Source organism: Metapseudomonas resinovorans (genome assembly GCF_002003485.1).
Lineage (GTDB): Bacteria > Pseudomonadota > Gammaproteobacteria > Pseudomonadales > Pseudomonadaceae > Metapseudomonas > Metapseudomonas resinovorans_D.
The window spans coordinates 1-56,753 of the sequence record NZ_BDMA01000034.1 but is presented as its reverse complement, the minus strand read 5'-3'; the positions used below and the strand labels follow the sequence as shown (position 1 = coordinate 56,753).

Sequence of the window (56,753 nt, the reverse complement as noted above, 5' to 3'; positions counted from 1 at the left end):
TCGGCTTTCCCGGCAGCGGGAGCGTTTGTGGCTGGACGATGGTGATTTCCTCGACCTGGACTGGCATGGCCCCCACGAAGCCGATGCACCGCTGGTGCTGGCCCTGCACGGCCTGACCGGCTCATCCAGCTCCCTGTACGTGCTTGGCCTGCAGCAGGAGCTGGCCGCTCGCGGTTGGGCCAGCGTCGCCATCAACTGGCGTGGCTGTTCGGGCGAACCCAACCTGCTGCCCCGTGGCTACCACTCGGGTGTCAGCGAGGATCTGGCGACCGCCGTCCAGCACCTGCGCGCCAGCCGCCCGCTCGCGCCGCTCTATGCGGTGGGTTATTCGCTAGGCGGCAACGTGCTGCTCAAGTACCTGGGAGAAACCGGCGACGACTGCGGCTTGCAAGGCGCAGTAGCGGTCTCGGTGCCCTACCGCCTGGACCAGTGTGCCGACCGCATCGCGCTCGGCTTCTCACGGGTCTACCAGGCGCATTTCATGCGCGAAATGGTGGCTTACGTGAAGAACAAACAGCAGCTGTTCGCCCACCAGGGTCACGGCGAACATCTGTCGACCCTGGAACGCCTCGGCTCGCTGGAAAACATGCGTACCTTCTGGGACTTCGATGGCCGCATCACCGCGCCACTGCACGGTTTCAGCGATGCCCACGACTACTATCGCCGCGCGTCCAGCCGCTACTACCTGGGCGGCATCCGCATTCCCACCCTGCTGATCCAGTCTGCCGACGACCCCTTCGTCTTTCGCCACAGCCTGCCGGAGGCCCATGAACTCTCGGCCTCGACCCGCATGGAGCTGCATGCGCGGGGCGGCCACGTGGGGTTCATCGAAGGATCGCCGCAGCAGCCCGCCTATTACCTCGAGCGGCGGATTCCGGACTGGCTTGCGAGTCAGACAACGGAGCGCTGAACACTGGGGCTCAGCGACCGCTGGCCCAGCTGTCGAGCCAGCGCCAGCGATGGGGGAAGCGTGCCTTCAGACCCAAACGGTCTACACGCCAGAACGCCGGCCACTCCCCTTTTACCCGCGCCAGCAGGCGCAGATTGCGGCTCGGGGCGCTGAATGCCTCGCGCAGTTCCACCGGCACAGGAGCGGCGTCCTCCACCATGCGCACCACCTCGGCAGGCAGCCAGGTGCCGTCCGGTAGGCGCAGCCGGAAAGGCTGGCCTGGAGAGGCATAGACGGCATCCCGCGGGTCGAGATAGACCCACAGTTCGGCGTCGCCCAGACGCTGCAGGCGCATCAGCGGCGTCCCGGGGCCGACGTTTTCGCCCTCATCCACCAGCACCTCGCTGATCACCCCAGACTCCCCGGCCTTCAGCTCCAGCCCATGCAAGCGTGCTTGCAGCCAGTCGCTTTCCAGTCGGCGCTGACGCTCCAGAGTGTCGTCCACCGGTTGCGACTCTCGCCGCTCGAATTGCAGCAGGTCACGCTGGCGCCTGTCCCGCTCGTCCTGGGCCTGCTGCACCTCACCCCGGGTCGCGGCACCGGCGGCGAGCAGCCCGCGCAGGCGTCCCAAGCGCCCCTCCGCACTGGCCAGAAGACGTTCCAGAGCCTGACGCTCCTGCTCCGGCAAGGGCCGATTCCCGGCAGGCTGTCGCGTCTGGGCGGCGGAGTCACCGAGCAGGGCAAGTCGACCGCGCCACTCGGGGTTATCCATCTTCACCAGCAACTGGCCGGCCTCGATCCGGTCGCCGGGCCTGGCCAGCACGCGCTCCACCTGTCCAGCCTCCCGCGCCCGCAGCTCGGTGGACGGCAGGTGCAGCTGCACCGGCGCCTCGATCAGCCAAAGGCCGAGGAACTCGCGCCCGACCAGGAACAACAGCGGACTGGTCACCGCGAGCAGGATCAGGTACCAGCGCAGCTTGAAGGCCAGGCGCTTACCGGGTGCGTAGAGCACCTTGAGCCCCTGCTCCTGGGTGGGCTGCTGTTCCTTGGGGCTGGAGAATCGAATCTTCATGGCCTGACTCAACGGGGAAAATGGGTCCAATCCTGCCAGTCGACACCGGTGATACCGGCGGGCTGCAGGCGCGTGCGCCAACGCTCGAGCTGTTCCCGCAACTGCGTGCGCGATGCCCCAGCCCAGGATTCCTCAGCCGGTAGCTGGGGCTCGACACTCTGGGCCAGACGGAAGCGTAGCGCCGGCCAGCGCCGGGCGATGGATTCCGCCAGTTCGGCGCTTCGAGCGGGATTGCGGGTGTAGATCATCAGGTCGACCTGCTGCACGCCGCGCTTCGGCAGGGCACAGGGTACGCAGGTCGCACCGGCGACTGGCTCGGCGAACCAGCGGGGATGGCTGGAGAGCTCCAGCGGCCAGGACACGACCGCGGACACGGCGCCCAAGGTGTCCAGCCAGTCCTGCAAGCGGCGGTCGGGCACCGGCCAGCCGAGTTGCTCCACCTCAAGATCCAGGTGCAGGGCATCGAACGTCAGCCCCTTGAGCCCACCGAGCAGGTCCAGCAAACGCTGGCGCCCAGCGGGCTCCAGCCAGGCCGGATCCCCCAGCAGCAAGGCCACCTGCAAGCCTTGGGTGTGGGCTTCATCAAGGGTGTCCTGCAGTTGCTTGCGCAGGGCCGGGATGTCGGCCACCTGCCCACCATCGAGCCCCAGGTACAGCCGCGTCATGCCGGCGCGGCGCAGTTCGCGCAGTTCCGCGTGACGAGTCGCAGGGTTCAGCAATGCCGCGCTTTTCCACAGGTAAACGCCCTGGCTCCAGCCCGTCGAGCCGACGCCCTTCGGCGCCGCCCCAACCACACCCAGGGCCGTCCAGTCGAGACGCTGCGGCCCCAGCAGGCCAGCCAGGGCCTGGTCATCGTCGACGAACAGGCGCAGGGCCGCTTCACGCAGCCAGGCAGCGTGCCAGGCGGCAATCAGGCGCAATCCGCTGTTGTAGCGCTCCAGTTCCACAGCCAGTTCCTCGGCCGGGCTCTCGGAAACCAAACGCTCGGCGCGCAGCCGCTGCTCCCGCAGGGCCTGGTCTGAAACGGCCAACTGCTCGCGCTCTCGATCCAGGTCCAGCGCTGCCTGGCGTTGGGCCTGCAGGGTCTGCCCAAGGGACTGGAGCAGTTGTTGGCGCTCGGCCTCCAGCTGCGCCAGGGCGGCTTGATGGCGCGCCTCACCTTCTCGATTGCGGGCCCGGCCGTAGTTCATCAGGTCGAAGGGCGCGGACAGACTGAGGGCGGCCACCAGCCCGTCGCCGCTCTTGCTGGCGCCGCTGCGTGCCTCGTAGCTCTGCGCAACGCTGAAGCTTGAGTCGACGCTCTCGTACCAGGGCGATTGCCGATTCCGCTCGGCGTGGCGCAGTTCATCCTGTCTCTCTTGCAGGCGCGGGTGACCCTCCAGGGCCTGGCGCCAATTGGACAGCGGCAGCACTTGCGTTGACAGCGATTCCGCTTCGGCCTGTTGACCAGGGCCGATCTCCATACCTGCCAATCCGGCCAGGCTGGCGCGGGTGTCCTCCACCAGGAGCGCGCTCTGCCGGCAACGCTGCTGGAGACCCTGCCATTGGCCGTCCAGCAATCGCGCCTGCGAAGGCAGCAGCCAGCCTCCCTGTTGACGGCGGGCCAGGCGTTCGCGAGCCGCCTGGGATGCGGGCAGCAGCCCCTTGCACCAGCGCTCTTCCTGCTCGGCGCGCCACCAGTCGGCGTAGGCGCTGCGTAAGGCCAGCCGTTGCTCCGCCAGACGCAACAGGCGCTGCGCCTGCTGCCGCTGCTGCTCAAGCTCCACCGCCGATACGGCCTGCACTTGTCGACGCAGGCTGCCGAGCAGCGGGTGGCGCAGGCCGAGGGCCAGGTCTCGCCCGTAATAATCGTCACGCAGGTCTTCGGTCACCAGTTCGTGGTAGTGCCCGGTACTGCCGGAGCCGAACCACTGCCAGCCCGCCTCGGCTTCGCGCTGTTCCTTGAGTGCATCCAGCGCCCGCAACTCGGCCGCCTTGGCCTGCAGCGCGGCCCCGTCTTCGGCGCGCTCCAGCACCTGGGCCAACGGCAGCACGTCGGCCCGGACCATGCCGGCGGCCAGCAGCAGTGCGCAGAAAAGAAATGGGCGAATCATGAACTCAGAACCTCTTGGCCCTGCGCAGCACCCACCAGGGCGCCATGCTGGTTTCCTCATGGCCGCGACGCAGGGCCTCGTTGAGCATGGCCACCGCGCTCCACATGCGCATGACCAGCATGAACAGCGGGAAGACGAAGACCACAGGGAACAATCGCAGGTCCAGGCGCGGCCGCTCGGACACCAGGGCCAGCATGGCCACATAGAGCAAAAGCGTCATGCCCAGATAGACCAGGTAGATGAGGGCGGCCAGGGCCAGGAAGCGCGGCCAGGGCAGTACCAAGGGCCCGGCCAGGCAGTAGCCGGCGATGATGAAAGGCAATACCAGCTGGAAGAAGAAGCCGGTGATCAGGGTCATCAGAAAGTTCGGCCAGCCCAGCAGTCGCGGATTGAAGCTGTGACGGTGCTTGCGGATGTAGAGGAAGTACAGGTCACCGTCCCAGCGCAGGCGCTGCTTGAGGAACTGCAGGAAGGTCACGGGCGCATCGGTATGGCCGATGGCGCCGGGCTCGAACGGAATGCGCAGGGGCCTGCGGCCGAAGTAGTTCTTGATCCGCAGGGTGATGTCGAGGTCTTCCGCGGTGTGGGTGTCCCAGCCGCCGATCTTGTCGAGGAAACTGCGGCGAAACGCGCCGAACGCGCCGGATACGTTATTCACCAGGTTCCATTCGCTGAGGCCGATCTTGGCCATGTGGATCGACAGCTGATACTCCAGCGCCTGCATGGCGGTGGTGAGCGAAGCCCAGGCATTGCGCACTCGTAGGCTTCCTGCCACGGCCGGGACGTCCGGGTCGGCGAAATGACGGACCATCTGGCTGACCATGTCGTTGTCGAAGGAGGTGTCGCCATCCAGGGCCATCACCACTTCGCCGGTGCAGTGCGCCAGGCCCGCGTTCAGGGAGGAAACCCGGCCACCGCGCTGCCACTTGGCGATGGGTCGCAACAGGCGTCGCGGATAGAGCTGCGGATCGACACGAAAGTCCCGCACGGCCTGCATGGTGGGCTGGTTCACGGCCGCTCCGTCCACCACCGGAATCATCTCGATGTAGCCGGGGTAGGTCTGCTCGCACAGGCTGCGCAGGGTCGTCTGGACGTCCCGACCCTCGCTGTAGCAGGTGATGATGCAGGACACCCGCGGCCGATAGGTGCTCTGCTGGGGCAACTCGAATGGCTTGCGGACGAACCAGCGCAGGACGCCGATCAGCACCAGCAGGTTGAGCGGCAGCTCCAGCAGCAGGAAAGCCGGCAGCAACATGAAGGCACCCTGCAGAATGCCATCGCTCCTGGCGAACTCGCCGAGGAGCAGTAGCCACTGCTCGACAAAGGCTTCCATGCTCAGCCCAACTGTCCGCCCAGACGCGCCAACAGCAGGGCAGCGTCTTCCTGGTCCTGCTGATCATCGGGAGCCGTGAAGACGGCCAACCGCACCTCGATGGGCGTCGCCTGTCCGGCGGTCAGGCGTTCCGCGCCCTTGACCAGGCGCTTGCGCACCACCTCCATGCCGGTGACATCGGTGTGGGGCATCAGCAGCCAGAGCACCTCCTCGCTCAGCCGGCAACAACGATCGGTTTCCCGCACGGCTTCCTGCAGGCGCTCCACCAGCCCGTCCACCAGCGCGTGGCCGCGCATCTCGCCGAGTTGGGAGAGGGTTTCCAACAGGTTGACGAAACGCAGACCGAGTAGAGAGAAGGCCGGCTCCCGGTGCCGTCGCGTCAGTTGCAGCTGCCAGTTCAGCAGATCGAGGAAAGTCTGGCGTGGCAACAAGTTGAGGCTGCCGAAGCGCTCGATGTTCATCACCCCGGCGCCGAAGCCTTCCCGGCACCTCAGGCGCCCGGCCTCGGCCAGGCGGAAGTGGCGTATCTCGCGCACGCGCAGCTTGTCGGGCGCGTGGGACTGGCCGCAGTCCAGACAGCGCGCATCCACGGCGGCATCGACGAAAAAGGCCTGGCAGTTGCGGCAGCGGTAGTTCTCCAGTGGACGGTCGTAGTCGCTGCCAATATGGCGAAGACGGGTCAGGCAGTTCGGGCAGAGCAGCACACCTTCCTTGAGGAAGTGTTCCTGGGGGCCGACGTGCCCGCAGGTGAAGCAATGCAACGAAGGCTGGCGACCGATGTCCAGGGCTTGGCACTCGGGGCAGACATCCACGTAATTGAGGCGGCCCGATCCACAGCTGGTGCAGAAGCGCAGCCTGTCCTGCAGCTCACCCTCTTCCAGCCAGCCCTGCTGGCTCATCAGCTGTAGCCAGGAGAATTGATTGATGGTCTCTTCGTTGCCCAGGGCTTCCAGCAGCGGATAGCGGTAGTGCTGGGGCACGCTGGCATCACGCACTGCAAGGACTCCACCACGTGAGCGCAGCCAGAGCCACGCCATCACCCGTTCCTCGAAGCGTTCCGGGGCGGCTCCGCGATTGAAAAGGCCAAAACGCTCACGCCAGAGGCGCCACAGGGGCGTGATCGCACCAGGGTCGGCCGGCGGCGGGCCGTCACCCAGGGCAATGCACCAGGGATCCTGGTCCTGGCAGCAGTAGATCAGACTGAAGCGATAGCGGGGATCGAGGCGCAGGCTCCGCAAGGCCTGGCCCGCCTGTGCGCCCGGCAGGTCGACCAACAGCACATCGGCTTCGGAATCGGCCTGCAGGCTCGCAAGCTCGTTGTAGCGTTCCAGCTCAATGCCGAGGAATCGGTGCGGACCAGCGCCAAGTAACGCAATTCTGGGTGTGGTTCTGGACATGGATAAAACTCAAGCATTCCTTGGCTCAATTTTCCCACTATAGACGCGCCACTTCGCCTTAACACACGTCAATGCTTTCTCGATCAGCTCGGTACCACCTGCTCCAGCGGCACATACAGCTTCTCGTAGAGCGCCTTGACCGCAGGCTGCGCCTCCGGCGCCAGGTAGCCGCCTTCCAGCGCCAGCACCTGATAGATCCCCCGACGGAGCAGTTCCTGACTGAGATCGCCGGCATCGCCACGGGTGGTGCAGAGGAAGCGCACCCAGGAGGTGACGATGATCCAGCTGTTGAGGGTGAGTGCTTCGACCTGGGCCGGACTCATCAGCAGGATGCCGGCGCCGACGAAGCCGCGGTAGATGCCCTGGGCATGATCCAGGCAGCGCTGGGCGAACAGGCGATAGCGCGAGGCAAGCTCGGCATCCGACTCCAGCAGGTGTTCCAGGTCGCGGTGCAGGAAGCGGAAATCCCACATGGCCGCCAGCAACGACTCCAGGTAGAAGGTCTTGTCCTCCACCGTCACCGGGCGACCTTCCGGCAGGCGCAGGAAGCTGTCTACCCGCGCCTCATAGAGTCCGAACAGCTCGGCGATGATCTCCTGCTTGTTGCGGAAGTGGTAATAGAGGTTGCCCGGTGACATGCCCAGGTGAGCGGCAATGTGGTTGGTGGTGACGTTGCGCTCGCCCTGGGTGTTGAACAGCCCGAGGCTCTCCAGAACGATTCGGTCGCGGGTCTTGGGTCTTGGGGACATCAGGTGGAAATTCCTGCAATCGATGGAACGCGGCGAGCGCTAAAGGTACACCGCAAGACGCTTGGGAAACACCCGGTGTTACCGGGACGGGGCACGCCCAGCTTTTCGATGGGCTGCCGGCGGGCGGCGCACAGGGCAAGCTGATTTGACAGACTAGAGCAATTGCTCTAAAAATCCAGCGACATCACAAGAATAGAGCCTTACTGTGTCCGTACAGCGGATGCGAGTGGCTCGTCCGGAGCCGCCGAGGAGCAGCGCCATGGTCGCCGACATCGCTTACCTGCAACAGACCCAGCAGCAGATCAGCCAGCTGGAATCGCTTTTCCAGCGCCAGCGTGAAGCCTTTCGCGCCAACCCCATGCCCAGCGCCGAACAGCGCATCCAATGGCTGAAGTCGCTGCGCGACCTCCTGTTCACCGAGCAGGACGCCCTGATCGCAGCTATTTCCCAGGATTTCAGCAATCGCGCGGCGGATGAGACGCTGCTCGCGGAGATCATGCCCAGCCTTCAAGGCATCCACTACTCCAGCAAGCGCATCCGCAAATGGATGAAGCCCTCCCGCCGTAGCGTCGGTATGGCTTTCCAACCGGCCTCGGCCAAGGTGGTCTACCAGCCGCTGGGTGTCGTCGGCGTCATCGTGCCGTGGAACTACCCCCTGTTCCTGGCCATCGGGCCGCTGGTGGGCGCGTTGGCGGCGGGCAACCGCGTGATGATCAAGATGAGTGAATCCACCCCGGCCACCGCCCAATTGCTCCAGGAACTGCTGGCGCGCGTCTTCCCCGAAGACTTGGTCGCCGTGGTCCAGGGCGAGGCCGAAGTCGGCGTGGCGTTCTCCCGCCAGCCCTTCGACCACCTGCTGTTCACCGGCGCAACCAGCATCGGCAAGCACGTGATGCGCGCCGCCGCCGAGAACCTGACCCCGGTAACCCTCGAACTGGGCGGCAAGTCCCCGGCCATTGTTTCCGCCGACGTGCCCCTGGCCGACGCCGCCGAACGCATCGCCTTCGGCAAGACCATGAACGCCGGTCAGACCTGCGTGGCCCCGGACTACGTCCTGGTGCCGGAAGATCGCGTCGACGGCTTCGTCGAGGCCTATCGCCAGGCTGTGAAGGGCTTCTACCCGCAGTTGACCGACAACCCCGACTACACGGCCATCATCAATGACCGCCAACTGGGCCGCCTCAGGAGCTACCTGACCGACGCCGAAGCCAAGGGCGCGCGCCTGGTCCCGCTATTCCCCGAAGCCCAGGGCCGTCGCCTGCCGCACACCGTCGTGCTGGGCGCGACCGACGACATGAAGCTGATGCAGGAGGAGATCTTCGGTCCGCTGCTGCCCATCGTCCCCTATCGCGCCATCGACGATGCCTTCGCCTACATCAATGATCGTCCGCGCCCGCTGGCCCTCTACTACTTCGGCTACGGCAAGGCCGAACAGCAGCGCGTGCTGCACGAAACCCACTCCGGCGGCGTGTGCCTGAACGACACGTTGCTCCACGTGGCCCAGGACGACATGCCCTTCGGCGGCATCGGCCCCTCCGGCATGGGCCACTATCACGGCCACGAAGGTTTCCTCACCTTCAGCAAGGCCAAGGCGGTGTTCATCAAGCAGCGCTTCAATGCCGCGAAGCTGATCTACCCGCCCTACGGCAAGGCCATCCAGAAGCTGGTCTTCAAACTTTTCGTCCGCTGAACCGGGCCTTCGCAGGCAGATAACAAGAATGAGCGAAACCACCCTCGACGCGCCGGGGCTCTCCCGGCGCAACCTGCTCAAGGTCGGCCTGTTCGGCTCGGCCTTTCTCGCCACCGCCGGCGTGACCGCCAGCCTCACCGGCTGCTCGGCCAGCGTACCCGCCGGCGGTTTTGCCGTGCTGCGTGACTCCGACCTGCCATTCCTGCGCGCGCTGGTGCCCGTGATGGTGGACGGTGCCGTATCCGTCGAACAACTGCCGGCGGCGGTGACTGGCACCCTGCAAAGCCTGGATTACGCCCTGCACCGCCTATCGCCGGAAATGCTCAAGCTGACCCTGCAGCTGTTCGACGTGCTCGCCCTGCCAGTCACCCGTGGCCCACTGACGGGCGTCTGGGGCAGCTGGGAGAAGGCCAGCGCCCAGGACGTCCGCAATTTCCTCACGCGCTGGGAAAACAGCTCCATCGGCCTATTGAAGATGGGCCACGCGTCCCTGCTGCAACTGGTGATGATGGCTTGGTACGGCCGACCGGAATCCTGGGCCCACTGCGGTTATCCCGGCCCGCCGCTGATCTGAGAACCTGTTTACGATTTCGCGAGCTAGAGCCATGCAAGGCAAAAACAGGCGAGGAAGCGGAGTTTACGAGCTGTAAATGAGCATTCCGAGCCTGTTTTTAACGCCGCAGGGCCGACGCGCAGCAGATCGTAAACAGGTTCTGATCCATCGCCATAACGACAAGAACTGCTCGAGACCCTGACATGCCTGTACCCGATCTGTTCGCCGAAGGCCTCGCCCGCGGCTGGAAAACCCACAACGGCTCGCGACTGGAGCACGACCTGACCCTGGAAGCCGACGTAGCGATCGTCGGCAGCGGCGCCGGCGGTGGCACCACCGCGGAAATCCTCAGTGCTGCAGGTTTCAAGGTGTTGCTGATCGAAGAAGGCCCACTCAAGACCAGTTCCGACTTCAAGATGCAGGAGGCCGAGGCCTACCCAAGCCTCTACCAGGAAGGCATCGGCCGCATGACCAAGGATGGCGCCATCACCATCCTCCAAGGCCGTGCCGTGGGCGGCACCACATTGGTGAACTGGACGTCCAGCTTCCGCACCCCTGACCTGACGCTGCAGCACTGGGCCAGCGAGCACGGCGTGAAGGGGCTCTCCGTGGCCGAGATGGCGCCCTGGTTCGAGAAGATGGAACAGCGCCTGGGCGTCGCGCCGTGGGCGATTCCGCCCAACCCGAACAACGATGTGATCCGCCTTGGCTGCGAAAAGCTCGGGCTGCACTGGAAGGTAATTCCGCGCAACGTACGCGGCTGCTGGAACCTCGGTTACTGCGGCTTGGGCTGCCCGACCAACGCCAAGCAGTCGATGCTGGTCACCACCATTCCCGCCACCCTGGAAAAGGGCGGCGAGCTGCTCTATCTGGCCCGTGCCGAAAAGCTGCTGATCGAGGGCGACAAGGTCACCGGCATCGAATGCCTCGGTCTGGACGAGCGCTGTGTGGCACCCACAGGCCGCAAGATCACCGTCAAGGCGCGCCATTACGTGCTGTCCGGCGGCGGCATCAACACCCCCGGCCTGCTCCTGCGTTCCGATGCACCGGACCCGCACGGCCGCACTGGCAAGCGCACCTTCCTGCATGTGGTGAACTTCTCCGCAGCGCAGTTCGACCGCGTGATCAACCCCTTCTACGGCGCGCCGCAGTCGATCTACTCCGACCATTTCCAGTGGGATGACGGCGCCACCGGACGCATGTCCTACAAGCTCGAAGTGCCGCCATTGCAACCGGCGCTCACCAGCACCCTCCTGGGCCGTTTCGGCGTCGACAATGCGCTGCGTATGGAACAGCTGCCGCACACCAACGTGATGCTGGCCCTGATGCGCGACGGCTTCCACCCGGACAGCGCCGAGGGCTCGGTGGAGCTGCGCGGCGACGGCAGCCCGGTGCTCGACTACCGCATGACCGACTACACCTGGGACGGCATTCGTCGGGCGTACCACGTCATGGCCGAGATCCAGTTCGCCGCGGGCGCCCGCGCCGTCCTCCCCATGCACAACAACGCCGACTACGTAAAAACCCTGGACGAAGCCCGCGCCCTGATCGACAGCTTGCCGCTGGAGCTCTACCGCGCCCGTCTGGGCAGCGCCCACGTGATGGGCGGTTGCGCCATGGGCGAGGACCCGAAGCAGGCAGTGACCGACAGCCTGGGCCGGCACCATCAGTTGGCCAACCTGTCGATCCACGACGGCTCGCTGTTCCCCACCAGCATCGGCGCCAACCCGCAGCTGTCGGTCTATGGCCTGACGGCTAAGCTGGCCAGTGACCTGGCCGAGCGGCTGGGCAAGGTGTAGCGGCTCCCCGCGAGGACAAGCCCCATGGACAAGCTCCTCTCCGCCCTGCTGATCGTCGCCGGCATCATTCACCTGCTGCCGATCAGCGGCCTGCTCGGAGCTGAACGACTCGCAGCGCTCTACGGCGTGCCATTCAGCGAGCCCAACCTGCTGATCCTGATGCGCCACCGTGCGGTGCTGTTCGGCCTGCTGGGCGCGCTGCTGGTCTGGGCTGCCTTTCGTCCGGCGCTGCAGCCGGCCGCCATGCTGGGCGGGATGATTAGCGTACTGTCTTTCCTGCTGCTGGCCTGGCTCACGCCGGGCTACAACGCCGCGCTGCACAAGGTGGTGATCGCCGACTGGGTAGCACTGGTCTGTCTGGTGCTGGCCATCGTGCTCTGGCTGCTGCGCCGGCCGGCGGCGAGCGGATGAGCGCACTTCTTGGCCGCAGGGATTCGCTGCGCTACCATCCGATTCCCTTTCGGTCCCCTGCCAGGACGTCGCGATGAACCGAGTGTTGTATCCGGGCACTTTCGACCCTATCACCAAGGGTCACGGCGATCTGATCGAACGCGCCTCGCGCCTGTTCGATACCGTGATCATCGCCGTAGCCGCGAGCCCGAAGAAGAATCCGCTGTTCAGCCTGGAGCAGCGTGTGGAGCTGGCGCGCGAAGTCACCAAACACCTGCCGAACGTCGAAGTGGTGGGCTTCTCCACCCTGCTGGCGCACTTCGTCAAGGAGCAGAACGCCAATGTGTTCCTGCGTGGTCTGCGTGCCGTGTCCGACTTCGAGTACGAATTCCAACTGGCCAACATGAACCGCCAGCTGGCACCGGATGTGGAGAGCATGTTCCTCACTCCGTCGGAACGGTATTCCTTCATCTCCTCCACTCTCGTGCGTGAAATAGCGGCCCTGGGCGGCGATATCAGCAAGTTCGTCCATCCCGCGGTGGCCGAGGCCCTGGCTCAACGCTTCAAGCGCTGACGCAGCCCCGCCGCGATCGGCACGTGCGCCGATCGCGGCAATCCGGCACAATTCCGCTATTTCTGTTAAAGGCCGCCGCTGCCTGGCGACGGCAGGAGTTGTTCCCATGTCCCTCAAGATCACCGACGACTGCATCAATTGCGACGTCTGCGAACCCGAGTGCCCGAACGGCGCGATCTCCCAGGGCGAAGAGATCTACGTGATCGACCCCAACCTGTGCACCGAATGCGTCGGCCACTACGACGAACCCCAGTGCCAGCAGGTCTGCCCCGTCGACTGCATTCCGCTCGACGAAACCCATGTCGAAAGCAAGGATGAGCTGATGCAGAAGTACCTGAAGCTCACCGGCAAGGCCTGATCCATGGGCCGCCCGGTACGCGGCGCCTATCGTGGCGCGCTGCTGGCGTCGCTGCTCCTGCTCGCGAGCGTTTCCCAGGCCGCCGAGCCGGGCCGCGCGGCAGTCGCCACACCCCATCCGTCTGCCACAGTGGCCGGCCTGGAAACCCTGGCGCAGGGCGGTAACGCCTTCGATGCCGCAGTCGCCATCAGCGCCGCGCTGGCAGTCGCCGAGCCCTACGGCTCCGGCCTTGGCGGCGGCGGTTTCTTCCTGCTCCGCAAGGGCGGCGACAAGCCCACCTACCACTTCCTCGATGCCCGCGAACGCGCACCGCTGGCCGCCAATGCACGCCTGTATGTCCGCGACGGCAAGGTCGACCCGGCCCTGTCCCTTGACGGCCCGCTGGCTGCTGCCATTCCCGGCCTGCCTGCCGCCCTGGCGGACCTCGCTGGCCGCTATGGCCGCCTACCCCTGGCCGACAGCCTGACACCGGCCATCCGCCTGGCCCGCGACGGCATCTCGGTGGACCGGATCTACCGCGAGCGCGCCTCCTGGCGACTGTCGTCCATGCGCGACGACCCGGAAACGGCGCGCCTGTTCCTCGACCACAAGGGTGAAATCCCGGAAGAGTTCAGCCTGCTGCGCCAGCCGGAACTGGGCAACACCCTCGAACGCATCGCCCGTTACGGCAAGGCCGGGTTCTATAGCGGCCTCACCGCCGAAAGGCTGGTGCAGGGCGTGAACGCCGCCGGCGGCATCTGGAGCCTGCGCGACCTGGTCGAATACAAAACCGTCGAACGCCAGCCGATCCGCTTCCGCCTTGCCGATGGTCGTGAGCTGATTGGCGCTCCGCCGCCCTCGGCCGGCGGCATCGCCCTGGCCCAGAGCCTGGCCATGCTGCAGGAACTGCCCTGGCGCAAGGCAGACCGCGTGCAGCGCACCCACTACGTGGTGGAAGTCCTGCGCCGCGCCTATCGCGACCGCGGCCTGCTCGGCGACCCGGATTTCGTCGCCATTCCCCAGGCCCGGCTGCTCGATGCGGCCTACCTGAAAGACCTCGCCAAGGGTATCGATGCCCGCCGCGCCACTCCGAGCAGCAGCCTGCCGCCTTCACCGCCCTGGCGCGAAGGCGACCACACGACGCACTTCGCGGTCATCGACAAGGACGGCAACGCGGTCGCCGCCACGCTGTCCATCAACCTGCCCTTCGGCGCTGCGTTCACCGTGCCCGGCACCGGCATTCTCCTGAATGACGAGATGGACGATTTCGCGGCGAACCCCGAAGGCGCCAACGCTTACGGCCTTGCCGCCAGCCAGGCCAATGCGGTGGGCTCCGGCAAACGCCCGCTGTCGTCCATGAGCCCGACCTTCATCGAGAGCGAAGGAGAGTTCGCCGCCTTCGGTACCCCGGGCGGCAGCCGGATTCCCAGCATGGTGCTGTTGTCGGTGCTGGAGTACCTGGACGGTCAACCGGTGAACCGCTGGCCAGCGGTGGCGCGCTATCACCACCAGTACCTGCCGGACCAGATCGAGCACGAGCCGGGCGCCTTCAGCAGCAGCGAAACCGCCGAACTGCGCGCCCGTGGCTACAGCCTCAAGGCGCTGGAACGCAACTACGGCAACCAGCAAGTGCTGTTCTGGAACAAGGCCAAGCGCAGCCTCGAAGCCGCCAGCGATCCACGCGGCCTCGGCCTCTCCGAAATCCTCGACATCGAAAAGCTGAAGTAGGTTGGTCCGAGCCTGCGAGGCCCAACACGCAACGCCGAGGCCTCGCATCGTTGGGCTTCGCTACGCTCTGACGGAACGCCGTCCGCACCAACCTACGAGTGCTCCGCCTCCAGACATCGCACGGTGCTGCGGTGCGCGCAGCGCACCCTACGGCCGCTCTCCTTCCAGCACGATCAACGCCTCGTCTTCCTGCTCCAGCCGCCGCAGCTCGCGGAACAGCAACTGACCTTCACCCAGCATCATCACGTTGCGAAGGCTCTGGAAAATCCGGCTGGCATAACCCAGATCGTTCATCAGGGAACTGGTCATCAGGCCATCCAGCTCGCCACTGCGCACCGAATTGAACAGCCGGGTACGGAAGCTGCCATCGAAGGCCGCGGCCTTTCCGTCCAGCCAGGCCAGGCGCTCGTTCCAGGCCTGCTCCGGCAGGTCGGAACGGCCCAGCTCGCGCAGCTCATGGAGCATCGCCAGCAGGTGGCGACGCAGGTCCACGTAGGCATCTCGAAGGGGCGACGGCTCCTGGTCCAGATAGCGGCCGAGGTTCTTCTGCAGGTGCTTGGCATCCTTCACTGCATCCACCAGTTGCAGCGCAGCCAGTTGGCAACTGACCCAGAACTGCTGGTGTGCCTCGTCCAGAGGCAGATCGAGTCGACCCATGAAGCTCAGCAGATCGCCGTACACACCCTTGATATGCCGCTGGTAGAGCGCTTCCGCATCCAGATGATGGCGCTCCGGCCGAGCCTGCAGCAGGCGCTCGTCGCCTTGCGCCTTGGCCAGCTGATCCACCGGCAGATAGAGCGCGTGACAGATCACTTCCATGCTCAAGCGCCCGAGATGGCGCAGCTCGCGCACCACGGCGCTGGCGGCGGCATCCACCGAGTCCAGCGCGCGTTCGTTGAGGTAGCGCGCCCGTGTGCGCAACAGCTCCTCCGGCCCGGCAGCCAATTCGGTGATCAGCACCTGGGGCTCTTCGCGCTCCGGCAACCAGCGCACCAGCCAGTGCGCAAGACGTTCCTGAAGTGGCCAGAACAACAGCACCCCCATGGCGTTGATCAGGCTATGGAACATGGCCAGCTGGATCAGCTCGTTGTCGCCCAGTCCGGTGAGACCGGCGATCCGATCAACCAGCCAGCTCAATGGCCCCAGCAGGATGAAAGCCAGGCTGCAGGTGACCACGTTGAACAACACATGGGCCAGCGCCAGCCGCTGCCCACTGCGGTTGCCGCCGAGGGAGCCCACGAAGGCCGTGGTGACGCTGCTGCCGACGTTGGAGCCGATGGCGATGGCAAACCCCTGGGCGAGGTCCAGCTGACCGCCTGCCAGGGCCGCCAACGTCAGCATCAGGGTCGCGTGGCTGGATTGCAGCACCACGGTCACCAGCAGCCCCACCAGGGCGAATAGCAGGCTGCCCATCAGCCCGTCCGCCTGGTAAGCGGTGAAGTCGAGGCCGTCGCCGAAACTGGCGAAACCGTCCTTGATCTGGTCGATGCCGAGGAAGATGAAGGCAATGCCGAGGACGATGCGTCCGGCCGCCTTGCTCTTTTCGCCAAGGAAACCGCCGAGGACGCCGAATACCAGCAGCGGCAGCGCCAGCGGGCTCAGGCTGAGGTTCTGCCCCGCCAGGGCCAGCAGCCAGATGCCGCTGGTAGCCCCCAGGTTGGCGCCAAAGAGGATGGCGATGCCGCCAGCGAGCTGGATCAGCCCGGCACTGATGAAGGCGATGGTGAGCAGCGACACCAGCGTGCTGGATTGCAGCAGCAAGGTGCCGCAGATGCCGAACATCAACCCCTTGAAGTTGGTGGAGGTGCTGCTGGCCAGCAGTTGCTCGAGTTTGCCGCCAGCGAGTTGGCGTAGCCCCTCCTCCAGGCACTGCATCCCGAACAGGAACAGTGCGAGACCAGCGCAGAGTTCCAGCCAGCCGGAGCTGAACCAGAAGCTCAACGCCAAGCCGATGGTGGCCAGGATGAGCAAGACGATGCGGGAGTAGTGCTTCACGGGCGGTATTCCTTCACCAGACAGAGCCCAGCTATTACCCGATGCGGCCGCCAATCGGCAACCCGCACGGAGCCCGAAAACGCCGACGGCCCCGAAGAGGGGCCGTCGCGATGGAGCCGCAGGAACGGATCAGTCTCGCTGGTAACCGCTTATGGTGCAGCCCAGGCAGCGCACGAAGGCCTCTCTGCCCGGCTCGACAACCAGCGCATTGGCCGCATCCTCGACATTACCGCCCAGAGCGGAGAACGGCAGGCTGATGATGAACAGGCCTGCGCCGATCACGGTGGCGCCGATCAGCAGCGGGCGAGCGATCAGGATGTCGCCGGCCATGCTGTAACCGCTGGGGGCGTTGGCGGTGTACATCGGGTCGCCACTGACGTTTTCCTGTACCACTTCCGCATTAGCCGGCAGCGCCAGCAGGCCAGTGGTCAGCGCCAGGACAGCAGCGGTTGTGCGGAGCAGGTTCATACGGGCGATCCTTCAGATAGTGGTGTACGAAAAACTATAACAGCGCATGGCACATTGGCAGCGTGACGGCCTTCAATCGCCATTGAAAGCGTAGTCGGGTTTTTTCGGCACGTAAGGACGGTAGAAGGCCAGCAATTGGAGCAGATCGGCCTGCTCGTCACCGGTGGTGTAGAACGGCTGGCCGATCACCACCCGGCGATTGACGTAATCCAGGGCCGCCGGCACCACCGGCACGTCAGCGCCACGGGCGATGTGGTAGAAGCCCATCTTCCAGCGCTCCACCCGCTTGCGGGTGCCTTCGGGCGAGATGATCAGCATGAACTCGCGGCTCTGGCGGAATTGCTCCACTGCCTGATCCACCATGTTCAGCTTGAGGTGGCGGTGGATCGGCACCCCGCCCCAGCGCTTCAACAGACCGCCGAAGGGCCGGCGGAACAGCGTGTGCTTGGCGAACCAGTGGCCATTCAGGCGCAGGACGAACTTCACCGCGAGGAAGATCACGAAGTCCCAGTTGGAGGTGTGATGGGCGCCGATCACCACAAACTTGTCGAGGGGCGGCATGCGTCCCTCGATACGCCAGCCCATCAGGCGCAGCATGCCGTGGCCGATCGCCTCGGCAAAGGGATTGGGGGGCAGGTAGTTACCGTACATAGGACAGACTTCTTTCTTGTTCTAGAAATGCTCGGCGCCGAGTCTGGCGACCCGGCGAAGGATCAGCGTTGGCAGCGCGGACAATAGACGCTGGCGCGTTGGCCGAGACGGATTTCCCGCAGGGTCGAACCGCACTGCTTGCAGAACGCGCCAGCGCGGCCGTAGACCCAGAGCTCCTGCTGGAAGTAACCGGGCTTGCCGTCACCACCGACGAAGTCGCGCAGGGTGGTGCCGCCGCATTCGATGGCCTGGGCGAGGATGCGTTTGATCTCCTCGGCCAGCTTCAGGTAGCGCGCCCGCGAAATGGAGCCCGCTTCGCGACGCGGGTCGATCCCTGCGGCGAACAGCGCCTCGGTGGCGTAGATATTGCCGACCCCGACTACCACTGCGTTATCCATGATGAAGGGCTTAACCGCCATGCTGCGGCCGCGGGACAACTGGAACAGGCGGTCGCCGTCGAACAGCCCGGTCAGCGGTTCCGGCCCCAGGTGACGCAGCAGCTCATGATTCAGCGGGTCGTCGCTCCAGAGCAGCGCGCCGAAGCGACGCGGGTCGGTGTAACGCAGGGCCATGCCCGATTCCAGCTCGATATCCACATGTTCATGCTTGGCCGCGACCAAGCCGGCCTCCACCAGGCGCAGGCTACCGGACATGCCGAGGTGGCTGATCAGGGTGCCGACCTCGGCCTGCAGCAACAGGTACTTGGCGCGGCGCTCCACCAGCAGGATGCGCTGGCCGGACAGGCGCACATCGAGGTCTTCGGGAATCGGCCAGCGCAAACGGCGCTCACGCACGATCACCCGACTAACGCGCTGGCCTTCGAGGAAGGGCGCAATGCCACGACGGGTAGTTTCGACTTCGGGTAATTCAGGCATCGGAATCTCGGTACTCGGGCGCGGCTCAGCTCACGCCAAGCTCGCGGATGCTTTCCTTGAGGTTCTCAAAGTCGTACTCCGACAACCCGACATAGTCCAGCACCTGCGCGCGAATGCTCATCCACTCGTAATCCTCTGGCTGGTTGCCCAGCACCAGATGCGAGGCGCAGATGTGCTCGGCCATCTTGAGGATGGCCAGCAGCGTCTTGAGCTGGGCATCGCGAGCGGAATCGTCGGTGAAGATCGACAGTGCGTTGTGGTGGTTGGCGATCGCTTCGCAGAGATGCTCCGGCAGGCGCCAGGAGCGCGCCGTGAAGAAACCGACCACGGCGTGGTTGGTATTCAGCAGGCGATTCTCGGTGTCCACCACGCGGCGCTCGGGGCCAGCACTGGCGTAGGCTTCTTCCAGCACCATCATGTAGTCGGGGAAGCGCTTGAGCATCAGCGGGATGCCGCAATTGTGGAACAGGCCGAGGGCATAAGCCTCGTCGGCGGACTGGTAACCGATGCGCTTGGCCAGCGTCAGGCTGGTCATCGCGACGTCCTGGGCCGTGTCCCAGAAGCGGTTCAGGGTAAGGATGGTCTCATCGCTCATCTCGCCCTTGATCGACTGCGCGTTGATCAGGTTGATCACCGTGTTGCAGCCGAGCAGGTTCACTGCCTGCTGGATCGAGGCGATGCGGTTGGTCAGGCCGAAAAAGGGCGAGTTGACGATCTTCAGCAGCGCGCCGGACAGGCCCGGGTCCTGGCTGATCAGGCGGGCGATGGATTTCAGGTCCGGGTTGGGCATGACCTGCTCCATTTGCAGGTCGACCATGATCTGAGGTTGCGGCGGCACACTGATGCCCTGCAGGACCTGACGGATCTGATCTGCGGATAGTTCTTGAGCCATGGGAATGAGAGGGAAGTTTGACCGAGTCGACAGTCTACCCGGTTGCACCAATCACTTGCTCGGGATTTCCAGGCATTTTCCGACCATCGTGCCAGGTCGCCTACAGCACCGCCGGGCGGCCCCCGGAGCCTGCGCGGGCTGGGGTATAATCCCCGCCTTTTTTCCGGAGAGCGACACATGTCCCTGCCCAGCCTGCGCCTCAAAGCCAACGCCGATCGACGCCTGCGCGCCGGCCACCTGTGGGTCTACAGCAACGAAGTGGACGTGGTCGCCACCCCGATGAGCCTCTTCCAGCCGGGCGACCAGGCCATCCTCGAAGCCGCTGGCGGCAAGCCCCTGGGCGTGGTCGCCATTTCGCCGAACAACCTGATCTGCGCCCGCCTGGTGTCCCGTGACATCAAGCACAGCCTGGACAAGTCCCTCCTGGTGCATCGCATCAACGTCGCCTTGAGTCTGCGCGAGCGCCTCTTCGACAAGCCCTTCTACCGCCTGGTCTACGGCGACTCCGACCTGCTGCCGGGCCTGGTGGTGGACCGCTTCGGCGATCACCTGGTGGTGCAACTTGCTTCCGCCGCCATGGAGCGCAACAAGGACGCCGTGCTCGACGCCCTGGTGCAGGTCCTCAAACCTCGCGGCGTGCTCTGGAAGAACGACTCCAGCGCGCGTGACGCCGAAGGCCTGGAGCGCTACGTGGACACTGCCTTCGGTGTGGTGCCCGAGTGGGTCGCCCTGGAAGAGAACGGCGTGAAGTTCGAGGCCCCGGTCATGGAAGGCCAGAAGACCGGCTGGTTCTACGACCACCGCATGAACCGCGCGCGCCTGGCGCCCTACGTGAAGGGGAAGCGCGTCCTCGACCTGTTCAGCTACATCGGCGGCTGGGGCGTGCAGGCCGCGGCCTTCGGCGCCAGCGAAGTGTTCTGCGTCGACGCCTCCGGCTTCGCCCTCGATGGCGTGGAGCGCAACGCGACCCTCAATGGCGTGGCCGAACAGGTCACCTGCGTGGAAGGTGACGTGTTCGAAGCCCTCAAGGAACTGAAAGCCGCCGAAGAGCGCTTCGACGTGGTCGTCGCCGACCCGCCCGCCTTCATCAAGCGCAAGAAGGACCTGAAGAACGGCGAGGCCGCCTACCGCCGCCTCAACGAGCAAGCCATGCGCCTGCTGAACAAGGACGGCATCCTGGTCAGCGCCTCCTGCTCCATGCACCTGCCGGAAGACGACCTGCAGAACATCCTGCTCAACAGCGCCCGCCATCTGGATCGCAATATCCAGCTGCTGGAGCGCGGCGGCCAGGGTCCAGACCACCCCGTGCACCCGGCCATCGCCGAGACCCGCTACATCAAGAGCCTGACGGTTCGCCTGCTGCCGAACAGCTAAGCACCTCCGCCCAGCATCGGGCCGGCCGCTGCGCCGGCCCGACCGCCAGCCTTTCCCTGCCGGCCGGGCCCGGCGTAGAATCGGGCCATTCCTCGCCAACCATCCTCCGGCGGGCCAGTGAGCTTCGGCCGAGCGAGCGGTGACCCCGCCCCGCCTTCCGGCCACCACCGACCGAATGGCCATCTGCCGTTTGCATCCGGTATGTTGCGCGCTCACGATGAGACTCTTATCGATACCTGATTAGCCGCAGGAAACCGTCATGCCCGATTACCGCTCGAAAACCTCTACCCACGGCCGCAACATGGCCGGCGCCCGTGCCTTGTGGCGCGCCACCGGGATGAAGGACGAGGACTTCAAGAAGCCGATCATCGCCATCGCCAACTCCTTCACCCAGTTCGTGCCCGGCCACGTGCACCTGAAGGACCTGGGCCAGTTGGTCGCCCGCGAGATCGAAAAGCACGGCGGCGTGGCCAAGGAGTTCAACACCATCGCCGTGGACGACGGCATCGCCATGGGCCACGACGGCATGCTCTATTCCCTGCCGAGCCGCGAGATCATCGCCGACTCCGTGGAATACATGGTCAACGCCCACTGCGCCGACGCCATCGTCTGCATCTCCAACTGCGACAAGATCACCCCCGGCATGCTGATGGCCGCCCTGCGCCTGAACATCCCGGTGGTCTTCGTTTCCGGCGGTCCGATGGAAGCCGGCAAGACCAAGCTGGCGAACCACGGCCTGGACCTGGTGGACGCCATGGTGGCTGCCGCCGACGACTCCTGCTCCGACGAGAAGGTCGCCGAGTACGAGCGCAGCGCCTGCCCCACCTGCGGTTCCTGCTCCGGCATGTTCACCGCCAACTCGATGAACTGCCTGACCGAGGCCCTCGGCCTGGCGCTGCCGGGCAACGGCTCCACCCTGGCCACCCACAGCGACCGCGAGCAGCTGTTCCTGCGCGCCGGCCGCCTGGCCGTCGAGCTGTGCCAGCGCTACTACGGCGAAGGCGACGAGTCCGTGCTGCCGCGCAACGTCGCCAGCTTCAAGGCGTTCGAGAACGCCATGACCCTGGACATCGCCATGGGCGGTTCCACCAACACCATCCTGCACCTGCTGGCAGCCGCCCAGGAGGCGGAGATCGACTTCGACCTGCGCGACATCGACCGTCTGTCCCGCAAGGTCCCGCAGCTGTGCAAGGTGGCGCCGAACATCCAGAAGTACCACATGGAAGACGTGCACCGCGCCGGCGGCATCTTCTCCATCCTCGGTGAACTGGCCCGTGGTGGCCTGCTGCACACCGACGTGCCCACCGTGCACAGCCCGAGCATGGCGGACGCCATCTCCCAGTGGGACATCACCCAGACCCAGGACGAGGCCGTACACACCTTCTTCAAGGCCGGCCCGGCAGGCATCCCGACCCAGACCGCATTCAGCCAGTCCACCCGCTGGGCGACGCTGGACGACGACCGCGCCGAAGGCTGCATCCGCAGCGTCGAGCACGCCTACTCCCAGGAAGGTGGCCTCGCGGTTCTTTACGGCAACATCGCCCTCGACGGCTGCGTGGTGAAGACCGCCGGCGTGGACGAGTCCATCCATGTGTTCGAAGGCACCGCGAAGATCTTCGAAAGCCAGGACGCCGCGGTGAAGGGCATCCTCGCCGACGAAGTGAAGGCCGGCGACGTGGTAATCATCCGCTACGAAGGCCCGAAAGGCGGCCCGGGCATGCAGGAAATGCTCTACCCCACCAGCTACCTGAAGTCCAAGGGGCTGGGCAAGCAGTGCGCCCTGCTCACCGACGGCCGCTTCTCCGGCGGCACTTCGGGCCTGTCCATCGGCCACGCCTCGCCTGAAGCAGCCGCCGGTGGCGCCATCGGCCTGGTGGAGGACGGCGACCGGATCCACATCGACATCCACAACCGCACCATCCAGTTGCTGGTCAGCGATGAAGAGCTGTCCCACCGCCGCCATGTGCAGGACAAGAAGGGCTGGAAACCGGTCGCGCCGCGCGCGCGCAAGGTGACCACCGCACTGAAGGCCTACGCCCTGCTCGCTACCAGCGCCGACAAGGGCGCGGTGCGCAACAAGGCGATGCTGGACCACCTGTAAGCTCCGGCAACACGAAAGCCCGGCAAATGCCGGGCTTTTTTGCTTCTTGTGGGGGCGATTTCAATCGCCAGGGGAGGCGCAACCACCCGCGAGGCGATGGCGGACCTTCGGTCTGCCTGGCGAATGAATTCGCCCCTACAGAGCTCAGTCCCGCCATCAAACCTGACCACTCAGGTAGAATCGCCGCTTTTTTGCGGTCGATCGCCATGACTTCACTGGAAAAGCCCCCCGTCCCCGAGGCTCGCAACGAGCTGCTCTACGGCCTGGACGACAAGCCGCGCCCGCTGGCAGCCCTGCTCGCTGCCCTGCAGCACCTGCTGGCCATCATCGTTCCCATCGTCACCCCCGGCCTGCTGATCTGCCAGGCGCTGGGTGTCTCGGCGCGGGATACCAACCTGATCGTCTCCATGTCCCTCGTGGTATCGGGCATCGCCACCTATGTGCAGTGCAAGCGCTTCGGGCCGTTCGGCGCCGGGCTGCTGATCGTCCAGGGCACCAGCTTCAACTTCGTCGGCCCGCTGATCGCCGGCGGCGCGTTGATGGTCAAGCAGGGCACACCGGTCGAAGCGGTCATGGCCGCTATCTTCGGCGTGGTGATGGCCGGTGCCTTTGTCGAGATGGGCATCTCCCGCGTGCTGCCCTTCGTCAAGCGCCTGATCAATCCGCTGGTGACCGGCATCGTGGTGCTGATGATCGGCCTGACCCTGATCAAGGTAGGCCTGATCAGCATGGGTGGCGGCTTCGGCGCCATGGCCAACGGCACCTTCGCCAATGGTGAGAACCTGCTGCTGTCCGGCACCGTGCTCGGCGTGATCCTGCTGCTCAATCGAATTCCGCTGGTGTGGATGCGCAGCTGCGCCATCGTCATCGCGCTGCTGGCGGGCTACGCGCTTGCCGCCTGGCTCGGCCGGCTCGACTTCAGCGGCCTGCACGACGCACCGCTGGTGCAGGTGCCAGTACCGCTACATTTCGGCCTGGGCTTCTCATGGTCGCTGTTCGTGCCAATGCTGGTGATCTACCTGGTCACCTCGCTCGAAGCCATCGGCGATGTCACCGCCACCAGCAAGGTTTCGCGCCAGCCGGTGGAAGGCCCGCTATGGATGCAGCGGATCAAGGGTGGCGTACTCGTGAATGGCGCCAACTCCCTGCTGGCCGGCCTGTTCAACACCTTCCCAAGCTCGGTCTTCGCGCAGAACAACGGCGTCATCCAGCTCACCGGCATCGCCAGCCGCCACATCGGCGTCTGGATCGCCCTGATGCTGGTGCTGCTGGGCCTGTTCCCGGCGGTGGCCGGCGTGCTGCAGGCCATTCCCGAACCAGTGCTGGGCGGTGCCGCCATGGTGATGTTCGGCGCAGTGGCCGCTTCCGGCATCAACATCCTCGCCGGCACCACCCTGGATCGCCGCGCACTGCTGATCATCGCCGTATCCCTGGCCTTGGGTCTCGGCGTATCGCAGGTGCCGGAGTTCCTCGCCCATATGCCGGCGGCGCTGCGCAACATCCTCGAATCCGGCGTCGCCACCGGCGGACTTTGCGCCCTGCTGCTGAACTGGTTCCTGCCGGAAAGCCCGGCGCAGTCGCACTAAGTGGCAGAATGGGTCCCATCACTCGATGGGGCCCAGCCATGACCTCCCTCCGAATCGGCCTGATCTCAGACACCCACGGCCTTCTCCGGCCCCAGGCCCTCGCGGCGCTTGAGGATTGCGACCACATCCTCCATGCCGGCGACATCGGCAAGCCCGAAATCCTGGACACCCTGCGCCAACTGGCACCGCTGACTGCGGTGCGAGGCAATAACGACGTGGACGCTTGGGCCGACGTTGTACGCGAGGTCGAAGAGCTGTGGCTGGGGGAAACGGGTATCTACCTGGTGCACGACCAGGCGGACATCCCCGCTGATTTGAAGGAGCGTGGATTCAGCGTCGTGGTCACGGGGCATTCCCACAAGCCGCTGGTTACCGAGCGCGCCGGCTTGGTGCACGTGAATCCGGGCAGCGCCGGACCGCGGCGCTTCAAGCTGCCGGTGTCGGTGGGGTTTCTGCTGATAGAGAAAGGTGAGGTGCGAGCGGAGTTGCGGGAACTGGACTTGTAGGGGCGAATTCATTCGCCAAGGACTGCGCAGCAGTCCCCTACACATTCCACGGCGGCCCTTCGGACTGCTTGGCGAATGAATTCGCCCCTACAACAAGCTTCCTCAGCGCTTTTCCCACACTTCGAACGCGTAGGCCGGCGTGTCCGTCGTCGCCTCGTGCTCGATGCTGGAGGCCAGGCGCCATTCCTGCTGCGACACTTCAGGGAAGAATGCATCGCCTTCCGGGGCCAGCTCCACGCGGGTCAGGTAGAGGCGATCGGCCTGGGCCAGGCCCTGCGCGTAGAGCTCGGCACCACCGATCAGCATCAGCTCCTCGGCCTCTTCCTCGCGCGCCCATGCATCAGCGCGCTCGATCGCGGCTTCCAGGCTCGGGAAGACCTCGGCGCCTTCCAGCACCAGTGAACGCTGGCGACTGACCACCAGATTGAGCCGGCCCGGCAGCGGACGACCCAGGGAGTCCCAGGTCTTGCGGCCCATGATGATCGGCTTGCCGAGGGTCATGGCCTTGAAATGCTTGAGGTCCGCTGGCAGATGCCAGGGCAGTTGGTTGTCGCGACCGATCACGCGGTTCTGCGCGAGGGCGGCAATCAGGGAGAGGGGCAGGGTCTTTTTCATGGCGGCGAGAATACCGATTGCCGTCCTGGAGAGAAAGCAAACGGAGGTTTGGGCGTCCCTGGAATCGGTTTCCGGCATGGCCTGTGCATACCTGAAATCGCCGACTCAGCGGGCAACCTCCATTCGTCGCCAATCATTTTTCTGACCACATGGTCAGCTACGTGTTCTGCGTTTTTAGGAGAATTTGCCTGATTTTTTGCTGGCAATAGGCGAAAAAGATCGCCTAAAAAATTGTATACAAAGCACTAGTCAATGGGCCGAATAATTGTCTACAGTTGCCAGCACAATAACAAAACCGAGATCCCACCATGACAGTCCCAACCGCAAGTCCGTCTCCGGTGCAACGACCGGAAGATGAAAACCTCGGCATTGGAGCCAACCTCGCCTACGGTCTGCAGCATGTGCTGACCATGTATGGCGGAATTGTCGCGGTACCCCTGATCATCGGCCAGGCCGCCGGGCTGTCGCCCGCGGACATCGGCCTGCTGATCGCAGCCTCACTGTTCGCCGGTGGCCTGGCCACCTTGCTGCAAACAATCGGTCTCCCCTTCTTCGGCTGTCAGCTACCCCTGGTGCAAGGCGTGTCCTTTGCCGGCGTGGCAACCATGATCGCCATCATCGGCAGCAACGGCGCCGGCGGCATTCCAGCCGTACTCGGCGCAGTAATCGCCGCCTCACTGATCGGCCTGCTGATCACCCCGATATTCTCGCGGATCACCAAGTTCTTCCCGCCGCTCGTGACCGGCATCGTGATCACCACCATCGGCCTCACCCTGATGCCCGTTGCGGCACGCTGGGCGATGGGCGGCAACAGCCAGTCGCCGGAGTTCGGCAGCGTGGCCAACGTCAGCCTCGCCGCCTTCACCCTCGCCACCGTGCTACTGCTGAGCAAGCTGGGCAGTGCCAGCATCTCGCGCCTGTCGATCCTCCTGGCGATGGTCATCGGCACCGTGACTGCGGTGTTCTTCGGCATGGCGGACTTCTCCAACGTGCTTGAAGGCCCGCTGGTGGCCATGCCCTCGCCGCTGCACTTCGGCATGCCGGAATTCCATGTCGCCGCGATCCTGTCGATGCTGATCGTGATCATCGTGACGTTGGTGGAGACCTCGGCGGACATCCTTGCCGTAGGCGAGATCATCGGCACCAAGGTCGATTCCAAGCGTCTCGGCAACGGCCTGCGTGCCGACATGATTTCCAGCTCCCTGGCCCCGCTGTTCGGTTCCTTCACCCAGAGCGCCTTCGCCCAGAACGTCGGTCTGGTAGCCGTCACCGGCGTGAAGAGCCGCTATGTGGTCGCCACCGCCGGCCTGATCCTGGTGACCCTTGGCCTGCTGCCGGTGATGGGCCGCCTGATCGCCGCCGTGCCCACTTCGGTACTGGGAGGCGCAGGTGTGGTGCTGTTCGGTACCGTCGCCGCGTCGGGCATCCGCACCCTGGCGCAGGTGGACTACCGCAACAACATGAACCTGATCATCGTCGCCACCTCCATCGGCTTCGGCATGATCCCGATCGCGGCGCCGACCTTCTACCACCACTTCCCGGCCTGGTTCGAAACCATCTTCCACTCCGGCATCAGCTCGGCCGCCATCATGGCCATCCTGCTGAACCTCATCTTCAACCACCTGAAGGCTGGCAACTCGGACCAGCAGTCGGTGTTCGTCGCCGCCAGCGAGCGCACCCTGCGCTATCAGGACATCGCCGCCCTGAACGAGGGCGACTATTTCCGCGACGGCAAGCTGTACGACTGCGACGGCAACGAAGTGAAAGTGGTGTCCGAACATGACGATCATCACGACGCGCCATCAACACCCCGGGTGAAGGTGGCGGCCAGTTCCCATAGCCACTGACAGATGAAGGCCGGCGCCCAGCGCCGGCCTTCTCTTTTGATGATGGGGCCGCTTCCAGCGGTTATTCTCAACGCTCACCCTTGGCCAAGAAGCCCTTCGTGAGCGAACCCAATCCAGCCTCCCTTCCCTCCCTTTCCCGCCTCGACCGGCTCTGGCTCACCGAGGCCATCCGCCTGCGCGAAGAACACGCCGGTCCCCTCGAAGACGCCGAGGCAAACCGCCGCGCCAATGCCGCCGGCGGAAACCTGGCCGCACGCATCGAAGCCCGTGCCCTCTGGCTGGCCCAGCGCGACGGGCAGCTCCAGGCCCTGCAGCACTGGCGCCAGGGTGCACGACTCGCCGGCCTGGTGCTGCTGCTGCTCGCCCTGGTCAGCGGCGCGGGCCTGGCGGTTGCTGCGCTTGGCGATGGCCAACGCCCGGTGAACCTGTTCTGGGCATTGGGCAGCCTGCTCGGCCTGCACCTACTGATGCTGCTCGGTTGGGCCCTGTCGTTTTGTCTCGGCAGCAGCGCCAGCGTGCTGGGTCGCATCTGGCTTTGGCTCAGCGGCAAGCTCGCCCGCGACGCCCAGGCTGCGCATCTGGCCCCCGCACTGCTCCTGTTGCTGCAGCGCCAACGCCTGACCCGCTGGGGTCTGGGCACCCTGGTTCACGGCGTCTGGCTGCTGACCCTGGGCAGCGCCCTGGCGGTCCTCCTCCTCCTGCTCGCTACCCGTCGTTACGGTTTCGTCTGGGAAACCACCATTCTCGGCAGCGACACCTTCGTCTTCCTCACCCAGGCCCTCGGCGCGCTTCCCAGCTTGTTCGGTTTCAGCCTGCCGGATGCCGCAACCATTCGCGCCAGCAGCAGTGTGGTCGGCGAAGAGGCCGCGCGCCAGGCCTGGTCAGGCTGGCTGCTGGGGGTCACCTTCACCTACGGCCTGCTACCGCGCCTGCTGCTGGGGCTGTTCTGCTTCTGGCGCTGGTCACAAGGACGTGCACGCCTTGGCCTCGACCTCAGCCTGCCTGGCTACAGCTTGCTGCGCGAACGCCTACAGCCAGCCAGCGAGCGCCTGGGCGTTTGCGATGCCGCCCCGGTCGAACTGGTCGAACCGCGCGCCGGCAGCCTGAATGGCGCCAGCCAGGGCGCCCTGCTGGTGGCGATCGAACTGGATGACCGCCGCCCCTGGCCGCCGCCCCTGCCCAAGGGCGTCGGTGACGCCGGCGTGCTGGATAGCCGCGAACAGCGCCAGCGCCTGCTCGATCAGCTCAGCCGCTTTCCTCCAGAACGCCTCGCGGTGGCCTGCGACCCTCGTCGCTCGCCGGATCGCGGCACCCTGGCATTGATCGGCGAACTTGCGCGCAGCGCCGGCCGAACCCGCATCTGGCTGCTGCCCCCGCCCTCCGGCGAGGCCCTGGATAGCCAGCGCCTGGAAGACTGGCACCAGGCACTCGATCGTCTGGCTTTACCCCATGCCCAGGGCGCCCCCCTGCACTGGCTGGAGACGGGCCATGACTAAACCCTTGAAGCTCGCCGTGGTGGGTCACACCAACGTGGGCAAGACCTCCCTGTTGCGCACCCTGCTGCGTGATCGTTCGTTCGGCGAGGTGTCCCATCGCCCCAGCACCACCCGGCATGTGGAAGGGGCGCGACTGTCAGTGGACGGCCAGCCATTGCTGGAGCTTTACGACACGCCGGGCCTGGAAGATGCCATCGCCCTTCTCGATCACCTTGAACGGCTGGATCGCCCCGGCGAACGCCTGGATGGCCCCGCCCGCCTCGCCCGCTTCCTCGACGGCAGCGAAGCACGCCAGCGTTTCGAACAGGAGGCCAAGGTGCTGCGCCAACTGCTGGCCTCCGACGCCGGGCTCTATGTGATCGACACCCGCGAGCCAGTCCTGGCCAAGTACCGCGATGAGCTGGCAGTGCTCGCCATGTGCGGGCGACCGCTGCTGCCCGTGCTGAATTTCGTCGCCAGCGAGAACCACCGTGAAGCCGACTGGCGCGAAGCCTTGGCCCGCCTGGGCCTGCATGCACTGGTGCGCTTCGACAGCGTGGCACCTCCACTGGATGGCGAAGAGCGGCTCTACGACAGCCTGGCCCTGCTGCTGGAACGCGCCCGCCCGCAGTTGCAGCGGCTGGTGGACGACCACCAGGCGCAACGCCGGTTGCGCCTGGAAGCCGGTAGCCGCCTGATCGCCGAACTCTTGCTGGACGTCGCCGCTTGCCGCCGCAGCGTGCCGGCCCAGGAAGCCGCCCTCCAGGCGGCCACCGAGGCACTGCGCCAGCAGGTGCGCCAGCGTGAGCAACGTTGCGTGGAAGCCCTGCTGCGGCTCTACGCCTTCGCTCAGGACGATGCCGCCACCAGCGACCTGCCGCTGCTGGGCGGCCGTTGGGGCGACGATCTGTTCAATCCGGAAACGCTCAAGCAACTGGGCGTGCGACTGGGCGGTGGCATGGCCGCGGGTGCGGCGGCCGGCGCCAGTGTCGACCTGCTGGTAGGCGGCCTTACGCTCGGTGCAGCAGCCGCTCTCGGAGCCATCGCCGGCGGCGCCTGGCAGACCTTCGGCCACTATGGCGAACGGCTGCTGGGCAAGATCAAGGGACAACGCGAACTGACCGTGGACGACGCCATCCTGCGCCTGCTGGCCTTGCGTCAACGGCAGTTGCTGGCGGCGCTCGACGTGCGAGGCCACGCGGCGTTCGAGGCAGTGCGCGTCGACACGCCGGAGGCAAGGCAGTGGCAGGAAGGCAAGCTACCGGCGGTGCTGGGCAAGGCCCGCGCCCATCCGGAATGGTCGTCGCTGAATCCGGGGGCCGAGTTGGAACAGGCGGAGCGCCAGGGGCAGGTAGCGACCCTGGCCACTGGCCTCATGCCCTGACGACATACCGGCGGCAAGGACTTACCGAAAACCCTCCGCTCCCGTAGGATTGGCCCGCCGCTCCAACAGGGCCCACCGTCTGAATGCACGGTGCCGGCAAGGGGCCAGATTCCCCGCCCCAGCGCGCCCGACACAAAAACAAGAACCGGGAGAGATGGATGATGCGCAAGTTGTTGATGCTGTTCTGCCTGCTGAGCCCGTTGGCCTGGGGTAATGAGCAGGATGCCCGGCATCTGGGGGAGCTGAGCAGCCATAGCCGCCTGCTCTGCGCCAGTGCCATGGTCTACTTCAATCCAGAGGAGCGCGAGCCCGACCCCCGCGCCCTGAAAGCGACCTTCTACCACCTCAACACCCTGAACCGGCTTATCGTCCAGCTCGGCAATCCGGAGTCGCTGCAACGTCCGGTGCAGACCATGGAAAAGTTGTTCAATACACTCGACCGCCTGCCGCGCGATCAGGCGCCCCGCTTCCCGGAGCTGGTAGGCCAGTTGCTGGAGCAGGAACGGGGCCTGGAGCAAGCCGCCCAGGCAATCTCCGCAAGCATGAAGCAAGATTCGGCAGCCGACCCTGGAGCGCTATTCAACGCGCAGAGCCAGGCACTGGCCAGCGTGCTGCTGGACTATCAGCTGCGCGCCTATCCCTTGCCCAACAAGCTGGACTTCGCGCTGCCCGAAGCGCAGGCGGCGGGCCTGGATGCCGACATCGAACAGCGCTTCGACCAATTGCTCGCTGGCCATCCGGAACACACCGAGGTGCTGGGCAAGGCCCGGACCAACTACCGCTTCGTGCGCGCCCAGCTACAGCAAGGCGGCGGCCGCACCCATGGCGGTGCCGAGTTCTATCTCAGCCGCGCGGCCGACGATCTCGACGAGCTGGCGGCGACCCTGAACTAGGCAGCGACCCGCACCAACCGAGCTGCCGAGGGGAGAGTTCCACGAAGCAGCTCGGAGCACACCGGATCAGCGGCCGCCAGCTTCGATCTGGATGCGATCAGCACGGCATTCGCTGCGATCCCGCGCACGACTCGCGGCGAACTGCCCATCGACGACACCGACCAGGCTGTCAGCCTGCTTCAGCTCACGGGGCAGGGCGACACGAATCTCCTGCAGGTGCTGACCGCTGCAAATGAGCAGGAAGTTGTTCTGCGCATCGCGGCTGCCAAAGTCCTTCTCCACGCGCTCGTAGAAAACGCGCTTCGAAATGGCACCGCCAATATTGGCAACGACGTACTGCCCCGCCGCCGACTGGTCCAGCTGGCGCACCAGGTCCACCGCGCGACGGAAGTAGGCGTCGTCGTCCATCTGCCTCTGGCAGACTCCGTGCTTGTCCCACTGGTAGCGGCCGAAACTGGTGCCATAGCGGAAGTTCGGCATCCACGGGCGGACATAGGCCAGTGTGTCCGAGCTGAGCTTGAGATCAGGCCCGGCGCAGTGGCCGTAGCGCGTGCCGCAGGATTGTCGATTGGGCCAGAGGCCATGCAGGGTCAGGTGGGAGATTTGCAGCTCACCGGACTCCAGGCCCTCGCATTCGGGCTTGCTGCCCTTGTAGGACGCGTGCTCGCAGAAGCCCGGCTGCCAGGTGGCCGCCAGCACGTAGCCGTCATGCTGGTCGGGCAGGCTGCAGATGTCGCCGCCGCTTTCGGTCTTCGCGGGCTTTCCGGTATTGAACACCAGTCCCTCAACGGCCCCGCAACCGGCCGCAACCCAGCGCAGCGGCGTGTCACTGCCCGGAATGCGGATTCGCAGCCAGTCGTAATCGCCTTTGTTGACCTCCACCACTTCGTAGCGCTGGCCCGGCTCTACCTTGAGGTCGTCCGGATTGCTCTGCTTGCGGATGGACTGGAAAGCCTCGCAACGCTGGCTGGCGACGAAGCTGCCCTGGGCAGGCTCGGCCCAGGCGGCGAAGGACGGCCAGAGGCCGAAAAGCCCCGTGAGCAGGGCTGCAAGCGGGGCTTTCATGGTGACTCCTGTCAGCGGAAGACCGGGGCGCTTGTCGCCCCGGCGGGTCAGACGGCGACCGGCGCCTTGATGTGCGGGTGTGCCTGGTAGCCCACCAGTTCGAAGTCCTCGAACTTGAAGGCGAGCAGGTCCTTCACGTCCGGGTTGATCTTCATGGTCGGCAACGGCAGCGGCTCGCGGGTGAGCTGCAGGTCGGTCTGTTCGATGTGGTTGGCGTAGAGGTGACAGTCGCCGCCGGTCCAGATGAACTCGCCCGGCTCCAGATCGCAGACCTGGGCCACCATCAGGGTCAACAAGGCATAGCTGGCGATGTTGAAGGGCACGCCAAGGAAGATATCGGCGGAGCGCTGGTACAGCTGGCAGCTCAGCTTGCCGTTGGCCACGTAGAACTGGAACAGCGCGTGGCAGGGCGGCAGTGCCATCTCGTCCACCAGGGCTGGGTTCCAGGCGGAAACGATCAGCCGGCGCGAGTCCGGGCTCTTCTTGATCATCTCCACAACCTTGGTGATCTGGTCGATGGACTCGCCATTGGGGGCCGGCCAGGAGCGCCACTGGTAGCCGTAGACCGGCCCGAGGTTGCCCTCTTCGTCGGCCCATTCGTCCCAGATGGAGACGCCGTTGTCCTTCAGGTACTTGATGTTGGTGTCGCCCTGGAGGAACCACAGCAGCTCATGGACGATGGATTTCAGGTGGCACTTCTTGGTGGTCACCATGGGGAAGCCTTCGGCCAGGTCGAAGCGCATCTGGTGGCCGAACACGCTGTAAGTGCCGGTACCGGTGCGGTCGCTCTTGAAGGTGCCGGTCTCGCGCACGCGGCGCATCAGGTCGAGATACTGTTTCATCAGACGACTCCTTGGGCAGCCTGGCGGCGATGGGCCCAGATAATCAGGGCGATGCCGCCGACGATCATCGGCAGGCAGAGAAGTTGGCCCATGGTCAACCAGCCGAAGGCCAGGTAACCGAGTTGGGCGTCCGGTACGCGGACGAACTCCACCACGAAGCGGAAAATGCCGTAGAACAGCGCGAACATGCCGGAAACGGCCATGGTCGGGCGGGGTTTGCGCGAATAGAACCAGAGGATGGCGAACAGCGCCACGCCTTCCAGGGCGAACTGGTACAGCTGCGACGGATGGCGCGGCAGCTGGGCCGGATCAGTGGGGAAGATCATCGCCCAGGGCAGGTCGGTGGCCTTGCCCCAGAGCTCGGCGTTGATGAAGTTGCCGATGCGGCCGGCGCCCAGTCCGATGGGGACCAGCGGCGCGATGAAGTCCATCAACTGGAAGAAGCTCTTGTTGTTGCGCTTGCCGAACCAGAGGGTGGCCAGCATCACGCCGATCAGGCCGCCGTGGAACGACATGCCGCCCTTCCAGACTTCGAGGATCAGCAGCGGATTGGCGATGTACGCCGACAGATCGTAGAACAAGACGTAACCAAGGCGACCGCCGGCGATGACGCCGAGGGCGACCCAGAACACCAGGTCGGAGAGTTTTTCCTTGCTCCAGGTGGGGTCGAAGGCCTTCAGGCGGCGCGAGGCCAGCCACCAGGCACCCCCGATGCCGATGAGGTACATCAGGCCGTACCAGTGGATCTTCAGCGGGCCGATAGCCAGCGCTACCGGATCGATCTGGGGATAAGCCAGCATCACAGCTCCTTAGATCAGGAAGTTCAGGCCCACTGACAGCAGCAGCAGGGCGAACAGGCGCTTCAGCAGGCGCGGCGATAGCCTATGGGCCAGGCGCGCACCGAAGCGGGCGAAGAACATGCTGGTGGCGGCAATGCCGACCAGCGCCGGAAGGTAGACGAAGCCAAAGCTGTAGGGCGGCAGGTTGGCGTTGTTCCAGCCCAGCAGCATGAACGACAACGCGCTCGCCGCGGCAATCGGCAGCCCGCAGGCCGCGGAGGTGGCCACAGCCTGCTGGATGGGTACGCTGCGCCAGGTCAGGAAGGGCACGGTCAGGGAGCCGCCACCGATCCCGAAGATGGCCGAAGCCCAGCCAATCACCACGCCTGCCAGGGTCAGGCCCGGCTTGCCAGGAACCTCGCGACTGGCCTTGGGCTTCAGGTCCAGGCCCATCTGGATGGCTACCAGTATGGCGAAGACACCGATGATCTTCTGCAACATCGGGCCCTGGATCGCCGCGGCGGTCAGCGAACCGAAGCCGGCGCCGATGAGGATGCCGACGGCCATCCAGGCGAAGATCGGCCAGCGCACCGCACCTTTGCGGTGATGCTCGCGCACCGAGTTGATCGAGGTGAAGATGATGGTGGCCAGGGAGGTGCCAACTGCCAGGTGCGTGAGGATGCCGGGATCGAATCCTTGGGCGGTGAAGCTGAATACCAGCACCGGCACGATTATCATGCCGCCGCCGACACCAAACAGCCCGGCCAGCACTCCGGCGCAGGCGCCGAGCACCAGGTAGAGCAGGAATTCCATGGACACCCCCGAAAACAAAGCGGCATGTTAACGGAAGGCTGTTTCTGGCTCCACCGCGTGGAGATGGACGTTCGACGGAAGCTGCCGATAACCCGGAAGTAGACATTTGCAGCTGATGTAGTTTTCCTACCGGCTGCTACACTCCGGCTCATAAAAAGGAGACGACTCCATGTGCCTGATCGTATTCGCATGGCGCCCCGGACACGAAGTCCCGCTGGTGCTCGCTGCAAACCGAGATGAATTCTACGCACGTCCCACACTGTCCATGGCGAACTGGGAAGACGCACCTGGCGTGATCGCTGGGCGCGATCTGGAAGCCGGAGGTACCTGGCTCGGCGCCGGGCCCAAAGGCCGCTTCGCCGCCCTCACCAATATCCGAGACCCCCGAACGCCCCCGGTCGGCCGCACCCGTGGCGAGCTCTGCGTGCAGTTCCTGCGCGGAACCATGGGGCCGGGAGAGTTCCTCGAGGATGCGCTGCGCCGGGCTAACGACTACTCGGGGTTCAACCTGCTGGTGGGAGACGACCGTGAGCTGTGGTTCCTCAACCCGCGCAGTGGCGGCCCGATCAACCTCAAGCCGGGCATCTATGGCGTCTCCAACGCCGATCTGGATACGCCCTGGCCCAAGGTCGAGCGCGGCAAGGCAGCCATCGCCGAATGCCTGAACCCGCCCTCGACCGATGCCCTGCTCAACCTGCTGCACGACCCGGAGGTCGCGCAGGACCACATCCTGCCGGACACCGGCGTGGGACTGAACACCGAGCGCATGCTCTCCAGCGTGTTCATCGCGACCCGCACCTACGGCACCCGCGCCAGTTCGGCCCTGATTGTCCGCGCCGACGGCAGCCGTGAACTGGTGGAGCGCAGCTATGGGCCCTACGGCGTGAAGCTGGGGGATGTGCGGATGGAACTGAAGGACTAGCCCCGCACCCTGTGGGATGGATTTAGTTCGGTCTGAACCCGTAGGGTGCGCTGTGCGCACCGACTTCGGGATCAGCTCCGACACCCCGTCCAAACGCCGGTGCGCACGGCGCACCCTACCGGATTGGCTACACTGAAGGACTGATCGCCCAAGGTGGGGGGATTCCCTGCCCCCACACCCGCCAGGTAGGAGCGAGCTCTGCTCGCGAACCAGGCCGTGAAAAGCCTTCGCGAGCAGAGCTCGCTCCTACTGATTAAGCGCTTCGCAGAAACGACAAAGGCCACCCGAAGGTGGCCTTTGTATTTTCAGCACTGGATCAGGCGGCCTGGGTGGCAGCAGGTTTCCAGCTGGAGGAAGCGGCTTCCTCGGCCATAGTTTCCATCGCCTGCTGGATGGCGCGCTTGCGACGCTCCTCGGCCCGGCGGGTGAAGAACCAGGCGAAGAAGGTGAACAGCGAGACGGTCAGCAGGATCAGGCTGGCCACGGCGTTGATCTCCGGCTTCACGCCCAGACGCACGGCGGAGAAGACTTCCATCGGCAGGGTGGTAGAACCGGGACCGGAGACGAAGCTCGCCAGTACCAGATCGTCCAGGGACAGGGCGAAGGACATCATGCCGCCTGCCGCCAGGGACGGCGCGATCATCGGAATAGTGATCAGGATGAACACCTTCCACGGACGCGCGCCCAGGTCCATGGCCGCTTCTTCGATGGACAGGTCCAGCTCACGCAGCCGCGCCGACACCACGATGGCCACGTAGGCCGAGCAGAAGGTGGTATGGGCGATCCAGATGGTGACGATGCCACGCTCCTGGGGCCAGCCGATCAGTTGCGCCATGGCCACGAAGAGCAGCAGCAGCGACAGACCGGTGATCACCTCGGGCATTACCAGCGGCGCGGTGACCATGCCGCCGAACATCGTGCGGCCACGGAAACGCGGGATGCGGGTCAGCACGAAGGCGGCCAGGGTACCCAGGGCCACAGCGGCAACCGCGGTGTAGATGGCGATCTCCAGGGAGCGGCCCACCGAGTTCATCAGCTGGGTGTTGTCCAGCAGACCCACGTACCACTTCACCGACCAGCCGCCCCAGACCGTCACCAGCTTGGAGGCGTTGAACGAGTAGATCACCAGGATGACCATCGGCAGGTAGATGAACAGCAGGCCTGCCCACAGCATCAGGTTGGAGAAACTGAAGCGTTTCATACTTTGCCCTCCAGTTCCTTCGCCCAGCTTCTGGATGGAGAGTCGGTTGAAGAGAATGATGGGCACGATCCGAACAGATGATTCATACCTTGCCCTCCAGCTCTTTGGCCTGGTTACGGTTGAAGAGAATGATGGGCACGATCAGGATCGCCAGCATCACCACTGCCAGGGCGGACGCCACCGGCCAGTCGCGGTTGTTGAAGAACTCCTGCCACAGCACCTTGCCGATCATCAGGGTCTCCGGGCCGCCGAGCAGTTCCGGGATCACGAATTCGCCAACCACTGGGATGAACACCAGCATGGAGCCGGCGATGATGCCGTTCTTCGACAGCGGCACGGTGATCTTCCAGAAGCTGTTGAACGTGCTCGAACCGAGGTCCGAAGCAGCCTCCAGCAGGCTCGGGTCATGCTTCACCAGGTTGGCGTAGAGCGGCAGGATCATGAACGGCAGGTACGAATAGACGACACCGATGTACACAGCCAGGTTGGTGTTGAGGATCTGCAGCGGCTCGTCGATCAGGCCAAGTCCCATCAGGAAGCTGTTGAGCAGGCCGTTGTTGCTGAGGATGCCCATCCAGGCGTAGACGCGGATCAGGATCGCAGTCCAGGTCGGCATCATGATCAACAGCAGCAGCACGGTCTGCGCTTCCTTGCTGGCGCGGGCGATGGCATAGGCCATCGGGTAGCCGATCAACAGGCACAGCAACGTGCTGAGGAAGGCGACCTTCAACGAGCCCAGGTAGGCCGCCAGGTACAGCTCGTCCTCGTTGAGGATCAGGTAGTTGCCCAGGTTGAGGACGAGTTGCAGCTGGTTGTCCGCCCAGGTGTAGATATCCGTGTACGGCGGGATCGCCACGTCGGCTTCGGCGAAGCTGATCTTCAGCACGATGGCGAAGGGCAGCAGGAAGAACAGGAACAGCCAGAAGAACGGCACCCCGATAACGAGATGTCGGCCGGTGGGTATCAGTTTTTTCAGTTTGGGAATTTTCATGACCGCAGCACCACGCCGCTGTCGTCTTCCCACCAGACGAAGACTTCGTCATCCCAGGTCGGACGGGCGCCACGGCGCTCGGCGTTGGCGACGAAGGACTGGACGACCGAGCCGTTCGGCAGCTTGACGTAGAACACCGAGTGACCGCCCAGGTAGGCGATATCGTGGACTCGGCCGCGCGACCAGTTGTACTCGCAGGTCGGCTGTTCGGTGGTCACCAGCAGCTTCTCCGGGCGCAGTGCGTAGGTGATGCGCTTGTCCTGCACCGAGGTGGTCACGCCGTGGCCGACGTAGATCGGGCGCTCCAGTTGCGGGCAGGCGATCAGCGCATGGGCCTCGTAGTCTTCCACCACTTCGCCGTCGAAGAGGTTGACGTTGCCGATGAACTCGCACACCAGGCGGCTGATGGGCGTCTCGTAGATATCCACAGGGCTGCCGATCTGCTCGATGCAACCCAGGTGCATGATCGCGATGCGCTGGGCCATGGTCATGGCCTCTTCCTGGTCGTGGGTCACCATCACGCAGGTCACGCCCACGCGCTCGATGATCTCCACCAGCTCCAGCTGCATCTGCGAACGCAGTTTCTTGTCCAGGGCGCCCATGGGCTCGTCGAGCAGCAGCAGCTTCGGACGCTTGGCCAGGGAGCGGGCCAGGGCCACGCGCTGACGCTGGCCACCAGACAGCTGGTGCGGCTTGCGCTTGGCGAACTGGGTCATCTGCACGAGCTTGAGCATCTCGTTGACGCGCTCGTCGATCTCGGCGGCCGGGAGCTTGTCCTGTTTGAGTCCGAAGGCGATGTTCTGCGCAACAGTCATATGCGGGAAGAGCGCATAGGACTGGAACATCATGTTGATCGGGCGCTCGTAAGGCGGCATGTCGGTGATGTCGACGCCATCGAGGAAGATGCGCCCTTCAGACGGTCGCTCGAAGCCCGCGAGCATCCGCAGCAAGGTTGATTTACCCGAACCGGAACCGCCGAGGAGAGCGAAGATTTCGCCCTTCTTGATGTCCAGGGACACGCTGTCCACGGCCACCGTCTCGTCGAACTTCTTGGTTACCCGGTCGATCTTTACCAGCACCTCTTTGGGTTGCTGGTTGCCCTCAAGGGCTTTCTTGTAGGCACCGGAGGCTATTGCCATTACCACACTCCCAGAAATTGCTACCCGACCACCGCGGTCGGGCGGGTTTGTACAGCATGGGCGTGAATCAGGCTCCCTGCCTGATACCGCCTGGGTTGATCCGACGCGCCCGCCACACTACAGGCGCGCCGGTTTTGCATCATTTGCCCGACTTGACCTTGGTCCAGCTGCGGGTCATCAGCCGCTGGACCTTCGGCGGCAGTTCCGCCGAAACATAGAGCTTGTCCAGCACCGCTTGTGGCGGGTAGACGGACTCATCGGTGCGCACTTCCTGATCCATGAACTCTCCAGCCTTGAGGTTGGGGTTCGCATAGCCGACGTAATCGCTGACCTTGGCGATCACTTCAGGCTTGAGCAAATAGTTGATGAAGGTGTGGGCTTCCTTGGCGTTCGCCGCATCGACCGGAATGGCCAGCATGTCGAACCAGAGGTTGCCGCCTTCTTTCGGGATCGCGTAGGCGATCTGGATGCCCTTGCCAGCTTCCTCGGCGCGAGAGGCGGCCTGGAAGATGTCACCGGAGAAACCGGCGGCGACGCAGATGTCGCCATTGGCCAGGTCGCCGATGTACTTGGACGAGTGGAAGTAGGTCACGTAGGGACGTACCGCCATCAGCTTCTCTTCGGCCTTCTTGTAGTCGTCCGGGTTGGTGCTGTTGGGGTCCAGGCCCATGTAGTTCAGCACGGCGGGGATCATCTCATCGGCCGAGTCGAGGAAGGCCACGCCGCACTGGCTGAGCTTCTTGATGTTCTCGGGTTCGAAGATCGCCGCCCACGAATCGATGTGGTCGACGCCGAGCGCGGCCTTGACCTTCTCGACGTTGTAGCCGATGCCGTTGGTGCCCCAGAGGTAGGGAACGGCGTACAGGTTGCCCGCGTCGTTACGCTCAAGCTGCTTGAGCAGGTTGGGGTCCAGGTTCTGCCAATTGGGCAGCTGGCTGCGGTCGAGTTTCTGGAACGCGCCCGCCTTGATCTGTTTGCCGAGGAAGTGGTTGGACGGCACGACCACGTCGTAACCGGTACGGCCCGCCAGCAACTTGCCTTCCAGGGTTTCATTGGAGTCGAAGACGTCATACACCGGCTTGATGCCGGTTTCCTTCTGGAAATCCGCCAGGGTGGTCTCGCCGATGTAGTCCGACCAGTTGTAGATATGCACCGTCTGATCCGCTTGGACCTGGGACACCAGGGTCAGGGTGGCGGCGGCAGTGATCATCATCTTGCGGATGGGGAAGTGCACAGGTTCGTCCTCTTCTGTTATCCGGCGGAGCCGGAAGAAGCCCGGGTCATTCCAGCAACCGGGGCCAGTCAACTCGCGGTGTTGCGCAGCGCGGTCCGGGCACCGGCGGGGATGTCCCCGCCGGGCACGGCAGCCGTGCTTACTTGCCCGACTTGATGGTGGTCCAGGTACGGGTCATGGCGCGTTGCACCTTGGACGGCAGGTCCGGGAAAGCGTAGAGCTTGGCCATGGTGTCCGCGGTCGGGTAGATGCCCGGGTCCTTGCGGATCGCCTCGTCAACCAGCGCGGTGGCAGCAGCGTTGCCGTTAGGGAACTGCACCTCGTTGGTGATCTCGGCCATGATTTCCGGCTTCATCAGGAAGTTCATGAACGCATAGGCGGCTTCGGTGTTCGCGGCATCAGCCGGAATGGCGACCATGTCGAAGAAGGTACCGGCGCCTTCTTTCGGAATGTTGTAGGCGACCGTCACGCCACCCTTGGCCTCTTCGGCGCGGGACTTGGCCTGGTACACGTCACCCGAGTAGCCGACCGCCACGCAGAGGTTGCCGTTGGCCAGGTCGGAGATGTACTTGGAGGAGTGGAAATAGGTGATGTGCGGACGGATCTTGAGGAACAGCGCCTCGGCTTCCTTCAGCTGCTTCGGGTCCTGGCTCAGCGGATCGTGGCCCAGGTACTTCAGCGCGATCGGCAGGATCTCGGTCGGCGAGTCGAGGAAGGAAACGCCGCAGGCCTTCAGCTTCTCGATGTTTTCCGGCTTGAACAGCAGGTCCCAGGAATCGACCGGGGCGTTATCGCCCAGTACGGCCTTGACCTTCTCCGGGTTGTAGCCGATGCCGATGGAGCCCCACATGTAGGGGAAGGCGTACTGGTTACCCGGATCGGAGACTTCGACGGTCTTCAGCAGGTTCGGGTCCAGGTTCTTCCAGTTCGGCAGCTTGGACTTGTCCAGCGGCTGATAGACCTTGGCCTTGATCTGCTTGGCGAGGAAGTTGTTGGAGGGCACCACGATGTCGTAGCCCGACTTGCCGGCCAGCAGCTTGGCTTCAAGGGTCTCGTTGGAGTCGAAGACGTCGTAGACGACCTTGATGCCGGTTTCCTTGGTGAACTTCTCGACCGTATCCGGCGCGATGTAGTCCGACCAGTTGTAGACGTGCAGCACTTTGTCGTCAGCCTGGGCCATGCCAGCCACGGCGCCCGCCAGGGTCATGGCGAGCAGGGTCTTGCCGAAGGTTTTGATCATGCGGGTAGCTCCATTTTTGTTGAAGTGTCCGAGTGGCGTCGTACCGAATACGTCACCACTCGGTGAGCCTGGCCAACGCACCGGCGAAGTCTGGCAAGGTAGAGGGCTTGCTTACAACAGGCGGCGTCCCTAAATGCCACCATCAAGCCCTCTTTTTCTTAGCCTTTGACTTCAGCCAGGGTGAGGTCCAGGCACTTGCGTGCCTTGGTCACCAATTCGTCGACTTCATCTTTGCTGATCACCAGCGGCGGCGAGATGATCATGGTGTCACCCACCGCACGCATGATCAGGCCGTTGCGGAAGCAGTGCTCACGGCACAGCATCCCCACACCACCGGCGAAGCGTTCACGGGTCTGCTTGTTCTTGACCAGTTCCAGCGCCGCCACCATGCCGACACCGCGCGCTTCGCCCACCAACGGATGGTCGGCCAGCTCCTGCCAGCGCTGCTGCAAATACGGTGCCGTTTCGGCCTTCACCTTCTCGACGATCTTCTCTTCGCGGAGGATGCGGATGTTCTCCAGCGCAACCGCCGCCGCCACTGGATGACCAGAGTAGGTGAAGCCGTGGTAGAACTCCCCACCCTCATTCAGGGTATGGACGATCTCGTCACGGACAATCACGCCGCCCATGGGGATGTAGCCCGAGGTCAGGCCCTTGGCGATCGGCATCAGGTCCGGGGCGTTGCCGTAGTACTGGCTGCCGAACCATTCGCCGGTGCGGCCGAAGCCGCAGATCACTTCGTCGGCGATGAACAGGATGTCGTACTTGGCGAGGATCTCGCGGATCTTCGGCCAGTAGGTTTCCGGCGGGACGATCACGCCGCCGGCACCCTGGATGGGTTCGGCGATGAAGGCAGCGATCTTGTCCTCGCCCACTTCGAGAATCTTCTTCTCCAGTTGCTCGGCAGCCCAGACACCGAATTCGGCCGGTGCCATGTCGCCGCCCTCGCCGAACCAGTAGGGCTGGGCGATGTGCTCGATGCCCGGAATCGGCAGGTCACCTTGCTCGTGCAGGGCCTTCATGCCACCGAGGCTGACACCGGCAACGGTGGAGCCGTGGTAGCCGTTCCAACGGCCGATGACGACTTTCTTCTGCGGCTGCCCCTTGATCGCCCAGTAGTGGCGAACCATGCGCAGCACGGTGTCGTTGGCTTCCGAACCGGAACCGGTGAAGAACACGTGGTTCATGCCTTCCGGCGCGATCTCGGCGATCGCCTTGGAGAGTTCCACCGCCGGCGGATGCGCGGTCTGGAAGAACAGGTTGTAGAAGGGCAGTTCACGCATCTGCCGGGTAGCCGCCTGGACCAGCTCCTCGCGGCCGTAGCCGACGTTGACGCACCACAGGCCGGCCATGCCATCGAGGATCTTGTTGCCTTCGCTATCCCAGATGTACACGCCTTCGGCCTTGGTGATGATCCGCGCACCCTTGGCGTTCAGCGCCTTGTAGTCGGTGAACGGCGGCAGGTGGTGGTCACGACCGAGCGCTTGCCATTCAAGGGTCTTGGGGTTGGTCACTTGGCTATTCATTTCGTTTCCTCAATAAACACACATCTGGAGGGCCGGCCGAGGCGGCCGGCCTCCGTTGCAAATCAGACAGAGAGCAGCAGGAACTCACGCTCCCAGGAGCTGATCACCCGTTTGAAGTTCTCATGCTCGGCACGCTTGACCGCCACATAGGCCGTCACGAACTTGCCGCTCAGGTATTTTTCGATGTCCCGGCACGACTCCATGCGTTCCAGCGCCGCCTCGAGGGTCAGCGGCAGGCGCAGGTTGCGGCGCTCGTAGCCACGCCCCTTGACCGGTGCACTTGGCTTCACGCCTTCCACCATGCCGATGTAACCGCACAGCAGGCTGGCGGCGATGGCCAGATAAGGGTTGGCGTCAGCGCCGGCCAGGCGGTTTTCCACACGACGGTTCTGCGGACCCGCATCCGGAACGCGCAGGCCCACGGTGCGGTTTTCCTCACCCCATTCCACGTTCACCGGCGCGGAGGTATCCGGCAGGAAGCGGCGGAAGGAGTTCACGTTCGGCGCGAACAGCGGCAGGACCTCGGGGATGAACTTCTGCAGACCGCCGATGTGGCTCAGGAACAGTTCGCTCATGGAGCCGTCATCGTTGGAGAAGATGTTCTTCCCGGTGTTGATGTCGATCACGCTCTGGTGCAGGTGCATGGCGCTGCCCGGCTCGTCGGTGATCGGCTTGGCCATGAAGGTCGCTGCCACGTTGTGCTTGAGGGCGGCCTCACGCATGGTGCGCTTGAACACCAGGATCTGGTCCGCGAGGTCGAGGGCATCGCCATGACGGAAGTTGATTTCCATCTGCGCGGGGCCTTCCTCGTGGATCAGGGTATCGAGGTCCAGGTCCTGCATCTCGCACCAGTCGTACATGTCCTCGAACAGCGGGTCGAATTCGTTCGCCGCATCGATGGAGAAGGACTGGCGGCCGGTTTCCGGGCGGCCCGAGCGACCCAGCGGGGCCTGCAGCGGGAAGTCAGGGTCGTCGCAGCGCTTGGTCAGGTAGAACTCCATTTCCGGCGCGACGATGGGCTTCCAGCCTTTATCTGCGTAAAGCTTGAGCACCTTCTTCAGGAGGTTGCGCGGGGACAGCTCGATCGGGTTGCCCTGCTTGTCGAAGGTGTCGTGGATAACCATGGCGGTGGGCTCGATGGCCCAGGGCACCAGGTAGACGGCGGCCTGGTCCGGACGGCAGAACATGTCGATGTCCGCGGGGTCCAGCAGCTCGTAATAGATGTCGTCTTCAACATAGTCGCCGGTCACGGTCTGCAGCAGCACGCTCTCGGGGAGGCGCATGCCCTTCTCGTCCAGGAACTTGTTGGTCGGCGAAATTTTACCGCGGGCAATACCGGTAAGATCGCTGATCATGCATTCAACTTCGGTGATTTTGCGTTCTTTCAGCCAGCTGGTCAGCTGGTCGAGCTTGGTAGTCATAAAGACCTCAGGGTTGAGAGCTTCACTAGAAGGCATTCAGCAGGTTCGTGGCATTTCACGCCCATCGAGGCACCGCCGCGATCAGTACAGTCCGAACTGCGCGACACGGCAACTTCGCCGGTTTCCTGAAGAGTTCTCCCGCTCAGCGATTCCCCGCCTTCTCCCTGCAAGCCTCACCAAAGGCCTGGAAGATGGCGAGATAGTTCGGGTTGGTCTGCACTTGCCACTCGGGATGCCACTGCACTCCGAGGGCAAAGCTCCTGGCGCCTTCGACCGAAAAGGCCTCGACCAACCCATCAGGCGCCAGAGCCTCTACACGCAGGCCCGGCGCCAGACGTTCAACGCCCTGGCCATGAATGGAGTTGACTAGAATCTCGGACGGCAAGCCGATGCCGTCGAGCACGCCACCCGATTGCACCTGAAGCGGGTGCCGGGGAGCGTATTGCACCTCGAACGGCTCGTCGGCCGGCTCGCGGTGGTCCATGAATCCTTCTACTAGATGCACGCGCTGGTGCAGGGTGCCGCCAAAGGCCACATTCATTTCCTGGAAACCACGGCAAATGCCCAGAACAGGAATACCGGCGGCGATGGCCGCACGGACCAGAGGAAGAGTAGTGCGATCCCGGGCGGGATCGTGACGAGTGCCGGGCTCGGATGCGGGGCCTTGATAATGATGGGGCTCCACGTTCGACGGGGAGCCGGTAAAGAGAAGACCGTCCAGGCTGGCCAGGAGCGTCGCTTGGTCCATCAGTTCAGCCAGGGCCGGAATTACCAGCGGAATTCCACCGGCTCCGACCGCTACCGCACGCAGATACTTCTCACCAGCTATATGATAGGTCTGAGGACCGATCTCTCTGGTGCAAGCGGATACGCCGATCAACGGCAGGCGAGACATGAGACACCCGTATTATTTGTCTGATTTGGGTTTCGACCGAGCTTAGCGTTGTTCATTTTTTTACACAATAGGGCTGTAAAAAATTGAACACGCCCCGCTGAGCACCGCAGCCGATAAGGTTCGGAGAGAGGTTCGGATGCCCCAGAACGCCCAAAAACTGGCCATCGAGCCCATTTTTGGGGCAAAATAGGGCTCGCTTGACATCAAGGGGTGATTCGGATTGACTCACACCTTAGATAGAGCGTGATTGATATTTTTAACAAAAAAGGTGTTGCATCATGTCGGTACCCCCGCGTGCCGTTCAGCTTCAAGAAGCGAACGAGTTCCTTAAGGAGCATCCTGAGGTCCAGTTCGTCGACCTGTTGATTGCAGATATGAATGGAGTGGTGAGAGGCAAGCGAATCGAACGCGCCAGCCTGACCAAAGTCTACGAGAAAGGCATCAACCTCCCCGCTTCGATCTTCGCTCTCGATATCAACGGTTCCACAGTCGAAAGCACCGGCCTCGGCCTGGACATCGGCGACGCAGACCGCATCTGCTATCCCATCCCCAGCACCCTCAGCGACGAACCCTGGCAAAAGCGCCCGACCGCGCAACTGCTGATGACCATGCATGAGGTCGAAGGCGAAGGCGAACCCTTCTTCGCCGACCCACGCGAGGTCCTGCGTCGTGTGGTGGAAAAGTTCGATGACCTCGGCCTGACCATCTGCGCCGCTTTCGAGCTGGAGTTCTACCTGATCGACCAGGAGAACATTAATGGCCGTCCGCAGCCGCCGCGTTCGCCCATCTCGGGCAAGCGACCGCAGTCGACCCAGGTGTACCTGATCGACGACCTCGACGAATACGCCGACTGCCTGCAGGACATCCTCGAAGGTGCCAAGGTCCAGGGCATCCCGGCCGACGCCATCGTCAAGGAAAGCGCCCCGGCCCAGTTCGAAGTCAACCTGCACCATGTCGAAGACGCCCTGAAGGCCTGCGACTACGCCGTGCTGCTCAAGCGCCTGATCAAGAACATCGCTTACGACCATGAGATGGACACCACCTTCATGGCCAAGCCCTACCCGGGCCAGGCGGGCAACGGTCTGCACGTGCATATCTCGCTGATCGACAAGAAGACCGGCAAGAACATCTTCACCTCAGATGATCCCGAGCAGAACGCCGCTTTGCGTCACGCGGTCGGCGGTGTGCTCGAGACCATGCCTGCGTCCATGGGCTTCCTGTGCCCGAACGTGAACTCCTACCGCCGTTTCGGCGCGCAGTTCTACGTACCGAACGCGCCGAGCTGGGGCCTGGACAACCGCACCGTGGCGGTCCGCGTACCCACTGGCAGTTCGGATGCCGTACGCATCGAGCACCGCGTGGCCGGTGCCGACGCCAACCCCTACCTGATGATGTCGGCCATCCTGGCCGGTATTCACCATGGACTGACCAACAAGATCGAGCCGAGCACGCCTATCGAAGGCAACTCTTACGAGCAGTTGGAGCAGAGCCTGCCGAACAACCTGCGCGATGCCCTGCGCGAGCTGGACGACAGCGAAGTCCTGGCCAAGTACATCAGCCCGGATTACATCGACATCTTCGTTGCCTGTAAGGAAAGCGAGCTGGAGGAGTTCGAACACTCCATCTCCGACCTCGAGTACAACTGGTACCTGCATACCGTGTAAGCGAGTCCACAACGCCGGCCCCAGGGCCGGCGTTGTTGTATCTGCAACCTTTGCAACACCCGGCGCGGCGCGTCATTCCGGCTGCCGACGCCTTGCGGCACCCGCACGCCTGAACAAACAGAACCCGCATGCTCTACCAGGGAGGACGTCATGCCCCGTTTGCTCGCCCCACTGTTGCTCGCATTGCTCCCCGCACTGGCCCAGGCCGAAGACCTGATCCGTGTCTACAACTGGAACGACTACATCGCCCCGGAGGTGCTGGAAGCGTTCCAGAAAGAGACCGGCATCAAGGTCGATTACCGCACCTTCAGCAGCGCCGATGAACTGAACAAGGCGCTGGCCAGCGGCGAGCCCATCGACGTTGCCGTGCCTTCCCATAACGACCTGCCCCGGCTGATCAAGGAAGGTCGTCTGCAGCCCCTGGACTTCGCCCGCCTGCCCAACCGCCAGCACCTGGACAAACAGCTGCTGAGCAAGCTGGCTGCGATGGACCCGAACAACCAGCACGCCGTCCCCTATCTCTGGGGCGCCGTCGGCCTGGCCGTGAACACTCCCCAGGCGGAAAAGGCTTTCGGCGGCCCGCTGCCCCACAGCTGGAGCCTGCTGTTCGATGCCGAGCAGAGCGCACGCCTCGGCCAGTGCGGCATCAGCCTGCTGGACGCCCCCGACGAAACCCTCGCCGTGCTGCTCAACTACCAGGGCCGCAACCTTGCCCGCAGTGCGCCGAGCCGCCTCAAGCGCAGCGCCGAGACCCTCAGCGGACTGCGACCGAACCTGCGCTACATCGACAGCGAGCGTTACATCGCCGACCTCAACGCCGGCAAGCTCTGCGTCGCCATGGCCTGGGTCGGTGACGCCCTGAACGCCGCCGCTGCCGGCCAGCCGGTGACCTTCATGGTCCCGGACGAAGGCTCGGTGCTGTTCATCGACAACCTGGCGATTCCCACCAGCGCCAACCGCGCCGACCTCGCACACAGGTTCATCGACTTCATGCTGCGCCCGCAGGTCGCGGCCAAGGTCACCGGCGCGACCCTTTATCCCAGCGGCAACGCCGACGCCCGCCAGTACCTGGACGAGTCCCTGCGCAACCAGACGGGCCTGTACCCGGACAAGGACACCAAGCGGCGCCTGTTCCCGGTTGAGCCCGTGCCGGAGAAACTCAGTGCCACGCGTGATGAGGTGTGGACGGCCTTCCGCGAAGGCAACAAGTAGCCGGTAGGGTGCGCCGCGCGCACCAGAATGCGCGTGCAACCACCCCCGGTGCGCACGGCGCACCCTACAGCGAATTCCAATCGCGATCGGTGTCCACCGCTGCGCGTTCGCTTGCCCCGACCCGGTCGCCTGGCGTCCAATAGCGGCTCTTCGGAAAGGAGCTACCCATGCCGCGCCACGCCACCGCTCGCAAGCCCCGCGCCAGCAGCCAGCTGCGCATCGCCGGGATTCTCGACGCCGCCCGCACCCTGCTCGCGGAACAGGGAGTGGCCAACCTGTCGATCTACAGCGTCGCCGAGCGCGCGGAAATGCCGCCCTCCTCCGTCTACCACTTCTTCTCCAGCGTCCCGGCGATCCTCGAAGCCCTCACCGCGGATATCCACGCGGCTTTCCGCGCCTGCCTCCAGGAGCCCATCGAACACGAAGGCCTGCGCCACTGGCACGACCTGTCGCGACTGGTGGAGGAACGGATGTTGTCGATCTACGGTGCCGACGCCGCTGCGCGCCAGCTGATCCTCGCCCAGCATGGTCTCACCGAAGTCACCCAGGCCGACCGCCAGCACGACATCGAACTGGGACGGCTCATGCATGCCCTGTTCGAACGCCACTTCGAGCTGCCGGCGCTGCCCGAGGATGTCGATGTCTTCGCCCTGGCCATGGAACTGGGCGACCGCGTCTACGCCCGTTCGGTGCAGCTGCACGGCGAAATCACCCCGCGCCTGGCCGAGGAAGGCATGCGTGTGTTCGATGCCTACCTGGGTTTGTACCTGCCGCCTTACCTGCCGAAGCGAGCGGCGCTGCGGGAAATCTGAGCCGATACAAATCCGATATTTATCCGCAAATAAATCGAAATTCCGACTTCGATAGATAAATCTCGCTTTGAAAGCAGATTTTTATCGGCTATAAAGTCGCCATCCGCACGGCGGCACACTCCGCCAGCACGGAAAAACCACCGATTGCCGATAGATATCCGGCAACCGGCTCTTATTCGTACTGACGAGGTGTTTCATGTCCCGCATCGTTACCGTCGCCGCCACGCAGATGGCCTGTTCCTGGAATCGCGGCGCAAATATCGCCAACGCTGAAAAACTGGTTCGCCAGGCTGCCGCCAAGGGCGCGCAGATCATCCTGATCCAGGAACTCTTCGAGACCCCTTACTTCTGCCAGAAGCCGAACCCGGACTACCTGCAGCTGGCGACGTCGACCGAGACCAACGAAGCCATCGCGCATTTCCAGAACATCGCCCGTGAGCTGCAGGTTGTGCTGCCCATCAGCTACTTCGAGCAGGCCGGCCGCGCACGCTTCAACAGCATCGCCATCATCGATGCCGACGGCTCCAACCTCGGCGTCTATCGCAAGAGCCACATCCCGGACGGCCCCGGCTACCACGAGAAGTACTACTTCAACCCGGGCGACACCGGCTTCAAGGTCTGGAACACCCGCTACGCCAAGATCGGCGTGGGCATCTGCTGGGACCAGTGGTTCCCGGAAGCCGCGCGCAGCATGGCCCTGCTGGGCGCCGAAATCCTCTTCTACCCGACCGCCATCGGCAGCGAGCCGCACGACGCCAACATCACCTCCCGTGACCACTGGCAGCGCGTACAGCAGGGCCATGCCGGCGCCAACCTGATGCCGCTGGTGGCATCCAACCGCATCGGCAAGGAAGAACAGGACGGCTACGACATCACCTTCTACGGCTCCTCCTTCATCGCCGACCAGTTCGGTGCCAAGGTCCAGGAACTGAACGAAACCGAGGAAGGCATCCTGGTACACAGCTTCGACCTGGACCGCCTGGAGCACGTGCGCAGCGCCTGGGGTGTGTTCCGCGACCGTCGCCCGAACCTATACTCCCCGATCAAGACCCTGGACGGCTCCCTCGAGTCCTGACAGTTAAAACAGGGGCCAGCCTGATGGCGATGCACTGTTCGCCAGCAGGCTGGCCCCTGCCCCATTCCATACCGATGGTGGATCGATGAACACTCTGAACAGCCTCCCCCGCGACGACGGCTTCCGCATGCCGGCCGAGTGGGAACCCCATACCCGCACCTGGATGGTCTGGCCGGAGCGCCCGGACAACTGGCGCCTTGGCGGCAAGCCCGCGCAAGCGGCCTTCACCGCTGTGGCCAAGGCCATTTCCCGCTTCGAGCCGGTGACCGTCTGCGTCTCCGCCGGCCAGTACGAGAACGCCCGCGCGCGCCTCGACGAACCAAACATCCGCGTCGTGGAAATCAGCACCGACGACGCCTGGGTCCGCGATACCGGCCCGACCTTCGTGGTCAACGACAATGGCGACGTCCGCGGCGTGGACTGGACCTTCAACGCCTGGGGCGGCTTCGATGGCGGCCTCTACTTCCCCTGGAACCGCGACGACCAGGTGGCGCGCAAGGTCCTCGAGATCGAAGGCAGCAAGCGCTACCGCACCGATGGTTTCGTGCTGGAAGGTGGCTCGATCCACGTGGACGGCGAAGGCACCCTGATCACCACCGAAGAATGCCTGCTGAACAAAAACCGCAACCCGCACCTTTCCCGTGAAGAAATCGAGGCGGTGCTGCGCGAGCAACTGGCGGTGCAGACCGTGATCTGGCTGCCGGTTGGCCTCTACAACGACGAAACCGACGGCCACGTGGACAACTTCTGCTGCTACGTCCGCCCGGGCGAAGTCCTGCTGGCCTGGACCGACGATCCGCACGACCCGAACTTCCCGCGCTGCCAGGCCGCCATGAAGGTGCTGGAGCACGCCCGCGACGCCAAGGGCCGCCAGCTGGTGGTGCACAAGATGCCGATCCCCGGCCCGATCTACGCCACCGAGGAAGAATGCGCGGGCGTGGACCTGGTGGAAGGCACCCAGGAACGCGATCCGTCGATCCGCCTGGCCGGGTCGTACGTGAACTTCCTGATCGTCAACGGCGGCATCGTTGCGCCCAAATTCGACGACGCCAAGGACGCCACGGCCGAAGCCATCCTCAAGCGCGTCTTCCCACAGCATGAAGTGGTGATGGTGCCCGGCCGCGAGATCCTCCTCGGCGGCGGCAACATCCACTGCATCACCCAGCAACAACCGGCGCCGCAAAAGCGTTGAGTGAGGCTGGATAAAAACGAACCCCCGCAGATGCGGGGGTTTGTTTTTGTAGGGGCGAATTCATTCGCCAAGGGCAGCGCAGCTGCCCCCCTGATGCCTTGCAGGGCAGACCTTCGGCCTGCTTGGCGAATGAATTCGCCCCTACAACATCGATTCGCTCCCACAGATCAGCATCACAGCTTGGCGATCGACACCTCGGTGGATTTCACGAAGGCGATCACCTCGGAACCCACACCCAGCTCCAACTCACGTACGGAGCGGGTGGTGATGACGGAGGTGACGACGCCGGCGGCGGTCTGCACGTCGATCTCGGAAAGCACCGGGCCCTCGATGATTTCCTTGATGGTGCCCTTGAACTGGTTACGGACGTTGATGGCTTTGATGGTCATGGCGGTTATTCCTTTGCTCGGGGGTATGGGTTTGGGTCAAAGCGCCCAACGCAATTGCGTGGGCAGAGGGGAAACGGGTTCAGGTTCCGGTGGCGCGGCCGGGAGTGACAGCACCCGGTCCAGTACTTCGGCTTCCAGCGCAGCCAGGCGCGCCGAGCCACGGGCTCGCGGACGCTGCAACTCGACCGGCAGATCGAGGCCGATGGTGCCTTCCTCGATCAGGATCACCCGGTCGGCAACGGCCACTGCCTCGTTCACATCGTGGGTCACCAGCAAGACGGTAAAACCGTGCTGCTGCCACAGGCGCTCGATCAGTTGCTGCATCTCGATGCGGGTCAGCGCATCCAGCGCCCCCAGCGGTTCGTCCAGCAGCAGCAGGCGCGGCTGGTGGATCAGCGCGCGGGCCAGGGCCACACGCTGCTTCTGGCCACCGGAAAGCGCTGCCGGCCACTCCTGTGCACGGTCGGCCAGGCCCACCGCTTCCAGGGCTTCCAGGGCGCGCGGGCGCCAGTCGCCGGAGAGGCCCAGGCCAACGTTGTCGATCACCCGCTTCCAGGGCAGCAGGCGCGCATCCTGGAACATCAGCCGGGTGTCCTCGCGGGCGTCTTCCAGCGGCGCCGAGCCGGCCAGCAGTTCGCCACGGGAAGGCTGATCCAGCCCGGCCAACAGCCGCAGCAGGGTGCTCTTGCCGCAGCCACTGCGACCGACCACGGCGACGAACTGGCCGGCCGGAATCAGCAGGTCGATACCCTTGAGCACCTCGCGCTCGCCAAAGGCCTTGCCGATACCGCGCAGCGCCAGCGGGATACCGCGCTTGAGGCGTTGTGGAGCCTGGGCGGCGGTCATGCGGCACCTCCCTTGGCCTGGTAGGCCGGGTGCCAGCGCAGCCAGATGCGTTCCAGGCCACGGGCGGCGACGTCGGCCAACTTGCCGAGCACCGCGTAGAGCAGGATCGCCAGCACAACCACATCGGTCTGCAGGAACTCGCGGGCATTCATCGCCAGGTAGCCGATACCGGAGCTGGCGGAAATCGTCTCGGCGACGATCAGCGTCAGCCACATGAAGCCGAGGGCGAAGCGCACGCCCACCAGGATCGAAGGCAGCGCGCCGGGCAGGATGACCTGGCGGAACAGGGCGAAGCCTGACAGGCCATAGCTACGCGCCATTTCCACCAGCGCCGGGTCGACGTTGCGGATGCCGTGATAGGTGTTGAGGTAGATGGGGAACAGGGTGCCGAGGGCGACCAGGAAAATCTTCGCCGACTCATCGATGCCGAACCACAGGATCACCAGCGGAATCAGCGCCAGGTGCGGCACGTTGCGGATCATCTGCACCGAGCTGTCCAGCAAGCGCTCGCCCCACTTCGACAGGCCGGTGATGAAGCCCAGCAGCAGGCCGAGGCCGCCGCCGATGGTGAAGCCGATACCCGCGCGCCAGCCACTGATGGCCAGGTGGGTCCAGATCTCACCGCTGGACAGCAGGTCCCAGCCCGCCGTCAGCACCGCGCTCGGCGCCGGCAGGATGCGGGTGGAGAGCAGGCCGGTGACCACCGCGACCTGCCAGATCGCCAGCAGCACCACGGGCAAGGCCCAGGGCGCCAGGCGCAGAAGTATGGATTCGAGTTTCATCCCCGCGCCCTCAGCTCTGCGATGCCAGCTTGGCTTCGGGCAGCGCTTCGTTGGCGACCATCTCGCCGAACGGGCTGACGAAACCCAGGCCGTCATTGGTGCGCGGACGGGCCACATCGAGATGGGGGAACAGCAGTTCGGCGACGCGATAGGACTCTTCCAGGTGCGGATAGCCGGAGAAGATGAAGGTGTCGATGCCGAGGTCGGCGTATTCCTTCACCCGCGTGGCCACGGTCGGGCCATCGCCCACCAGCGCCGTACCGGCGCCACCGCGCACCAGGCCAACGCCGGCCCAGAGGTTGGGGCTGACTTCCAGCTTGTCGCGGCGACCGTTGTGCAAGGCGGCCATGCGCTGCTGGCCCACGGAATCGAAGCGTGCGAAGGCAGCCTGCGCCTTGGCGATAGTGGCGTCATCGAGGTTCTCGATCAAACGGTCAGCAGCTGCCCAGGCGGCTTCGTTGGTTTCACGCACGATCACGTGCAGACGAATGCCGAAGCGCACGGTGCGGCCCTGCTTGGCAGCCTTGGCGCGTACCTGTTCGATCTTCTCCTTGACCGCTGCCGGCGGCTCGCCCCAGGTCAGGTACAACTCCACCTGTTCGGCCGCGAGGTCCTGAGCCGCTTCGGAGGAGCCACCGAAGTACAGCGGCGGACGCGGTTGCTGCAGCGGCGGGTAGAACAATTTGGCGCCCTTCACCTGGATGTGCTTGCCGTCGTAGTCGACGGTTTCGCCCTCCAACACACGGCGCCAGATGCGGGTGAACTCCACCGAGGCTTCGTAACGTTCTTCATGGTTCAGGTGCAGGCCATCAGCGGCCAGTTCGTCCGGGTCGCCGCCGGTCACCAGGTTGAACAGCGCGCGGCCACCGGACAGTCGATCCAGGGTCGCTGCCTGGCGCGCGGCCACGGTCGGCGAAATGATCCCGGGACGCAGGGCGACGAGGAATTTCAGGCGCTGGGTCACGGGAATCAGCGAAGCCGCCACCAGCCAGGAGTCCTCGCAGGAACGTCCGGTGGGGATCAGCACGCCGCCGAAGCCGAGACGGTCCGCCGCCTGGGCGATCTGTTGCAGGTAGCCGTGGTCAACGGCACGGGCGCCTTCGGATGTGCCGAGGTAGTGGCCGTCGCCGTGGGTCGGCAGGAACCAGAAGATGTTCAAGCTCATGGAGTCGTCTCCTTAAAAACCTCCCCTCTCCCTATGGGAGAGGGGTTCAAGTCACTGCTGCGCAACCTTGGCGGGCGGCGTCCAGATCACGTCGGCGATGCTGAGTTTTTTCGGGATCAGCTTCAGCGCGGTGAAGGTGTCGGCGATCTTCTGCTGCGCAGTGACGACCTCCGGACTCAGCGGCTGGGCACCGTAGCCCTGGCGCTTCACCGCGATGGAGGTGATGTCCTTGGGCAGGCCAAGAAGCGGCGCAACCTGTTCGGTGACCTTGTCCGGATCGGCCTTGGAGTCCTCGCCAACGGCGCGCACTTCCTCGATCAGGGTGCTGATCACCTGCGGGTGCTTCTGGGCATAGGTGCGGGTGGCCAGGTAGAACTGATGGTTATCCACAAGCCCTTCGCCGTTGCGCAGGGTGCGGGCTTCCAGTTGCTTCTCGGCGGCAGCCTGGAAGGGGTCCCAGATCACCCAGGCATCCACGCTGCCGCGCTCGAAGGCGGCGCGGGCGTCGGCCGGTGGCAGATACACGGGCTGGATATCGCTGTACTTCAGGCCGGCCTCTTCCAGGGCACGCACCAGCAGGTAGTGCACGTTGGAGCCCTTGTTCAGGGCGACCTTCTTGCCGGCCAGTTCCTTCACCGACTGAATGGGCGAACCCTTTTGCACGAGGATCGCTTCGCTCTGCGGGGCCGGCGGCTCATAGGCCACGTAGAGCAGGTCGGCGCCTGCCGCCTGGGCGAATACCGGCGGGGTTTCTCCGGTCACGCCGAAGTCGATGGAACCGACGTTCAGGCCTTCCAGAAGCTGCGGGCCGCCGGGGAATTCGGTCCATTTGACCTCAACGCCCTGTTCGGCCAGGCGCTTCTCGAGCGTGCCCTTGGCCTTGAGCAGCACCAGGGTGCCGTACTTCTGGTAGCCGATCCGCAGGGTTTCGGCCTGTGCTTGAGTGATGGCGCCGAAAGCCAGGGCAGCCGCGAACAGGGCAGCCAGGCTCCGACGCAAAGTGATGGTGCGCATGGCGCTCTCCTCATGACTTTGCTTGTGGTGTCGTTGCCTGCTTCCCGTTGGCGGGTGAGTAAGGCGGGGGTCGTTCAGTGCGCGCGAGGCGCCGGATGAATCAGCGGTTGGGTTGCGGGGTCAGGCGCAGGTACGGCCGGACCGCCTTGTAGCCGCGCGGGAAGCGCTGGCGAATCTCGTCTTCATCCTTGAGCGAGGGAACGATCACCACGTCGTCGCCGTCCTGCCAGTTGGCCGGGGTGGCAACCTTGTGGTTGTCGGTCAGCTGCAGGGAGTCGATCACCCGCAGGATCTCGTTGAAGTTGCGCCCGGTGCTGGCCGGGTAGGTGATGATCAGGCGCACCTTCTTGTTCGGGTCGATGATGAACAGCGAACGCACGGTGAGCGTGTCGTTGGCGTTCGGGTGGATCAGGTCGTACAGGTCGGACACCTGGCGATCGGCATCGGCGATGATCGGAAAGTTAACCAGGGTGCCCTGGGTATCGTTGATGTCCTCGATCCAGCGGTGGTGGGAATCCACCGGGTCGACGGAAAGGGCAATCGCCTTGACCCCGCGAGCGGCGAATTCATCTTTCAGCTTGGCGGTGAAACCGAGCTCGGTGGTGCACACCGGGGTGAAGTCGGCCGGATGCGAGAACAGCACGCCCCAACTGCTGCCCAGCCACTCGTGGAAGCGGATGCGGCCTTCGCTGGATTCCTGTTCGAAGTCGGGGGCGATGTCGCCGAGGCGGATACTCATGGTGCTGCTCCTGTGTCTGGGTGTCGTTCCGTGGGGCTCACTATGCGGAGTCGCGCTGAAAATTAAAAAGAATAAATAACAATTTATTTATGCTTTTTATGAATATTAAATCGCAAGCATGAAAAGACCGGGAAGGCCTCTGGAATGAGGTTCCCGGCTAGTTCATACCCGATCGAACTGTAGGTTGCGGCTGAGCTAAGCGAAGCCCAACACGCGGAGTCGCGAACGACCTCGTTGGGCTTCGCTGCGCTCTGCCCAACCTACAAAAGCCCCTCTCCCCAACCCTCTCCCGGAGGGAGAGGGGGCTGTCCGTGCCGGCGTTCAGGCCAGGCACTTCCCTGTAGGGGCGAATTCATTCGCCAAAGGGCCGCGCAGCGGCCCCGTAGGTTGGTCCGAGCCTGCGAGGCCCAACACGATTAAGCACCGAGCGGAGCCCCACTTCCCTCACCCCAACCCTCTCCCAGAGGGAGAGGGGGCTGTCCGTGAAGTGGCCTAATGATTCTGGACACCCCGATAGGGCGTTAAGCTG

General features: G+C 64.4%; 51 protein-coding genes (1 of these 51 running past the window's edge). 22 read left to right on the top strand and 29 right to left on the bottom strand.

The window, feature by feature from the left end; genetic code table 11:
* On the top strand, positions 1-910 hold the 3' portion of the coding sequence (locus MnOB_RS10305) for a hydrolase (protein ID WP_077524127.1). Its footprint begins 110 nt before the window's first position; the window shows 910 of its 1,020 coding nt (coding positions 111-1,020); the start codon falls outside the window, past its left edge; the stop codon is at positions 908-910.
* A 10-nt stretch (positions 911-920) separates the two neighbouring features.
* Here the strand turns inward: MnOB_RS10305 and MnOB_RS10300 are convergent, their stop codons facing one another.
* The 5 genes from MnOB_RS10300 to MnOB_RS10280 form a co-directional block, all read right to left on the bottom strand.
* Entirely contained in the window at positions 921-1,961 is a 1,041-nt protein-coding gene (locus tag MnOB_RS10300; protein ID WP_077524126.1) for an efflux RND transporter periplasmic adaptor subunit, read from the bottom strand.
* A gap of 8 nt (positions 1,962-1,969) precedes the next feature.
* Positions 1,970-4,054: a hypothetical protein gene (locus MnOB_RS10295; protein WP_077524125.1), complete on the bottom strand. Its 2,085-nt coding sequence runs from the start codon at positions 4,052-4,054 to the stop codon at positions 1,970-1,972.
* Positions 4,055-4,058: 4 nt separating this feature from the next.
* Complete coding sequence (locus MnOB_RS10290) at positions 4,059-5,387, bottom strand: glycosyltransferase family 2 protein (protein ID WP_077524124.1); 1,329 nt, start codon at positions 5,385-5,387, stop codon at positions 4,059-4,061.
* A 2-nt stretch (positions 5,388-5,389) separates the two neighbouring features.
* Entirely contained in the window at positions 5,390-6,784 is a 1,395-nt protein-coding gene (locus MnOB_RS10285; RefSeq protein WP_077524123.1) for a TackOD1 domain-containing metal-binding protein, read from the bottom strand.
* An 83-nt stretch (positions 6,785-6,867) separates the two neighbouring features.
* On the bottom strand, positions 6,868-7,533 hold the full coding sequence (locus tag MnOB_RS10280) for a TetR/AcrR family transcriptional regulator (RefSeq protein WP_077524122.1): 666 nt from the start codon (positions 7,531-7,533) through the stop codon (positions 6,868-6,870).
* A gap of 259 nt (positions 7,534-7,792) precedes the next feature.
* Here MnOB_RS10280 and MnOB_RS10275 point away from each other — a divergent pair, with 259 nt between their 5' ends.
* The 7 genes from MnOB_RS10275 to ggt all read left to right on the top strand — a co-directional run bounded on the left by MnOB_RS10275 (position 7,793) and on the right by ggt (position 14,604).
* Positions 7,793-9,223 carry a coniferyl aldehyde dehydrogenase gene (locus tag MnOB_RS10275; RefSeq protein WP_077524121.1) on the top strand — a complete coding sequence of 477 codons (1,431 nt, stop codon included), beginning with the start codon at positions 7,793-7,795 and terminating at the stop codon, positions 9,221-9,223.
* A 28-nt stretch (positions 9,224-9,251) separates the two neighbouring features.
* Positions 9,252-9,797, top strand: a complete 546-nt coding sequence (locus MnOB_RS10270; protein ID WP_077524120.1) for a twin-arginine translocation pathway signal protein — start codon at positions 9,252-9,254, stop codon at positions 9,795-9,797.
* A 182-nt stretch (positions 9,798-9,979) separates the two neighbouring features.
* Complete coding sequence (locus MnOB_RS10265) at positions 9,980-11,575, top strand: GMC family oxidoreductase (RefSeq protein ID WP_077524119.1); 1,596 nt, start codon at positions 9,980-9,982, stop codon at positions 11,573-11,575.
* A gap of 24 nt (positions 11,576-11,599) precedes the next feature.
* Entirely contained in the window at positions 11,600-11,986 is a 387-nt protein-coding gene (locus MnOB_RS10260) for a phosphopantetheine adenylyltransferase (RefSeq protein WP_077524118.1), read from the top strand.
* Positions 11,987-12,059: 73 nt separating this feature from the next.
* Entirely contained in the window at positions 12,060-12,539 is a 480-nt protein-coding gene (gene coaD / locus MnOB_RS10255; protein ID WP_077524117.1) for a pantetheine-phosphate adenylyltransferase, read from the top strand.
* 106 nt (positions 12,540-12,645) lie between these two features.
* Positions 12,646-12,897: a YfhL family 4Fe-4S dicluster ferredoxin gene (locus MnOB_RS10250; protein WP_028629061.1), complete on the top strand. Its 252-nt coding sequence runs from the start codon at positions 12,646-12,648 to the stop codon at positions 12,895-12,897.
* A gap of 3 nt (positions 12,898-12,900) precedes the next feature.
* The gene (ggt, locus tag MnOB_RS10245) at positions 12,901-14,604 is read left to right on the top strand and encodes a gamma-glutamyltransferase (protein ID WP_077524116.1); all 1,704 of its coding nucleotides are present in this window, start codon (positions 12,901-12,903) and stop codon (positions 14,602-14,604) included.
* A gap of 147 nt (positions 14,605-14,751) precedes the next feature.
* Here the strand turns inward: ggt and MnOB_RS10240 are convergent, their stop codons facing one another.
* From MnOB_RS10240 to MnOB_RS10220, 5 genes are all read right to left on the bottom strand, one after another.
* Positions 14,752-16,599, bottom strand: coding sequence for a Na/Pi cotransporter family protein (locus tag MnOB_RS10240; RefSeq protein WP_077524115.1), 1,848 nt, complete (start codon positions 16,597-16,599; stop codon positions 14,752-14,754).
* 129 nt (positions 16,600-16,728) lie between these two features.
* Complete coding sequence (locus MnOB_RS10235; RefSeq protein ID WP_077524114.1) at positions 16,729-17,067, bottom strand: multidrug transporter; 339 nt, start codon at positions 17,065-17,067, stop codon at positions 16,729-16,731.
* Between the two features lie 72 nt (positions 17,068-17,139).
* Complete coding sequence (locus MnOB_RS10230) at positions 17,140-17,718, bottom strand: lysophospholipid acyltransferase family protein (RefSeq protein ID WP_077524113.1); 579 nt, start codon at positions 17,716-17,718, stop codon at positions 17,140-17,142.
* Positions 17,719-17,780: 62 nt separating this feature from the next.
* Positions 17,781-18,593: a bifunctional DNA-formamidopyrimidine glycosylase/DNA-(apurinic or apyrimidinic site) lyase gene (mutM, locus tag MnOB_RS10225; protein WP_077524112.1), complete on the bottom strand. Its 813-nt coding sequence runs from the start codon at positions 18,591-18,593 to the stop codon at positions 17,781-17,783.
* A gap of 25 nt (positions 18,594-18,618) precedes the next feature.
* A complete protein-coding gene (locus MnOB_RS10220) occupies positions 18,619-19,485 on the bottom strand; it encodes an HDOD domain-containing protein (protein ID WP_077524111.1) in 867 nt (288 codons plus the stop codon).
* Between the two features lie 177 nt (positions 19,486-19,662).
* Here MnOB_RS10220 and MnOB_RS10215 point away from each other — a divergent pair, with 177 nt between their 5' ends.
* The 4 genes from MnOB_RS10215 (at position 19,663) to MnOB_RS10200 (ending at position 25,052) form a co-directional block, all read left to right on the top strand.
* Entirely contained in the window at positions 19,663-20,859 is a 1,197-nt protein-coding gene (locus MnOB_RS10215; RefSeq protein ID WP_077524110.1) for a class I SAM-dependent rRNA methyltransferase, read from the top strand.
* Positions 20,860-21,118: 259 nt separating this feature from the next.
* Positions 21,119-22,960, top strand: coding sequence for a dihydroxy-acid dehydratase (gene ilvD, locus MnOB_RS10210; protein WP_077524109.1), 1,842 nt, complete (start codon positions 21,119-21,121; stop codon positions 22,958-22,960).
* A gap of 206 nt (positions 22,961-23,166) precedes the next feature.
* Positions 23,167-24,546 carry a nucleobase:cation symporter-2 family protein gene (locus MnOB_RS10205; protein WP_077524108.1) on the top strand — a complete coding sequence of 460 codons (1,380 nt, stop codon included), beginning with the start codon at positions 23,167-23,169 and terminating at the stop codon, positions 24,544-24,546.
* Between the two features lie 38 nt (positions 24,547-24,584).
* Positions 24,585-25,052, top strand: a complete 468-nt coding sequence (locus MnOB_RS10200; protein WP_077524107.1) for a metallophosphoesterase family protein — start codon at positions 24,585-24,587, stop codon at positions 25,050-25,052.
* A gap of 102 nt (positions 25,053-25,154) precedes the next feature.
* Here MnOB_RS10200 and MnOB_RS10195 read toward each other — a convergent pair whose 3' ends face one another.
* On the bottom strand, positions 25,155-25,667 hold the full coding sequence (locus MnOB_RS10195) for a dihydrofolate reductase (RefSeq protein WP_199824518.1): 513 nt from the start codon (positions 25,665-25,667) through the stop codon (positions 25,155-25,157).
* 308 nt (positions 25,668-25,975) lie between these two features.
* Here MnOB_RS10195 and MnOB_RS10190 point away from each other — a divergent pair, with 308 nt between their 5' ends.
* The 4 genes from MnOB_RS10190 (at position 25,976) to MnOB_RS10175 (ending at position 31,266) form a co-directional block, all read left to right on the top strand.
* Complete coding sequence (locus MnOB_RS10190; RefSeq protein ID WP_077524106.1) at positions 25,976-27,514, top strand: nucleobase:cation symporter-2 family protein; 1,539 nt, start codon at positions 25,976-25,978, stop codon at positions 27,512-27,514.
* A 98-nt stretch (positions 27,515-27,612) separates the two neighbouring features.
* Positions 27,613-29,010, top strand: coding sequence for a DUF2868 domain-containing protein (locus MnOB_RS10185; protein WP_077524105.1), 1,398 nt, complete (start codon positions 27,613-27,615; stop codon positions 29,008-29,010).
* On the top strand, positions 29,003-30,373 hold the full coding sequence (locus tag MnOB_RS10180) for a GTPase/DUF3482 domain-containing protein (RefSeq protein WP_077524104.1): 1,371 nt from the start codon (positions 29,003-29,005) through the stop codon (positions 30,371-30,373). Before MnOB_RS10185 ends, MnOB_RS10180 begins: the two co-directional genes overlap by 8 nt.
* A gap of 158 nt (positions 30,374-30,531) precedes the next feature.
* A complete protein-coding gene (locus tag MnOB_RS10175; protein WP_077524103.1) occupies positions 30,532-31,266 on the top strand; it encodes a hypothetical protein in 735 nt (244 codons plus the stop codon).
* Between the two features lie 66 nt (positions 31,267-31,332).
* Here the strand turns inward: MnOB_RS10175 and MnOB_RS10170 are convergent, their stop codons facing one another.
* From MnOB_RS10170 to MnOB_RS10155, 4 genes are read right to left on the bottom strand one after another with little or no spacing between them, the layout of a single operon-like run.
* The gene (locus MnOB_RS10170; RefSeq protein WP_077524102.1) at positions 31,333-32,331 is read right to left on the bottom strand and encodes a ribonuclease T2 family protein; all 999 of its coding nucleotides are present in this window, start codon (positions 32,329-32,331) and stop codon (positions 31,333-31,335) included.
* 47 nt (positions 32,332-32,378) lie between these two features.
* Positions 32,379-33,173 carry a thymidylate synthase gene (locus tag MnOB_RS10165; RefSeq protein ID WP_077524101.1) on the bottom strand — a complete coding sequence of 265 codons (795 nt, stop codon included), beginning with the start codon at positions 33,171-33,173 and terminating at the stop codon, positions 32,379-32,381.
* Complete coding sequence (gene lgt, locus MnOB_RS10160; RefSeq protein ID WP_077524100.1) at positions 33,173-33,973, bottom strand: prolipoprotein diacylglyceryl transferase; 801 nt, start codon at positions 33,971-33,973, stop codon at positions 33,173-33,175. The genes MnOB_RS10165 and lgt overlap by 1 nt, the downstream gene beginning before the upstream one ends.
* Before the next feature lie 9 nt (positions 33,974-33,982).
* Complete coding sequence (locus MnOB_RS10155) at positions 33,983-34,765, bottom strand: sulfite exporter TauE/SafE family protein (protein ID WP_077524099.1); 783 nt, start codon at positions 34,763-34,765, stop codon at positions 33,983-33,985.
* Between the two features lie 169 nt (positions 34,766-34,934).
* Between MnOB_RS10155 and MnOB_RS10150 the strand changes: the two genes are divergently transcribed.
* Positions 34,935-35,687 carry an NRDE family protein gene (locus tag MnOB_RS10150; protein WP_077524098.1) on the top strand — a complete coding sequence of 251 codons (753 nt, stop codon included), beginning with the start codon at positions 34,935-34,937 and terminating at the stop codon, positions 35,685-35,687.
* A gap of 316 nt (positions 35,688-36,003) precedes the next feature.
* Here MnOB_RS10150 and MnOB_RS10145 read toward each other — a convergent pair whose 3' ends face one another.
* The 8 genes from MnOB_RS10145 to MnOB_RS10110 form a co-directional block, all read right to left on the bottom strand.
* The gene (locus tag MnOB_RS10145) at positions 36,004-36,888 is read right to left on the bottom strand and encodes an ABC transporter permease subunit (protein ID WP_077524097.1); all 885 of its coding nucleotides are present in this window, start codon (positions 36,886-36,888) and stop codon (positions 36,004-36,006) included.
* 82 nt (positions 36,889-36,970) lie between these two features.
* Positions 36,971-37,879, bottom strand: a complete 909-nt coding sequence (locus tag MnOB_RS10140) for an ABC transporter permease subunit (protein ID WP_077524096.1) — start codon at positions 37,877-37,879, stop codon at positions 36,971-36,973.
* On the bottom strand, positions 37,876-39,018 hold the full coding sequence (locus tag MnOB_RS10135; RefSeq protein ID WP_077524095.1) for an ABC transporter ATP-binding protein: 1,143 nt from the start codon (positions 39,016-39,018) through the stop codon (positions 37,876-37,878). Before MnOB_RS10135 ends, MnOB_RS10140 begins: the two co-directional genes overlap by 4 nt.
* 139 nt (positions 39,019-39,157) lie before the next feature.
* Positions 39,158-40,231, bottom strand: a complete 1,074-nt coding sequence (locus MnOB_RS10130; RefSeq protein ID WP_077524238.1) for a polyamine ABC transporter substrate-binding protein — start codon at positions 40,229-40,231, stop codon at positions 39,158-39,160.
* Positions 40,232-40,391: 160 nt separating this feature from the next.
* Positions 40,392-41,492 (bottom strand): polyamine ABC transporter substrate-binding protein, encoded by a 1,101-nt coding sequence (locus MnOB_RS10125; protein ID WP_077524094.1) that lies wholly within the window; start codon positions 41,490-41,492, stop codon positions 40,392-40,394.
* Positions 41,493-41,650: 158 nt separating this feature from the next.
* Positions 41,651-43,018, bottom strand: a complete 1,368-nt coding sequence (locus MnOB_RS10120) for an aspartate aminotransferase family protein (RefSeq protein WP_107504055.1) — start codon at positions 43,016-43,018, stop codon at positions 41,651-41,653.
* Between the two features lie 62 nt (positions 43,019-43,080).
* Positions 43,081-44,439, bottom strand: coding sequence for a glutamine synthetase family protein (locus tag MnOB_RS10115; RefSeq protein WP_077524093.1), 1,359 nt, complete (start codon positions 44,437-44,439; stop codon positions 43,081-43,083).
* A 142-nt stretch (positions 44,440-44,581) separates the two neighbouring features.
* Positions 44,582-45,334 carry a gamma-glutamyl-gamma-aminobutyrate hydrolase family protein gene (locus MnOB_RS10110; protein WP_077524092.1) on the bottom strand — a complete coding sequence of 251 codons (753 nt, stop codon included), beginning with the start codon at positions 45,332-45,334 and terminating at the stop codon, positions 44,582-44,584.
* Between the two features lie 278 nt (positions 45,335-45,612).
* Here MnOB_RS10110 and MnOB_RS10105 point away from each other — a divergent pair, with 278 nt between their 5' ends.
* The 5 genes from MnOB_RS10105 to aguA all read left to right on the top strand — a co-directional run bounded on the left by MnOB_RS10105 (position 45,613) and on the right by aguA (position 51,289).
* Entirely contained in the window at positions 45,613-46,998 is a 1,386-nt protein-coding gene (locus MnOB_RS10105) for a glutamine synthetase family protein (protein WP_077524091.1), read from the top strand.
* Between the two features lie 150 nt (positions 46,999-47,148).
* Positions 47,149-48,210, top strand: a complete 1,062-nt coding sequence (locus MnOB_RS10100) for a polyamine ABC transporter substrate-binding protein (RefSeq protein ID WP_077524090.1) — start codon at positions 47,149-47,151, stop codon at positions 48,208-48,210.
* A 167-nt stretch (positions 48,211-48,377) separates the two neighbouring features.
* Complete coding sequence (locus MnOB_RS10095; RefSeq protein WP_077524089.1) at positions 48,378-49,022, top strand: TetR/AcrR family transcriptional regulator; 645 nt, start codon at positions 48,378-48,380, stop codon at positions 49,020-49,022.
* A gap of 196 nt (positions 49,023-49,218) precedes the next feature.
* A complete protein-coding gene (gene aguB / locus MnOB_RS10090) occupies positions 49,219-50,097 on the top strand; it encodes an N-carbamoylputrescine amidase (protein WP_077524088.1) in 879 nt (292 codons plus the stop codon).
* An 85-nt stretch (positions 50,098-50,182) separates the two neighbouring features.
* A complete protein-coding gene (gene aguA / locus MnOB_RS10085) occupies positions 50,183-51,289 on the top strand; it encodes an agmatine deiminase (RefSeq protein ID WP_077524087.1) in 1,107 nt (368 codons plus the stop codon).
* Positions 51,290-51,462: 173 nt separating this feature from the next.
* Here aguA and MnOB_RS10080 read toward each other — a convergent pair whose 3' ends face one another.
* The 6 genes from MnOB_RS10080 to MnOB_RS10055 all read right to left on the bottom strand — a co-directional run bounded on the left by MnOB_RS10080 (position 51,463) and on the right by MnOB_RS10055 (position 56,224).
* The gene (locus tag MnOB_RS10080; RefSeq protein WP_016490167.1) at positions 51,463-51,678 is read right to left on the bottom strand and encodes a TOBE domain-containing protein; all 216 of its coding nucleotides are present in this window, start codon (positions 51,676-51,678) and stop codon (positions 51,463-51,465) included.
* A gap of 36 nt (positions 51,679-51,714) precedes the next feature.
* Positions 51,715-52,524: an aliphatic sulfonates ABC transporter ATP-binding protein gene (gene ssuB / locus MnOB_RS10075; protein WP_077524086.1), complete on the bottom strand. Its 810-nt coding sequence runs from the start codon at positions 52,522-52,524 to the stop codon at positions 51,715-51,717.
* Positions 52,521-53,306, bottom strand: a complete 786-nt coding sequence (gene ssuC / locus MnOB_RS10070; RefSeq protein WP_077524085.1) for an aliphatic sulfonate ABC transporter permease SsuC — start codon at positions 53,304-53,306, stop codon at positions 52,521-52,523. Before ssuC ends, ssuB begins: the two co-directional genes overlap by 4 nt.
* A 10-nt stretch (positions 53,307-53,316) precedes the next feature.
* A complete protein-coding gene (gene ssuD / locus MnOB_RS10065; protein WP_077524084.1) occupies positions 53,317-54,471 on the bottom strand; it encodes an FMNH2-dependent alkanesulfonate monooxygenase in 1,155 nt (384 codons plus the stop codon).
* Positions 54,472-54,522: 51 nt separating this feature from the next.
* Positions 54,523-55,485, bottom strand: a complete 963-nt coding sequence (locus MnOB_RS10060; RefSeq protein ID WP_077524083.1) for a sulfonate ABC transporter substrate-binding protein — start codon at positions 55,483-55,485, stop codon at positions 54,523-54,525.
* 100 nt (positions 55,486-55,585) lie between these two features.
* Complete coding sequence (locus MnOB_RS10055) at positions 55,586-56,224, bottom strand: peroxiredoxin (protein ID WP_077524082.1); 639 nt, start codon at positions 56,222-56,224, stop codon at positions 55,586-55,588.
* Positions 56,225-56,753 lie beyond the last annotated feature (529 nt).

Bases quoted from the DNA above. Each gene is read 5' to 3' on its own strand.
- MnOB_RS10150 (WP_077524098.1), top strand. From the start codon at position 34,935: ATGTGCCTGATCGTATTCGCATGGCGCCCCGGACACGAAGTCCCGCTG.
- ggt (WP_077524116.1), top strand. From the start codon at position 12,901: ATGGGCCGCCCGGTACGCGGCGCCTATCGTGGCGCGCTGCTGGCGTCG.
- MnOB_RS10285 (WP_077524123.1), bottom strand. From the start codon at position 6,784: ATGTCCAGAACCACACCCAGAATTGCGTTACTTGGCGCTGGTCCGCAC.
- MnOB_RS10130 (WP_077524238.1), bottom strand. From the start codon at position 40,231: ATGATGATCACTGCCGCCGCCACCCTGACCCTGGTGTCCCAGGTCCAA.
- MnOB_RS10115 (WP_077524093.1), bottom strand. From the start codon at position 44,439: ATGACTACCAAGCTCGACCAGCTGACCAGCTGGCTGAAAGAACGCAAA.
- MnOB_RS10235 (WP_077524114.1), bottom strand. From the start codon at position 17,067: ATGAACCTGCTCCGCACAACCGCTGCTGTCCTGGCGCTGACCACTGGC.
- MnOB_RS10195 (WP_199824518.1), bottom strand. From the start codon at position 25,667: ATGAAAAAGACCCTGCCCCTCTCCCTGATTGCCGCCCTCGCGCAGAAC.
- MnOB_RS10105 (WP_077524091.1), top strand. From the start codon at position 45,613: ATGTCGGTACCCCCGCGTGCCGTTCAGCTTCAAGAAGCGAACGAGTTC.
- MnOB_RS10220 (WP_077524111.1), bottom strand. From the start codon at position 19,485: ATGGCTCAAGAACTATCCGCAGATCAGATCCGTCAGGTCCTGCAGGGC.
- MnOB_RS10260 (WP_077524118.1), top strand. From the start codon at position 11,600: ATGGACAAGCTCCTCTCCGCCCTGCTGATCGTCGCCGGCATCATTCAC.
- MnOB_RS10170 (WP_077524102.1), bottom strand. From the start codon at position 32,331: ATGAAAGCCCCGCTTGCAGCCCTGCTCACGGGGCTTTTCGGCCTCTGG.
- MnOB_RS10155 (WP_077524099.1), bottom strand. From the start codon at position 34,765: ATGGAATTCCTGCTCTACCTGGTGCTCGGCGCCTGCGCCGGAGTGCTG.
- ssuD (WP_077524084.1), bottom strand. From the start codon at position 54,471: ATGAGCTTGAACATCTTCTGGTTCCTGCCGACCCACGGCGACGGCCAC.
- MnOB_RS10080 (WP_016490167.1), bottom strand. From the start codon at position 51,678: ATGACCATCAAAGCCATCAACGTCCGTAACCAGTTCAAGGGCACCATC.
- MnOB_RS10135 (WP_077524095.1), bottom strand. From the start codon at position 39,018: ATGGCAATAGCCTCCGGTGCCTACAAGAAAGCCCTTGAGGGCAACCAG.
- MnOB_RS10275 (WP_077524121.1), top strand. From the start codon at position 7,793: ATGGTCGCCGACATCGCTTACCTGCAACAGACCCAGCAGCAGATCAGC.
- MnOB_RS10110 (WP_077524092.1), bottom strand. From the start codon at position 45,334: ATGTCTCGCCTGCCGTTGATCGGCGTATCCGCTTGCACCAGAGAGATC.
- mutM (WP_077524112.1), bottom strand. From the start codon at position 18,593: ATGCCTGAATTACCCGAAGTCGAAACTACCCGTCGTGGCATTGCGCCC.
- MnOB_RS10200 (WP_077524107.1), top strand. From the start codon at position 24,585: ATGACCTCCCTCCGAATCGGCCTGATCTCAGACACCCACGGCCTTCTC.
- MnOB_RS10060 (WP_077524083.1), bottom strand. From the start codon at position 55,485: ATGCGCACCATCACTTTGCGTCGGAGCCTGGCTGCCCTGTTCGCGGCT.
- MnOB_RS10190 (WP_077524106.1), top strand. From the start codon at position 25,976: ATGACAGTCCCAACCGCAAGTCCGTCTCCGGTGCAACGACCGGAAGAT.
- MnOB_RS10290 (WP_077524124.1), bottom strand. From the start codon at position 5,387: ATGGAAGCCTTTGTCGAGCAGTGGCTACTGCTCCTCGGCGAGTTCGCC.
- MnOB_RS10175 (WP_077524103.1), top strand. From the start codon at position 30,532: ATGATGCGCAAGTTGTTGATGCTGTTCTGCCTGCTGAGCCCGTTGGCC.
- MnOB_RS10215 (WP_077524110.1), top strand. From the start codon at position 19,663: ATGTCCCTGCCCAGCCTGCGCCTCAAAGCCAACGCCGATCGACGCCTG.
- MnOB_RS10265 (WP_077524119.1), top strand. From the start codon at position 9,980: ATGCCTGTACCCGATCTGTTCGCCGAAGGCCTCGCCCGCGGCTGGAAA.
- MnOB_RS10295 (WP_077524125.1), bottom strand. From the start codon at position 4,054: ATGATTCGCCCATTTCTTTTCTGCGCACTGCTGCTGGCCGCCGGCATG.
- ssuB (WP_077524086.1), bottom strand. From the start codon at position 52,524: ATGACCGCCGCCCAGGCTCCACAACGCCTCAAGCGCGGTATCCCGCTG.
- MnOB_RS10145 (WP_077524097.1), bottom strand. From the start codon at position 36,888: ATGAAACGCTTCAGTTTCTCCAACCTGATGCTGTGGGCAGGCCTGCTG.
- MnOB_RS10165 (WP_077524101.1), bottom strand. From the start codon at position 33,173: ATGAAACAGTATCTCGACCTGATGCGCCGCGTGCGCGAGACCGGCACC.
- ssuC (WP_077524085.1), bottom strand. From the start codon at position 53,306: ATGAAACTCGAATCCATACTTCTGCGCCTGGCGCCCTGGGCCTTGCCC.
- MnOB_RS10140 (WP_077524096.1), bottom strand. From the start codon at position 37,879: ATGAAAATTCCCAAACTGAAAAAACTGATACCCACCGGCCGACATCTC.
- lgt (WP_077524100.1), bottom strand. From the start codon at position 33,973: ATGCTGGCTTATCCCCAGATCGATCCGGTAGCGCTGGCTATCGGCCCG.
- coaD (WP_077524117.1), top strand. From the start codon at position 12,060: ATGAACCGAGTGTTGTATCCGGGCACTTTCGACCCTATCACCAAGGGT.
- MnOB_RS10095 (WP_077524089.1), top strand. From the start codon at position 48,378: ATGCCGCGCCACGCCACCGCTCGCAAGCCCCGCGCCAGCAGCCAGCTG.
- MnOB_RS10120 (WP_107504055.1), bottom strand. From the start codon at position 43,018: ATGAATAGCCAAGTGACCAACCCCAAGACCCTTGAATGGCAAGCGCTC.
- MnOB_RS10205 (WP_077524108.1), top strand. From the start codon at position 23,167: ATGACTTCACTGGAAAAGCCCCCCGTCCCCGAGGCTCGCAACGAGCTG.
- MnOB_RS10270 (WP_077524120.1), top strand. From the start codon at position 9,252: ATGAGCGAAACCACCCTCGACGCGCCGGGGCTCTCCCGGCGCAACCTG.
- MnOB_RS10180 (WP_077524104.1), top strand. From the start codon at position 29,003: ATGACTAAACCCTTGAAGCTCGCCGTGGTGGGTCACACCAACGTGGGC.
- ilvD (WP_077524109.1), top strand. From the start codon at position 21,119: ATGCCCGATTACCGCTCGAAAACCTCTACCCACGGCCGCAACATGGCC.
- MnOB_RS10100 (WP_077524090.1), top strand. From the start codon at position 47,149: ATGCCCCGTTTGCTCGCCCCACTGTTGCTCGCATTGCTCCCCGCACTG.
- MnOB_RS10250 (WP_028629061.1), top strand. From the start codon at position 12,646: ATGTCCCTCAAGATCACCGACGACTGCATCAATTGCGACGTCTGCGAA.
- MnOB_RS10125 (WP_077524094.1), bottom strand. From the start codon at position 41,492: ATGATCAAAACCTTCGGCAAGACCCTGCTCGCCATGACCCTGGCGGGC.
- MnOB_RS10055 (WP_077524082.1), bottom strand. From the start codon at position 56,224: ATGAGTATCCGCCTCGGCGACATCGCCCCCGACTTCGAACAGGAATCC.
- MnOB_RS10230 (WP_077524113.1), bottom strand. From the start codon at position 17,718: ATGTACGGTAACTACCTGCCCCCCAATCCCTTTGCCGAGGCGATCGGC.
- aguA (WP_077524087.1), top strand. From the start codon at position 50,183: ATGAACACTCTGAACAGCCTCCCCCGCGACGACGGCTTCCGCATGCCG.
- MnOB_RS10280 (WP_077524122.1), bottom strand. From the start codon at position 7,533: ATGTCCCCAAGACCCAAGACCCGCGACCGAATCGTTCTGGAGAGCCTC.
- MnOB_RS10300 (WP_077524126.1), bottom strand. From the start codon at position 1,961: ATGAAGATTCGATTCTCCAGCCCCAAGGAACAGCAGCCCACCCAGGAG.
- aguB (WP_077524088.1), top strand. From the start codon at position 49,219: ATGTCCCGCATCGTTACCGTCGCCGCCACGCAGATGGCCTGTTCCTGG.